Genomic DNA, 44,802 nt, shown 5'->3' on the forward strand with positions numbered 1-44,802 from the left:
CATAAGGGGCTGGAACCGAGCAGGTTCCGGCCTCTTTCCATTTTCGGAATTCGGTTCGGTGTGGGAGAGGCGACTCCCCTAATGCCTCTCCCGGTTCCTCACCCCTCCGCCTGTGCCAGAAAATCCGCGGTCACCCGGTCCATCGTCGCCAGATGGGTGTGGAACCAGTCGGGGAAATGCTCGGTCACATAGAGCCGGGCACGGTTCTCCTTCCCCTCCGCCAGATCGGCCTCCATCGTCGCGACCACGGTCAGGACGCGGGCGTGCTCCTCCGTGTGGCAATGCAGGGCGAAAAAGCCGTGCTGGGTCATCAGCGCGTTCTCGCGGGCGAAATGCTCGCGAAGATGCTTGGCGAAGGCGGCGAAGGGAGCCCGGAGTTCGCCGACCGGGGCCTCGGAGGCGGCCTGCAGCAGCGCGACCGATTCGACATGGTCGCAGTCCATGACCGCATGGCCGAGCATGGGGACGGTGCCGGCGGCCGCAGGCGTGGCGGTGGCGGCGGGTGTGGTGGTCGCAAGCATGATGTTCGCTTCCAAAAAAGATGGCCTTCGGAGACGACGCTCCGAAGGCCACCATACCCGCACAGCCGTCATGGTCTCTTGACGGTGGTCAAGCCATCCGGATCGTCAGCCCTTCGCCTCGCTCGCCTCCAGTTCGTCGATGAAGCCGCGGATGACGCCGAGGCCCTTCTGCCAGAAGGCCGGGTCGGAGGCATCGAGACCGAACGGGGCCAGCAGCTCCTTGTGACGCAGCGTGCCGCCCGCCGACAGCATCGCCAGATACTTCTCGGCAAAGCCCTGCTCGGCGTCCTGGTAGACCGCGTAGAGCGAGTTCACCAGGCAGTCGCCGAAGGCATAGGCGTAGACATAGAAGGGCGAGTGGATGAAGTGGGGGATGTAGGACCAGAAATGGCGATAACCCTCGTCGAAGCGCAGCGCCGGGCCCAGGCTTTCGGTCTGCACCGCCATCCAGATCTCGCCGATGCGGTCCGACGTCAGTTCGCCCTCGCGCCGTTCGGTGTGGACACGGCGTTCGAAGTCGAAGAAGGCGATCTGGCGGACCACCGTGTTCAGCATGTCCTCGACCTTGCCGGCCAGCATGATGCGGCGGCGCTTCGGGTCGGTCTCGGCCGCCAGCAGGGCGCGGAAGGTCAGCATCTCGCCGAACACCGACGCGGTTTCCGCGAGCGTCAGCGGGGTATCGGACAGGAAATGGCCCTGTTTGCCGGCCAGGATCTGGTGGACGCCATGCCCCAGCTCATGGGCCAGCGTCATCACGTCGCGCGTCTTGCCCTGGTAGTTGACCAGCAGATAGGGGTGGACGCTGGGTACGGTCGGATGGGCGAAGGCGCCCGGCGCCTTGCCGGGACGGACCGGCGCGTCGATCCAGGGGTTGTCGAAGAAGCGTTTTCCCAGGCTGGCGAGGTCGGGAGAGAAGCGGCCATAGGCGCCCAGAACGATGTCGCGCGCCTCGTTCCAGGGAATGCTGCGGTCGGCATCCTCCGGCAGGGGGGCGTTGCGGTCCCAGTAATCCAGATGGTCCTGCCCGAACCACTTGGCCTTCATCGTGTAATAGCGGTGCGACAGGTCCGGATAGGCGCCCTTGACGGCGGACACCAGCGCGTCGACCACCTCGTCCTCGACCCGGTTGGACAGGTTGCGGGCGGAGGTCGGCGTCGGATAGTTGCGCCACTCGTCCTCGATCTCCTTGTCCTTGGCCAGCGTGTTGGTGACCAGCGCAAACAGCCGCGCATTCTCGCCCAGCACCTTGCCCACCACCTCGCCGGCCTCGCGGCGGACGGCGGGATTGCGGTCGGACAGGCGGTTCAGCGCCTCGGCACAGGTGAGATCCTTCCCGCCCATCGGGAAGCGCAGGCTGGCGATGGTCTCGTCGAACAGGCGGTTCCAGGCGGCGCGTCCGACCACATGCTTTTCGTGCAGCAGCCGCTCGATCTCGTCGGACAGCTGGTGGTCGCGGTAGAGGCGGACGTCGCGCAGCCACGGCTCGTAATGGCGCAGCGCCGTCGACGCCTTCTGCTTGGCCGCCAGATCGTTCTCGTCCAGCCGGTTGATCTCCAGCGTGAAGAAGATCAGGTGGGCGGAGATGTCGTTCACCCGCTCCTGCGCCGACTGGTAGAATTTGGCGACGGTCGGATCGACCATGTTGCCGTTGTAGACCAGCCCGGCATAGGACATGACGCGCGACAGCGTCTCGTCGATGTCCTCGTACTGGCGGATCGCCGCGGCCAGGTCGTCGCCGCTCAGCGCTGCCAGCTTGCCGGCATAGCGCTCGCGGAAGGCCTTGCATTCGCGTTCCATCCGGTCGAGGTCGGCCTTCAGTTCGGGCGACTCGGTGCCGGGGTAGAGGTCGCTCAGGTCCCAGGTGGGAAGCGCACCCAGATCGGGGGTGTCGTTTGCGGCCGTGGCGGCGCTGCTGGTCATCGAATCCCTCCAGAGATTTGTCGGATCCATATAAGCGCGCACGCGGCGCGGGCAAAGTCCTCATGCGGCGGGCGGGCTTCCCTTGCTCTCGACGATCGGATGCAGGGCCTGCCGCCCTGCGTGCAGGACCGCGCGCGACAGCGCGGCCAGCGCGGTGCCGGCGATGCGGCTCTGCTGCCAATGCAGCGGCACGTCCAGCGGCCGGCCGGGCACCAGCTCGACCAGACGGCCGGCCGCCAGATGGTCGGCGACCAGCGGGTCCGGGTTCATTCCCCATCCCAGCCCGGCCAGCGCGCCATCGACGAAGGCATGGGTGGAGGGCAGCCAGTGGGTCGGCGGGGTGGGCACCGGCGACGGTTCGTGATCGCCCAGCACCAGACGCAACCACTGCGCCTGCAGCCGGTCCTTGCGGTTGAAGGTCAGGCAGGGTGCGGTGGCGAGGCTTTCGGCCGTCACCCCATCGGGGAAATGGCGGCGCAGATAGTCCGGGCTGGCGGTGGCACGGTAACGCAGCGCGCCCAGCGGATGGCTGTTGCAGCCGGGGACCGGCACCGCGCTGGCGGTTACGGCGGCCAGCACCTCGCCCTTGCGCAGCCACTCGGCGCTGTGGTCCTGGTCGTCCAGCACCAGATCGAACAGGCAGCCGGGCAGTTCCGCCATCGCCGCGACGAACCATGTGGCGAGGCTGTCGGCATTCACGGCGATCCGCAGGGTGACCGGCCCGTCCGCCGGGCTGAGGCCGGGCAGGGCGCCGCGCAACTCGCTTTCCAGCAGGGCGACCTGTTCCACATGCTGGCACAGGCGCTGGCCGGCGGTGGTGCCGGTGCAGGGCTGGCCGCGCACCACCAGCACGGTACCCAGCCGTTCTTCCAGCAGCTTCACCCGCTGCGACACCGCGGAGGGGGTGACGTGGAGCTGCCGCGCGGCGCGTTCGAAACTGCCGGTGCGGATGACGGCAGCCAGGGCCGCCAGCAGCGGATAGTCCAGCATGGATTAGCTCTGCTTCATCAGGGCAAGAAGGATTAAGTACGGCAAAGGAAGGCCCGGTGGTAGCGGATTGGCATCCACCGACTCCGGAACCGCCACGATGACCGAGCTTTCCACCGCTGCCCTGCTTCCCGCCTTCCTGCCGGGCCTGTTCCTCGGCTTCAGCCTGATCGTCGCCATCGGGGCACAGAACGCCTTCGTGCTGCGCCAGGGGTTGCGCAACGAGCATGTGCTGGCGATCTGCGCCACCTGCGCCTTGTCGGACGCCGTGCTGATCCTCATCGGGGTCAGCGGATTCGCCAGCGCCGGGGCGCGCTGGCCGTGGCTGGAGCCGCTGATGCGCTATGCCGGTGCCGCGTTCCTGCTGGTCTATGGCCTGCGCAGCGCCCGGTCGGCCTGGCAGGGCGGCAGCGGGCTGAACCCGGCGGACCGGGAGGCGGGCGGGCTATTGCCGGCGCTGCTGACCTGCTTGGCTCTGACCTGGCTCAATCCGCACGTCTATCTGGACACGGTGGTTCTGGTCGGCTCCGTCTCCGCGCGCTTCGCCGAGGCGCGGGGCGCCTTCGCCCTGGGGGCGATGACGGCGTCCTTCCTGTTCTTCTTCGCGCTCGGCTATGGCGCGCGACTGCTGCGCCCGCTGTTCGCCCGCCCCGGCGCCTGGAGGGCGATGGACGGGGGCATCGCCCTGGTGATGTGGGCGATTGCGGTCAGCCTGCTGATCGGCTAGGCGCGAGCGAACAGGGCGTCGTCCTCGCAGAACAGCAGCGAGCGGTGCAGCGCCGTTCCGGCCATCGTACCGGCACCGACGGCCAGCGCCACCGATCCTGCCGCCCGTGCCGCGTCGCCGCAGGCGAAGACACCGGGGACGCTGGTCTCCTGCATCGCATCGACACTGATATGGGTGCCGAGCGGCCCGTCCTCGCTCGCACACCCAAGCTGTGCGGCCAGTGGGCTGGCAACGATGCTTCTCGGCAGTACGAACAGTCCGGCGAACGGCAGTTTGCGTCCGTCGGCGAGCGCGACCTCCGGCGGGTCGCGGTCGATCCCGCTGATGAGGGTGGTCTCGACGACGACCCCACGCTGCGCCAGATGGGCCGACTGGTCGGCGTCGGGGTCGAAGGTGCCGTTCAGCAGCAGCGTCGTCGGTCCCCAATCCGGCAGCATCAGCGCATGGTGCATGGAGTGCCCTGACACCGCTATGACACCGATACGGCCTCGCATCAGTTCATAGCCATGGCAGTAGGGGCAATGGAAGACGGACCGGCCCCAACGTTCCGCCAGGCCGGGAATCGCCGGCAGTTCGTCGACCACACCGACGGCGATCAGCAGCCGGCGCGCACGGTGGCCGGTGCCATTCGAATCGGTGATCTCGAAGCCCATGCTCGTCCTGGCGGCTTTTTCGGCCCGCCCGGTCATCCAGGTGACGGTCGGATAGCGCATCAGTTGGGCGCGGGCTTCGGCGGCGATGTCTCCCGGCGGACGGCCATCCTGCCCGAGGAAGCCGTGGGAGTGGCTGGCGAAGCGGTTGCGCCGCAGCCCTTCATCCATCACCAGCACCCGGCGGCGGGCGCGGGCCAATTGCAGCGCGGCGGCGATGCCGGCGTAGCTGCCGCCGACGATGATGGCGTCATAGGTCGTCATGTCGTTTCCATTCATGCCTGTGCCTTTCCACGGATGGAGCGGACGCTCTGTCTGCGCCCAATCACGACACACGATAAGTTACATGAAAGGGTGCGGTCAATGTGCCATGTAACTTATGAAGTGGCCTGAGTTGGGATGGCTGGAGCTGACCACCTGTCCGGCGCTGCATCCGTCCGTCCCTGCACCCGAAAGGATCGATCACCAATGAGACAGGACAGCCGCCTTTCCCGCATGCTGCATGTGTTGATCCACATGGACCGGCATGAGGGTGCGCTGACGTCGGAGGCGATTGCCGAGATGCTGAACACCAATCCGGTGGTCATCCGCCGGACCATGGCGGGACTGCGCGAGGCCGGCCATGTGCGGTCCGAAAAGGGCCATGGCGGCGGCTGGCGGCTGGCACGGCCGCTCGACGGGATCACCCTGCTGGACATTCACCGGGCATTGGGTGAGCCGGGAATCTTCGCCATCGGTCCTACCGCGGACGAGCCGAGCTGTCTGGTCGAACAGGCCGTCAATGCTGCCCTTGATGGGGCATTGCGCGAGGCGGAGACGGTGCTCATCCGCCATCTCGGCCAAGTGACGCTCGCCGATCTCGCAGCCGATTTCGACCGGCGCATGAAGGCGATGGGGAAGTGCTGAACGCGGAGCCTAGCCCGGTTTGGGCGACTCTCCCTCCTGCGCCCGCCGGATCGCCGCCTCGACGCATTGCAGGTGCAGCTTCTTGCGGGCGAGCAGGCGGGCGCGGCGTTCCTCCAGGTCGGTGGTCGCCATCGCCTCGATGGCGCAGCCGCGCCAGCCGTTGGCGTCCAGGGCGCGGGCGACCTCGGCATAGCCGAAATAACCCTTCTCCGGCTGCTCCCAGGGCGGGCGGAAGTCGGCCCGGCGCAGGACGAAACGGTTGGACTGGCTGCCGCCGCCCAGGTTGGTGAGTCGGGCCACGATCAGCCGCTCGCCGTTGCCGTGAACGACGGTCAGGATCGGGCGGATTCCGGTGATGGGTGGATCGACGGCCATGATCCATGCATAACGGTCCAGGGGCGTCCTGACCAGAGCGTCGCTGACCGCACTGCCGCACGCTCCCTCTCCCGTCCGAATGGAGAAACACCGATGCGCCCCGTCACCATGCCTGTCACCTGGCCCGTCATGCGGATCGTCCCGAGCCTCTCCTCCGCCGCGCTTTCGCTGTTTCTGCTGGCCGGCCCTGCCGCGGCCCAACTGGCTCCCGCCCCGACGGCGACGGCGATCGTTTGTGAAACCTATGCGGCCGGCGCGATGATCGAGGCGCAATTGTTCTTTGGTCGGAACATCGGCAACGAGATCGGCGTCAGCGAGCGCGACTGGACGGATTTCCTGAACGGAGAGGTGACGCCGCGCTTTCCCAACGGCCTGACCGTCACCGACGGGTCGGGCCACTGGCGCGACATCGAGACCGGGCGGCTGGTGCGCGAGCCCAGCAAAATCCTCACCCTACTGGCCGACGGCGACCCGGCGACGCTGGTCCTCATCCGCGAAATCGTCGATCTGTACAAGGGGCGCTTCCACCAGCAGTCGGTCGCGCTGGTCGTTCGGCCGGTCTGCGTTTCCTTTTGAAATCCAGGTTTCGGAACAGCGTTTCACCGATCGTAGAATGCGACAGCCCGTCGCACCCCCGACCTTCTGACATTTGCCTGCACTTATGCTTTTGTCGCAGATTGTGGAGGTCGCGTAACGGATCGTTTCGCGGCCGAGAGGAAATGCGCACCGAATAGTACCAAAATAGAATGAGGGACGCCCTGCCATGAGCCCGACCGCCAGCACCACAACTGCCGAGCTTTTCAACCAGATGCATGCCCGCTCCCTGTCGGACCCCGCCGGGTTCTGGGGCGAGGCGGCGAAGGACATCTCCTGGTTCAAGCCGTGGGACAAGGTGCTGGACGACAGCAACGCGCCCTTTTACCGCTGGTTCACCGGCGGGGAGCTGAACACCTGCTACAACGCGGTGGACCGCCATGTCGAAGGCGGACGCGGCGCCCAGGCGGCGATCATCTATGACAGCCCGGTCACCCGGACCGTCCAGACCATCACCTATGCCGAACTGCTGGATCAGGTCGCCCGTTTCGCCGGTGCTCTGCGCGCCCAGGGGGTGGAGAAGGGCGACCGCGTCCTCCTCTACATGCCGATGATCCCGCAGTCGCTGGTCGCCATGCTGGCCTGCGCCCGTCTGGGTGCGGTCCACTCGGTGGTGTTCGGCGGCTTCGCCCCGCACGAACTGGCGACCCGAATCGACGACGCCAAGCCGAAGGCCATCGTCTCGGCCTCCTGCGGCATCGAGCCGAACCGCATCGTCAAGTACAAGCCGATGCTGGACGCCGCCATCGAGCAGTCGGCCCACAAGCCGTCCAGCGTCATCGTCTGGCAGCGCCCGCAGGAGACGGCGACGCTGATCGCCGGCCGCGACGTCGATTGGGCCGAAGCGGTGGCGACGGCGGAGCCGGCGGAGTGCGTGGCCGTGAAGGCGACCGACCCGCTCTACATCCTCTACACCTCCGGTACGACCGGCCAGCCCAAGGGCGTGGTGCGCGACAATGGCGGCCATGCGGTGGCGCTGCGCTGGACCATGACCAACATCTACAACGTCAAGCCCGGCGAGGTGTATTGGGCGGCGTCGGACGTGGGCTGGGTCGTCGGCCACTCCTACATCGTCTATGCGCCGCTGCTGACCGGCTGCACCACCGTGGTCTTTGAAGGCAAGCCGGTCGGGACTCCCGATCCGGGCACCTTCTGGCGCGTGATCGAGCAGCACAAGGTCGGCACGCTGTTCACCGCCCCCACCGCCTTCCGCGCCATCAAGCGCGAGGATCCGGACGCCAACCACCTGAAAAAGTACGACCTGTCGCACTTCCGCGCCCTGTTCCTGGCCGGCGAGCGGTCGGATCCCGACACGCTGCACTGGGCCGAGGACAATCTGAACGTCCCGGTGATCGACCACTGGTGGCAGACCGAGACCGGCTGGGCGATTTCCGGCAACCCGCTGGGCGTCCACCTGTTCCCGATCAAGTACGGCTCCGCCACCCGCCCGATGCCGGGCTGGGACGTGCGGGTGCTGAACGCCGAACTGAAGGAGGTTCCGCGCGGCGACATCGGCGCCATCTGCGTGAAGCTGCCGCTGCCTCCGGGCACGCTGCCGACGCTGTGGAACGCCGACGAGCGCTTCAAGAAATCCTACCTTGCCGACTACCCGGGCTATTACCAGACCGGCGACGCCGGCTTCATCGACGATGACGGCTATGTCTATGTCATGGCCCGCACCGACGACATCATCAATGTCGCAGGCCATCGCCTCTCCACCGGTGCCATGGAAGAGGTGTTGTCGAGCCACAGGGACGTCGCCGAATGCGCGGTGATCGGCGTGGCCGACGACCTCAAGGGGCAGGTGCCGCTGGGCTTCGTCTGCCTCAAGGCCGGTGTCACCCGTCCGCATGAGGAAATCGTCAAGGAGGTCGTCCAACTGGTGCGCGAGCAGATCGGCCCGGTCGCCGACTTCAAGCGCGCCCTGGTGGTCGACCGCCTGCCGAAGACGCGGTCGGGCAAGATCCTGCGCGGCACCATGCAGAAGATTGCCGACAGCCAGGATTACAAGATGCCGGCCACCATCGACGATCCGGGCATCCTGCCGGAGATCGCCGATGCGCTGAAGACGCTGGGCTATGCCAAGACCAGCAGCACGCCAGCCTGATGCGCCGGACAGGGACGGGGCGGCCTCCGGGCCGCCTTTTCCCGCTCCGCTTGCCGGATCAGCCGGCGACGACCGACAGATTTTCCGGCTCCTCGCTGCCGAGGTCGAGCAGCGGCAGGAAGCTTGCCGGCTCCTGCGCGCCGGACAGGGCGTAGCGACGGTTGAAGATGTAGCAGGGAACCGCCTGCAACCCCATCTGGCGGGCCAGGGCATCGGCGGCGAGCACCGCGGCCGATTCGGCGTCGCTCGTCAGCCGGCGCCGCGTCTCGACGAAATCCATCCCCAGCCCGGCGGCGACGCTGGCCAGCGCGTCCGGGTCGCCGATGTCGACGCCCTCGACGAAATAGGCGGCGAACAGCGCGTCGGCCATGGCATTGCCCAGCCCCTGGCGCCCGGCGATGCGGACCAGCCGGTGTGCGTCGAAGCTGTTGGGCGTGCGCTGGATGCGGTCGAGCGCCAGCGGCAGGCCATCGCGTCCCGCCGTGTCCTCCACGACCCGGTGGATCTGCCGCGCCCGTTCCGATCCGCCGAACTTGGCGGCGAGATAGTCCTCGCGCGACATCCCGCCGCGCGGCATGTCCGGGTTCAACTGGAAGGGTTGCCAGCGGAGTTCCGGGCGCAGGTTGGGCCGTTGCATCAGCGCCCGGTCGAGCCGGCGCTTGCCGATGTAGCACCAGGGGCAGATCAGGTCGGCGAAGGTTTCGATCAGCATCCCGCCACTATCGGCGTGTGCCGCGGATCGGGCAACCGCTTCTTCCGTGCCTTCCCGTCAACATCGGCCCCCTTCCTGTCCGCAACCGTTTGTTAACCGAGTTGGTCCGACAGTCCGGGGTGGCTCCGCCCGTCATTCTGCGGCCGGCGGACATATTCCGATGGGCGATTCCCGATGAGCAATTCCTACGTCGACGGCAAGGTGCGCGAAGCGATCCTGGCGGCCAAGGGCAGCCGGATGACTGCGCAGAAGCTCCTGATGGCTTGGGCCGTCGAGGACCCCGACCTGTTGCGCGGCATTGCCCAACCCTTCCTGAAGGCCATCGCCGCCGCTGCCATCGAACGCGCCGGCCGTCCGGCCAGCAGCAGGCCGGCCGCGCGCCCGGCTGCCGCGGGCGGTGCGGGGGGAGGGCGGCCGTCCGCCTCCGGTCTCAGCCGCGATGCGCTTGAGAATTTGCTGAACCAGCTGGGCCGCGAACCGGACGAGCAGCCGGCCCCGCAACGGGCCACCCCTGCCGGCAAGTCCGCCGGGCCGGGCGCTGCGAAGGGTGCCAAAATTCACGATGCCCCGGCGGGCGGGCCGAATCATGAAAAAGCGATGATGGCGATTGCTAAGGCTTTCGTTGCGAAGAAGGTGCGCTGAGGCAAGCCCCTTTACGAACCGCTGTTGGGGGCGTAAGGCGTCGCGTCGTCGAACCAGCCCCTCTTGCGCGGCAGGGTGCGGATGTCCGGCGGCGGGCTGGCAAGCGCGGTGTTGCCGTTGCGGTAGGGGTCGGGGATGTGGTGGCACTCGACGTCTGCCAGCGTCCTGTAGCAGTAGACGCGGGACCGGTCGACCTCGACCTTGTCCGGGCAATAGTCGCCGGTCTTCTCGAAACTCAGGATCGAGCAATCGCGTCCCGTGGCGGCCGACACGACATGGTCGCCGATGGTCTTCTTGGTGGCGTTCAGCGTCACGACATCCGCACCGGCCGCCGCCAGCCCGAGCGGGGAGGTGCAGCCGGCAAGAGCCAGTGCCGGAATCGCAAGGGAAACGGCGATCCAACCCCGCATCCTGCCAATTCGCGTTGCGCCCAACCCTGCAACCATGCCCGTGCCCGTCATCCAGCAGTTCCCATCGCTACGCATGTGCCGCGCCCGATCCTGCACAGTGCACGCGGACGCGGTTAACAAGCGGTGAATTCACCGCTGGGGCAGGCCTCAGCGCAACAAGGTGCAGATGCGCGAGCGGCATTGCACGACGACGAAGGCATCCTTGTCCTCCGTGCAGCCGACCTTGAAGGTGGTCGCTCCCTCCCGTCCCACGGTGTAGCGCAGCACCTCCACCTTTGCCGGCGTGCAGTTGCCCATCGATTTGGCGATTTCCTTGGCCTCGGATTGGGCGGCGGAGACATTCGCGGCGGCCATCGCCGGTCCCGCGGCGAACAGGACGAGGGACGGCAGCAGGGCGGTCAATCGGAGACGGGGTGAATTGGGGATCGGCATGGCGCGACTATCGCACGGGGTAGGACGCTCCGGAAGGGCTGCCTCCGAAATGTCGCAGCGATGCGAATCACGCCGCGCAGCCGGGTCGGAACTGGTATGGTGGACGCATCATGACCGGGGTGGCGCCTTGCCTCGCGGTTCAGGACCAGGGTGGGGAAACGCATGACTTCAAACGATCGGCGGCTGGGCGACCGCATTCTCGCCGCACTGAAACTGGCGCTGGAGCAGGAGCATCTCGATGTCGCCGAACATCTGGCCCGCGCGCTCGAGGAAACGCTGACCCGTTTCGGTGGCCCCAATGCCGTCGACCACCGTGAACTCTCGGCCGGCATGTTGCAGGCCTTCGACCGGCTTGATGAGCTGCGCCGCGCCGTCCATCGCCTGCCCTGAGGGCGTCGGTGAAACGCCAGCGAACGGCAGGCCCCGGAGGAGAGGATTTTTTTGCAATTTGGTGATTGACAGGCAGCGGCCCGGGCGACTACAAACCGCCCACCGAACGACGGGGGCCTCCAACGGCTCCGGTGAAAAACACCAAGCGAAACAAGCCTTTGGCTGCGTGACGATCAGGTGTTTGGAACAAGTCGCTCTGCGCGGGTGTAGCTCAGTTGGTTAGAGCGCCGGCCTGTCACGCCGGAGGCCGCGGGTTCAAGTCCCGTCACTCGCGCCATTCTCTCCTCCATCTCTCCAAAACGATGTAGCGGATGATGGCGACTGCCCCACAGGGCAGCTTCGCGCTATCATGCATTCTTCGCCGTGTTCACGATCTTTGCCGTGTTCACGATGCGGCCGATGGCGCCGGTTCCCTGTTGAACGGAGTCCGCGCGCCGCAACGGCCGTGCGCATCTCGGATCGAGAATTGCCGGGGAGGAACCGCTCATGCGTTTGTCTGACAAGGTCGCCGTCGTCACCGGCGGGGGATCGGGCTTCGGCGAGGGCATCGCCCGACGCTTCGCCGCCGAAGGGGCCCGCGTCATCGTCGCCGACCTGGACGAGGCCGCCGCCGGCCGCGTCGCCGACAGCCTGGGAGAGACCGCACTCGCCGTCCGCGCCGACGTCGCGGTCGGGGAGGATTACGAGGCCATCGTCTCGGCGGCGCTGGGCGAGTTCGGGCGGCTCGACATCCTGGTCAACAATGCCGGCTACACCCACCGCTACGGCTCGATGCTGGACGTGGACGAGGCCACCTTCGACCGCATCTATGCCGTCAACGTGAAGTCGATCTACCACAGCGCCATCCACGCCGTGCCGGTGTTCCGCGCCCATGGCGGCGGCGTGATCCTGAACATCGCCTCCACCGCCGGTCTGCGGCCACGGCCGAACCTGACCTGGTACAACGGCTCCAAGGGGGCGGTCATCACGCTCACCAAATCGATGGCGGCGGAACTGGCGGCCGACAATGTGCGCGTCTGCGCCATCGCCCCGGTGGCGGGCGAGACCGGCATGCTCCACCGCTTCATGGGCCAGGATACGCCGGAGCGCCGCGAGCAGTTCCGCAGCAGCATCCCGCTGGGACGCCTGTCCACCCCGGCCGACATCGCCAACGCGGCGCTGTATCTCTGCTCCGACGAGGGGAACTTCCTGACCGGCGTGTGCCTGGAGGTCGATGGCGGGCGGTGTATCTGAGGCTCCTAACCCTCTACCGCCTTCGGCGGGAGAGGGGCCTCCTCCGGTTCCGCACTCACCCCCCTCTCCCGCATCGCGGGGGAGGGTTGGGGAGGGAGCGCGGTGGCTGATTCCGCAGTCTCCGGCGACAGCCCGGCCACCTCCGCCTCGTCCTTAACAACCGCCTCGTCCTCCTCCCGTTTCTCGTCGGGCAGCACCGCGTTCAGCAGGCGGGCGATGTCGTCGGTGGGGCGCAGGGCGCCATAGCCCGGCGCGTTGTAATCCCAGTCATATTCGGCGAAGCCGCGGAAGCCGGCGATGACCGGGTCGCTCGTCCAGGCCCGTCGTAGTGCTTCACGCCGCAAATCCGCCGGCACCTCGCGGCGAAGAAAGCCGGTGTAGTCGCTGCCTGCGTCAAGGCTGTCCAGCGCAGGCAGGTCCGCCACCTCCTCGCCGGTCTCTCCAGGCGACGGTTCAGGCGACGGTTCAGGCGGCACGGCCTCGGGCAGCAGGGCTTCCTGCGGCGGTGCCGCCGGCTCCTCGACCTGAACCTCGCGCTTCAGCCGCGACCAGCGGCCGAGGAAGCCTTCCTCCCCGCGCTCAGCCATGCGGCGGCAATCCGGGCTTGCGGTGCCGCGCCAGGGCTTCCGGGTCGGCGCGGTCGCGCTTGCGCTTGTGGAAGGGGCGCTCGACGAAGTGGCGGGCGACGAAGCCGTCCATCCACAGCACCAGCGGGATCGGCAGCGGCAGCGCCTCGATCACGTCGTCGCCGGCTTCGGCGTGGGCATCGATCTCGCCGGGGTCGGCGGTGACCGCCAGCAACTGCATCCCCGGTGCCGAACCGCCCGGCCGCAGGATGACGTAGGCGCTGGGGGTGCCGCCGTCGAGGTTGTGCTTGTAGTTCTCCGCCTCGGTCGGGAACAGGGCGATCTCGGCGGTGCCGGCATAATGGCGTGTCCAATCCGGCCCTTCGGCCAGCACGCTCCAGTCGGGCAGGGTGGGGTCGGCCGGGACCAGCATCACCGGCTGCCAGCGCGCCTCGATCCACGGATTGTCGACGCGCCGCCGCTCCACCACCACGCCGACGCTGCGCCGTTCGGCGCGGTCCTGGAGCGAGGCGGGAGCGGTGACGTTGGCGGAAGCGGCGGCAGTGGAGGAAGGGGCGGCGGAGGACGGGAACTCGCTGGGCATTGTCGGTGTTCCTGATGGGCTGGGACCGGACGGCCTGAAAGCCGGACTCTGTCCCCGGTACAACGCGCGGCCGGCCATTTGGTGCCGTTGCGCATTGGACTCCAACGGCTTTCCCCGAAAGGCCCGCCGGCCTATTCTCCAATAGAAGGATGCGCCATGCGCAAGTTCGCCGCCGCCCTGCTGCTGTCGGGGCTCCTGTCCGGCCTGCCGCTGGTCGGTGCCGCCGCACAGCAGGCGGATCAGCCGCAGAGCCAGCAGCCGGCCGCCGCTCCGGTCGACTCCGGATCGAAGGAGTCCGCTGGCGACGCGCTCGCCCGCGACGGCAAGGTGCAGCAGAGCCAGGATCCGCATCCCAGCGCGCAGGGCACCAAGCCGCCGAACCCGTCCAGCTCCGCCGCCACGGGCAGCCAGGAGTTGCAGCAGGCGCTCGCCGACGTGCGCCGGGCGCCGCCCGATCTGAACGGCAACCCGGTGCCGCGCCCGAACCAGTGGGCGAGCGAACCGGATCAGCCGAACGAGCCGACCCGGTCGCAGAACCCCTCCGACCTGACCAGCCAGGAAGTGAAGTAAAGGACGCTCAGCCGGAGACCCGGCGGCTGCGGACGCGGATCAGTCCGCTGCCCTCGGGGTCGGCGCGGTCGGGCTTCAGCATCGCCTCCAGCAGGCGGGCGTCGCTGGTCCAGTAGGGGACGTACCAGGCGCGGTCCGGGTCCATCACCAGCGCGCGCTTGTTCGCCGCGTCATAGGCGCCGAGCGGTGCGATGTGGCCAAGGCCGATGTCGCCGGTCAGGGTGCCCTGGTCGAAGGCCAGCAGGATGATGTCGTCGGCGCTGCGCTCATTGTCCGACAGGATGCGGCGCAGCTCCGCCAGCGTGGCGGGCGAGGTGTCGCGCGGGCGCCAGACCTCCACCTCGGCGTCGATGCCGTAGGCGCTCAGGCTGCGGCGGACATAGGTGATCAGCTCGCCGAAGGAGATGCCCTCGCCATCGTCGGCGGTGGCGTCGCGCCAATGATCGTCGTCCAGCCGGTCGAGCAGCTGCTTGGCGGTGACCAGCCGTTCCGACGCCAGCCCGGGCAACCCGCGCAGCGCGTTCAGCATCATGGTCACGCTCGCCACCGAGCAGGAGGCGCCGGTCGTCTGTGGCACGTAATAGGGGCTGAGCGCCCAGTAATCCGGTGCGGGCGTGGTGCGGACGAAATCGACCGAGCGGGTGATCGGCACGGCGTCCGGGCCGAATTTGGGCTTCTTGTCGTCCTGTTGGGCCGAGGCCGGCCCTGCCGCACAGGCGGCCCACAGCAGCAGGCCGGCCCTCAGGGTCATCGCCACGGCTCCTGCGGTCCGTCCTGCCGTCCACGTCGCTTGCGTCATCGGAAACTGTCTCGGTCCGTCCGGTCTGGAATGGGAATGCACCCCGATCGGTACAGCTTGGGCCTGTCCGCAGCGGAGCGCGGTCTGGATATGGTGCGCTGCGGCACGAACGCCAAGCCGCGGGCAAGGCTGCGCCGATTGCGCTTGTGCCGGGCGCCTGTGGTCTTTTCTGAAGGGATTTCCGAAACGCATGTGGGCGAAGCCTCCGTCGCTCGACCTCGAGCAAAACAGGCTCCGCCCACCGCCGGGGCCGGCACGTCGAGGGCGTACCCCCGATGCGCCGACCCCCTATAAGCCGGCTTCCAGGATAGGCGCTCAGACACCGTCCCAGAAATGCTCCAGACCGACCGCCGCGACGCCGTCGACGCCCATCTTGGCCCAGGCGAGGTCGTGGATGCCCATCGCGAAGGCGGGTGAGGTCGGCAGCAGCGAATAGTCGCCCCAATAGGCGTTGGCGAACATCGGCTTGCCGATCACGTCGTGATCGCCGTACTTCGGCACGTTGAAGACAAGGTTGTTGTCGATGACGAAGTCGTTGGCGCTCAGCAGCTCGATGTAGTCGTCCAGCGGCAGGGTCCCCATCACCACGTTCTTGGTGATCGTGTTGTTGTGCGGGTCGCCGGCCGTGCCGTGCACCGGCTGCCATTCGATGCGGATGAAGTCTTCCTTGTTGCTGGCGATGACCGAGAAGTTGTTGGTCACCACGTTGTTGTCGCCGCCATGGATCTGCACCGAGGCCCAGTCGGCGTCCCGGATGAAGTTGTCCTTGACGGTGATGCCGCCGGCCATGTCGTCAAGATAGATGCCGAAGCCCTTCTGACCGTAAAGCCACGTGTCCTGGTTGCTGGTGGCGAGGCCATTGGCGTGCTCGATCCGGTTGCCCTGGATGATCATGCCGGTGTCGGCGCTGGACCGGCCAAGGATCTCGATGGCGCCGCCGTCGGCGGTCTCCAGCCCGGTGTAGGAGATGTTGTTGTACTGGATGATGTTGTTGTGGTTCACCGTGTTGGTGGTGCCGCCGTAATCCTTGAACGAGATGCCGTAGCGGGCGCTGTGGTCGATGTCGTTGTTGGAGATCAGGTTGTTGTCCACGCCGGTGCCGATGATGCCGGACACCGCCTTGCGCACTTCGCCGATGTTGCTGATGCTGTTGCCGTAGATGCTGTTGCCGTTGCTGCGGCCATCCATCTCGATGCCGTTTTCGGCCAGATGGTTCAGCGTGTTGTGGGCGATGTCGTTGTTGGACGAGGCGGCGGTCAGCTTGATCGCGGTGCCGACGTTCAGGAAGCTGTTGTCGCTGATGTGGTTGCCGCTCGACTTCGTCAGCAGCAGGGCGTCGCCGCCGGTGGTGGTGTTCTTGAAGGTCAGCCCGTCGATGGTGACGTTGCTGGCGCCGTTCAGCTTGATCAGCGTGTCCAGCCGCGGCACCTCGACGCCGCTGGAGACGAAGCCGGAGCTGGCGGCCTTGTAGAGCAGCTTGCCGTCCGACGTCCGCCAGGCGAACTCGCCGGCCTGATCGACATAGGCGGCATTGTTCAGCAGCTTGTAGGTGGTGCCTTCCGCGAAGGGCAGGGAGGCGCCGTTCTTCAGCGTGATGGTGCGGGTGGAGGCGTTGAAGCTGGCGATGGTGCCCAGCGTGTCGCCCAGCCGCTCGGCATCCATGATCTGGATGAGCGTGCCCGGCTGGATGTCGGCGGCGGTCACGTCGGTGCCGTGCGAGCGGATCGACCAGCCGCTGGGCCCGCCCGAGGCGGCGTCGGCGAAGTGCCAGCCGCTGGTGACGTCGGCGGCGTCGTAGGCGAACTTCTCGGCCAGATGCTGGCGGACGTCGCCGACGATCAGGTCGAGGTTGCTGGCGGTGCCGAGCTTGGCCGAATAGAGGCCGTTGCCCTCGCTGGTGAAGCTCTTCACCACCTCGCCGCCGCTCAGCACCGGCTTCTCGCCGGGATAGTTCTGGAAGCTGTGGCCGTTGTCGAGCGAGGTCAGCTCCAGCGTCTTGGTCAGGTGATAGGTGCCCTCGCGGACATAGGTGGTGTCGATGGCCGGGTTGGCCCGCATGGCGGCTTGCGCCTTCTCCAGGCTGGCGAAGGGACCGTCGGTGCCGTCGGCGTTGGGGGCGGACAGCTTGCCGGACCAGGTGTCCTTGCCGTTGGCGGCGACGTAGAAGGCGGGTTTGGTCGGGGCGGTCGGCACCGGCGTCTGGGTGGCGGGGGTGTTGCTGAACAGGTCGGCCCCGGCCTTGACGTTCAGGGCGCCGCCCCAGTAGAGGCCTTCCTGGCCCTTGACCACGTCCTTGCCGTCGACGGCACCCTTGTCATAGGTGACGATGCTGTCGGTGGCGGCGACGGTGTTGCCGTTGATGACGACCGACTTGACGAACAGGTTGCGGTCGACGCCGTTCACGGTCGCATCGTTGTCGTACCAGACCTGGACCGTGTGGGCCTTGGTCGGGTCGACGTTGGCGGTGAACTTGTAGCCGGTGGTGGTCGCCGCGGCCTTGGCGTCGCCGATCACCTGCCCGTCGACCAGCAGCTTGAAATGCGCGGCCTGCCCGCCGGCCGAGGTGCCGTAGGCGTTGACGACGATGTCCACCGCCTTGCTCGGCGGCGGCGGGGGCGGCGGGACATAGGCGCCGCCGAAATACTCCTCCGGCACGCCGAAGGTGAGGGCGCCGCCCCAATAGAGGCCTTCCTGGCCGGCGACGACGAACTTGCCGTCGACCGCCCCCTTGTCGTAGGAGGCCATGTCGGAGGTCGAGGCGATGGTCTTGCCGTCGATGTTGATCGACTTGACGAACAGGTTGCGGTCGACGCCGTTCACCGTGGCGTCGTTGTCGTACCAGATCTGGATCTTGTGGGCTTCGTTCGGGTCCACCTTGGCGGTGAAGGTGTAGTCGGTGGGCGAGGTGGCGCTGACCCAGGCATCGCCGACCACCTGATCGTCGACCAGCAGCTTGAAATGCGGGGCCTGACCGGCGGCGCTGGCGCCATAGGCGCTGACCTTGATCGTCGTGGTCATGGTGGCGGCCGTTTCGGCGTCCGGCACGGCGGCGGACGGGAACAGGGTGGCGGGCAGCGGCACGTTCAGCGCGCCCGGCCAATACATCTCGGTCTGGCCGGCGATGACGTTCAGCCCGTCGATCTTGCCGGTGTCGTACTTGACCGAGGGATCGATCGACAGGATGGTCTTGCCGTTCACCTCGAACGACTTGACGAACAGGTTGCGGTCCTCGCCGTTAACCGTGTCGTCGTTGTCGTAGATCAGCTGCAGCGCATGCGCCTTGTCGGCCGGCACGGTCGCGGTGAAGACGTAGCGGGATTGGGTGGCGGAGGAAACGGTGGCCTCACCGATGCTCTTGCCATCCAGAAGCAGTTGAAAATGCGGCCATTTTCCGCCGGCTGCCGCGCCCCAGGCATTGACCGCAAAGGTGACCTGGATCGTGCCGTCGGTGTTGGTGGTAGCCATTTTGGAACTCCGCTTTATGGGTATCGCTTCGTTCCAGAGGCTCGTCTGTTAGCCTTAATCGGGTACTAACACTTATGGTTAGGAAATTATGAATGAGGGCGTTTCCCGTGGTATGAATGAGACAAAAAGCGGACGATTGTTTTTTATGAGAATCAGAGAAAAATGAAACTCAGGCTACCTTGGCTGTCTGGCAGAAATTGATCGGCAATTTTTGCCCGGTTACCTGGGACTCGACCGCCTCTATTTGATGGAAGCCTTATCAATGAATGCGGTTTATCGTTTTTGAGCGCTCCGACTTGCGAACCCCGGTTGCATGCGTTGTCAGGATATCGCGCTGAAAGAATGGAACCGGACACCCTGTTTCCGCGTCTAGCTTGAGCCACCATGTGGCGCATCGGCAGGGGGGCGGACGGCATGGACGGTGGACTGGGCGGCAATGGGGAGGGCAGGGCCGCCGATGGTGGACGCATCGACCGCGTCAAGCTGGCGCTCTGGCTGCTAGGCATCATTGCCGGGGCGGCGTCGCTGTGGGTGTTGCAGGCAGCATCCTCCATCCTGCTCCCGCTGGTGTCGGCGTTTTTCGTCGCCGTTGCGGTGGCCCCGGTCGCCCGCTGGGTGCGCGACCGCGTGCCGCGCCGACTGTCCTGGCTGGGGCTGGCCGCATCGATGCTGCTGATCCTGGCCATCCTCGCCGCTTTCTTCGGTTCGATGGCCCTGGTGGCGCAGCGGGTGGCCGAGGATTTCCCGCACTATGCCGACGCGCTGGGAAAGCTGTGGGCCAAGGTGAACGGCTGGCTCCAGGGCGCCAAGGCCGACCTGACGGCCCAGGCAGGACAAGGGGCGGCGCAAGGGACCGGGCAGGGCGGTGAGGTGCCGGTCGATCCGATCACCGGCTTCGCCAAGGCCGCCCTGTCCTCTGCCGGACAGACGGTGTCGATCCTGGTGATGACCGTCTTCCTGTCTCTGCTGATGCAGTTGGAGGCACCGGTCTGGCGCGAGAAGATCGTCATGACGCTCGGCCGTGAGCGCTGCCGCATGGCGGTGGAGGCTGTAACCGCCATCGCCCAGCAGTTCCGCCGCTATCTGGTGGTCAGCAGCGTGCTGGGGCTGATCACCGGCGCGCTCTATATCGGCTGGCTGTCGCTGTTCGGGGTGGATCTGGTTCTGCTTTGGGGCTTTCTCGCCTTTCTGCTGAACTATGTGCCGGTGGTGGGATCGGTGGTGGCCGGCGCCTTGCCCGTGCTTCTGGTACTGGCGACACAGGATGCCGGCACGGCGATGGCGGTCGCCGGCGGTCTGCTGGTGATTGAACAGGTGATGGGCAACTTCGTGGCTCCCCATATGCAGGGCAAGCAGCTGGCCATCTCGCCCCTGGTGGTGATGATCGCGCTTCTGCTGTGGAGCTGGCTGTGGGGAGCGGCCGGCGCGCTGCTGGCCGCCCCGATGGCGGTGCTGATCGCCATCACCCTGAACCACGCCGACGCCCTGCGTCCCTTCGCCATCTTCATGAGCGACAAGAGCGACCGCGAGCGCTTCGACGCCCATACCCATCCAGAGTGAGGGAGGGGCAACCTTTCGTGAGGACAGAAAAACACATAAGCGGAATTATGGAAATATTTGTCTCGAACCCGCTGTTCCAGACGCATGAACGCCGCCCGGCCTTGCGACCGGGCAGCGTTCGGAACCCTGCCTGTGGAATCGGCTGAGGATCAGGCCGCGTTCTCGCTCAGCACGCCGCGGCGGATCTGGTCGAGTTCGATGGATTCGAACAGCGCCTTGAAATTGCCCTCGCCGAAGCCCTCGTTGCCGATGCGCTGGATGATCTCGAAGAAGATCGGGCCGATGACGGTCTGGGTGAAGATCTGCAACAGCAGGCCCTGGCCCTCGGTCGGGGCGCCGTCGACCAGGATGCGGTTGGCCTGGAGGCGCTTCAGATCCTGGTTGTGGCCCGGCACACGGGTATCGATGCGCTCGTAATAGGTGTCGGGCGTGTCCTGGAACGGGGTGCCCATGCCGCGCATCGTCTCCACGGTGCGGACGATGTCGTTGGTGCCGAGCGCCACATGCTGGATGCCTTCACCCTTGTAGTCGCGCAGATACTCGACGATCTGCGACTTGGTGTCGGCGGACTCGTTGATCGGGATGCGGATCTTGCCGCAGGGGCTGGTCATCGCCTTCGACCGCAGGCCGGTCAGCTTGCCCTCGATGTCGAAATAGCGGACCTCGCGGAAGCCGAACAGGCGGGTGTAGAACTCGGCCCATTCCTCCATCCGCCCGGTGTGGACGTTGTGGGTCAGATGGTCGATGTAGGTCAGGCCGGCGCCCTGGGGATGCTGGTCCACCCCCGGCAGCGGGACGAAATCGACCTCATAGATGCTGCCGCGGTCGGCATAGCGGTCGACGAGATAGATCAGCGAATCGCCGATGCCCTTGATGGCGGGGATGTTCAGTTCCATCGCACCGACGCGGGTTTCGACACCCCAGGCGCCAAGCTCCAGCGCGCGGCGGTAGGCGAAGGCAGCGTCGCCGACGCGGAAGGCGATGGCGCAGATCGACGGGCCGTGCTGGGCGGCGAAATTGCGCGGGAAGCCCGACGGCTCGGCATTGACGATGAAGTTCACGTCGCCCTGGCGGTAGAGCGTGACGTCCTTCGACCGGTGGCGGGCGACTGCCGTGAAGCCCAGCTGCTCGAACAGGCGGCCCAGCGCCACGGTGTCCGGCGCCGTGAATTCGATGAACTCGAATCCGTCGGTCTTCATCGGGTTTTCCCACATGTCGGCCATGATCGCCCCTCCCTTGGATTGTCCTGCGATCAGTATGCCGGACCATCCGTGGAAAGAGCTTTCAAAGTGAGGCGGGCATACCTATGATTTTGGCAGGACTTTCCGGCATACTGCCCGACATCGGAGATTCTTGCCGTTGCCCGCTGCGCTATCGGAAATCGACATCAAAATCCTGATCGCCTTGCAGGAGGATTCGCGCCTGACCGTGCAGGAGCTTGCCGACCGGGTCGGCACCTCGCCCTCGTCCTGCTGGCGCCGCCTGAAGTCGCTGGAGGAAACCGGGGTGATCCGCCGCTACACGGCGCTGGTCGATCCGAAGGCGGCGTCGGTCGGCGAATGCGTCTTCGCCCATGTGACGTTGGACCGCCATTCCGCCGAGACCGCCGCCATCTTCATCGACGCGGTGCGCAAGCGGCCGGAGGTTCTGGAATGTTATGCGGTGTCGGGCGACGCCGACTATCTGCTGCGGGTTGCGGTGCGGGCCATCGCCGACTACAACCGCTTTCTGGAGGAGTTCGTCTTCCAGTTGCCCTTCCAGGTCCGCATCCGCTCCAACTTCGCTCTGAAGGAAATCAAGTTCGAGACGGCGCTGCCGCTGGGAGGCGGGGCGTAAAGCCGCCCCTGGCTTCTCCCCTACCCCGCCACGCGGCGCTTGGCCGGCACGGCTGCGGCTGCGGCGGCCGGGTGCGGGCCGGCGATGCGGTCGAGCAGCAGGTCCAGGCCGCTGCGGCTGGTCTCGAAGGCGACGCGCGCACGGGTCAGCGTCTGTGCCGAGGCGGAGGCAAGCGCCTCGCGGTCGTCGGCCCAGGCCGACAGGATCGGGACGGCCGCCTTCACGAAGTCGGCGTTCTGCGGCACCAGCCCATCGGCCGGAATGTCGGAGCCGATGCAGCCGCGCTCATAGGCCAGCACCGGCACGCCGGCGGCCATCGCCTCGAACAGCACCAGCGGCTGCGCCTCGTTGCGGTAGCGGGTCGGGAAGACGAAGACGTCGATGTCGCGGTAGAAGGCCTCCTTGGCCTCGCCATGGACCGGGCCGTGATACTCCACCGACCCGTCGAAGGCCATCACCCCGGCGGCGATCATCGCATTGTCCTTCGGCTTCAGCCCCGGACCGGCCAGCACAAGCCTGGCGTCCACCCCTTCGAGCTGGAGGGCGCGCAGCAGGGCGAACAGCGTGTCCAGCCCCTTCTCGCTGCACAGGTTCGACAGATGGCCGATGCGCAGGGGACCGTCGCGCCGCGGACGCGGAATGGCGCCGGGAACCGAGAAGATGGCGTTCGACATGGTCATGCAGGTGCGCGCCGCCGGATAGATCGACTGGAAGCGCATCTGCATCGCCGGGCACAGCAGCACATGGGTGCAATCGGTGCCGGCGACGCGGGTCAGCAGCCGCATCCGCCAGGTCGGCTTGGAGATGGTGGCGAAGGAGTGATGATGCAGCACCCGCTCGTAACCGAACAGCCGGGCGGTCCCGGCGAGCGCCGCGGTGTAGAGCGCGCCCCAGCCGGAATCCACCGGCATGTAGAAACGGCGGTCGGGCTTCCGCAGCCCGGCGGCGAGCCGGCCCATGGTGCCGAACACCCGCGTCATCTTGCGCAGATGGTAGACGGCGCCGCCGCCGTTCCAGCCGGGCGACAGGTCGGCGACCTCCACGCGGCCGCGCCCCCGCATGCGGTCCTGCAGACGCTCCAGCACCAGGGCCGTCACCCGGCTCATCCCATCCACCGGCGGCGGCAGGCGCCCGGAGACGACCACATGGGTGCGCGCGTTCCGTTCCATCGTCAACTCCCGGTCAGTGCCGCTCCGGTCGACCGGCCATGCTGGCCACCCTCCGGGTCGGCGGAATAGTCGGACACATAGTCCGTGTCCGCGCTGCGCTCCGCCTTCGGGCCGCCCAGCGCCACCACGGCCTTCTCCACCGACAGGGCGAAGAAGCTGGCGTCGGCCAACGCCTGGAAGGGCCGCCCGTTCAGGCTCAGGCGGCGCCACTCGTCCTCGTCGGCCGCGACCGACAGCATGTAGCGCGCCAGCCCCTCGGGGTTGTCCGGCTCCACGATGTGGCCGTTCAACCCGCTGCGGATCAGCACGTCGCGCGCCCCGCACTGGTCGGACAGGATGGTCGGAACGCCCATGGCGAGGGCCTCGTTCACCACCAGACCGAACTGCTCCTCCAGCGACGGCAGAAGCAGGCAGAGCGTGGACCCCAGCGTCTCGGCGATCCCCTTCTCCTGAAGGAAGCCGCGGAAGACGATCGACCCGTCCAGCCCGCGCCGCGTGACCTCTGCCCGCAGCTCCGCCTCCAGCGGACCGGAGCCGCAAAGGTGGAGCGGCCGGGCGGCGGGACCGGCGAGCCGCCGGTAAATGTCATAGGCTTCGACCGCCCGGAACAAGTTCTTCTTCGGGACGAAGCGCGCGATGATGGTGAAGTGGCGGTCGGCGAAGGGTACTCCCCCAGGGGCCGGTTCCATCCCGGACAGGCGGCGGATGCGGTCCAGCGACAGCGTGTCGTACCCGATGTAGAGCCGGTCCTTCGGGAGTCCCAGCAGACGGAAGTAATCCACCGTGCGGTGACTGCCGCCGATCCCCGCCTGATAGGGGGAGTAGAAGACGCTCTTGACCATTTCGCGCCACAGGATGCGCGGCTTGTCGTCGTATTTGGACGCGTTCATGTTGATGACCTTGCGGCCCATCAGCCGCATGGTCAGGGCGAGCGCGAAGACGTCCGGATCCTCGTAATGGCAGAGGAAGACATAGCGCGCGTCGGCGTTGCGGCATTCGCGCAGCAGGGCGCGGTAGACCGCCGCCTTCGACAGATCGGCCTTCGACTGGCCGGGGAACAGGGTGATCTTGCGGAAATTCTGCCCGGTCCCGGTCGAATCCCAGGCATAGGTGTGCGACTTCGACCCGACCTCCAGCCCGATCACGTCATAGACGTGACCCAGCCGGCGGCCGACCGCTTCCAGCCGGTCCATGTGGTAGGGGCCGAACATCTCCCAACTGAAGACCAGCGCGGGCTTCTTCATGCTGCCTCTCCCAACAGAAGGCGGGCGTAGCGGTCGAGCGCCACGGCGCGCGTGGCGTTCGCCTCCACCCAGGCGCGGCCGCGGCGGCCCATGGCGGTGGCGCGGGCGGGGTCCGACAGCAGGGCGGCCACCGCCTCGGCCATCGCGCGCGGCTCCTCCGGCGGGGTGCACAGGAAGGCGCCGACCTGGGCCTCCAGCGTGGCGAGCGCCGATCCCGGCAGGCAGGTGCTGACGAAGGGCCGCCCGGCGGCGAGGATGGTCACCGCCTTGCCGGGCATGGCGAAGGCCGCACCCTCGGGCCGTTGCGGCACCAGATGGACGTCGCCCTCCGCCATCGCCTCGTTCAGCTGGTCCTTCGGCGCCAGCGGCTGGAAGATCACGTTGCCGAGCCCCATGGCGCGGGCGCGGCCCTTCAGCTCCTCCTCCAGCCCGCCCTGGCCGCGCATCTTGATGCGGGCCTGCGGCATCAGCTCGGCCAGATGGCCCGCCATGTCCAGCACCTGCTCCAGCCCCTGCTTGCGGGCGAAGGCGCCGCTGTAGAGCGCCGTCGGCGGCTGGTCGGGGCGCGGCAGCGGGTGGACCGCGTCGGCATCGACATGGGGCGGAATCACATGGATCGGCCGGGTGACGCCCAACTCCTCCAGAACGCCGCGCATCGGCTCCGACAGGACGACGATGGCGTCGGCGCGGTTCAGCGCCGCGCGCTCCATGGCGCGGATCGCCTTGACCGCCGCCTTGCCGCCCATGCCCAGCGCCCCGGCAAGGCCGGACTGGATGTCGTGGACGATGGCGACGTGGCGGCCGCCCGGCGCCTTGAAGCGGTTGGCGATGGCCACCGACAGGATCGACGGGCAGAGCGACAGCACGGCGGCGTGGCGTCCGACCCGGCCGCGGGCGCGGGCGGCGGCGAAGCCGGCATGCAGCACGCCCTCGTGGATCAGTCGGGCCTTCATGCCGCCGCCGGCCGGCGGGATGGTGTGCAGGCGCTCGATCAGCACCCCGTCCACCGTCCTGCTGTCCTGCGCCCCGTCGGCGTAGCCGTCATAGACCTTGTTGCCGGGATAGTTGGGACGCGCGGTCAGCACCGTTGTCTCGGCCCCGGCCGCCGCGAAGGCGGTGGCGAGGTCGGTCATCATCGGCGCGCTGCCGGCCGGTTCCGGCCAATAGCTCTGCGCCACGAGCAGCAGTTCTTCCGGCACGGGCACCTCCGTCAGGGAAGGCGTGCCCGCTGAAGCCTTGGAAGCCGGCCGGTCGAAGACCGGCGGCCGCAGATGGATGGAATCGTCCGGCATCGGGCTTTACTCCGCTGCCTGCTTGGGGGCTTGGCGACGGTCCGGAGCGGCATTCTCCAGGAACCAGCCGTAGGTGCGGCGCAGCCCCTCCTCCAGCGACACCTTCGGGCGCCAGCCGGTGGCGAACAGGCGCGACACGTCCATCAGCTTGCGCGGGTGGCCGTCGGGCTTGCTCAGGTCGTGGGTCAGCGCGCCGGTGTAGCCGACGGTGTCACGGATCGACGCGGCAAGCTCGGCGATGGCGATGTCCTCACCGGGGCCGACATTGATGATCTCCCCGCTGTCGTAATGGTCCATCAGATGGATGCAGGCATCCGCCATGTCGTCGACATAGAGGAACTCGCGCCGCGGCGTGCCGGTGCCCCACAGGGTGACCGTCGGGTCGCCCGCCACCTTGGCGTCGTGGAAGCGCCGGATCATGCCCGGCAGCGCATGCGAGGTCTCGGGCTCGAAATGGTCGCCGGGGCCGTACAGGTTGGACGGCATCGCGCAGATGGCGTTGAAGCCGTACTGGCGCCGGTAGGCCTGGCACATGGTGATGCCGGCGATCTTGGCGACGGCGTAGGGCTTGTTGCTCGGCTCCATCTCGCCGGTCAGCAGCGCCTCTTCCTTGATCGGCTGCTCGGCATGCTTGGGATAGAGGCAGGAAGACCCGAGGAACAGCAGCTTTTTCACGCCGGCGCGCCAGGCGGCGTCGATGACGTTATTCTGGATCAGCAGGTTGTCGCGGATGAAGTCGCCGCCGAAGCGGTCGTTGGCAAGGATGCCGCCCACCTTCGCCGCGGCCAGGATCACCTGTTCGATGCCCTCGCGGTCGAAGAAGGCGCGCACCGCCGCCTGATCGGTCAGGTCGAGCTGCGAGCGGTCGCGGATCACGAGGTCGGTGTGTCCGGCTTCGGTCAGCCGCCGCAGAATGGCGGATCCGACGAGTCCCCGGTGCCCGGCGACGAAGATGCGGCTGTTGCGGTCCATGCGGGCCGTCTCCTTAAGATCTTGTGCGAACGAATGCCTCATCGGCCGTCCTCCCCGCGAAGGTGGAACTCCGCGTTCGCAGGGACGACGGGTGGGAGCGCGACCGCCGGTCACGCTCCCCGATGACGCCCTACTCCGCCGCCTGCCCCATGCGCCCCAGGTCCGCACGCGCCCGCTCGGCATACCACTCGACCACGCCGGGCAGGCCGGCGGAGAGCGGGATGCGCGGGGTGAAGCCCAGCGCGGTCAGCTTGGCGATGTCGGGGCTGCGGCGGTCGGTGCCGCCGGGGGCGGCCGGACCGGGCATCACCTGGGCCTCGCGGCCGAGGCAGGCGACCGTCTGGCGGGCGAGGTCGGCGATGGTGACCTCCTCCGGGTTGCCGACATGGTAGATGCCGAGATGCTCGCCCTTGTCGACCACCGTCACGATGCCGTCGATGGCGTCGTCGATGTGGACGAAGGCGCGGGTCTGGCGGCCGTCGCCCTGGATCTTGAAGGGCACCGTGCCGTTCGGATGGCCGGCGATGGCCTCCACCGCGCGGCGGGAAAATTCCGGCACCACATGCTCCCAGCCCATGTCGGCGCCGTAGACGTTGTGCGGACGGAAGATCGCCACGCGGTCGAAGCCGCTGCGGCCCCAGTTGACGGCCAGCAGCTCCGAGATCAGCTTGGAGCCGCCGTAGCTGTAGCGGGCGTTCAGCACGTCCGGCACCACCAGCGGCACGTCCTCCGGCGTCGGCACCATCGGCGGGGTCTGGTAGGCCTCCGAGGAGGAGGCGACGACCAGATCGCCCACGCCGTCGGCGCGGCAGGCGTCGAGCACGTTCAGCATGCCGCGCACGCCGACATCCAGCACCACTTCGGGCTTCTCGTAGAAATGCTTGGTCCCGTTGACGGCGGCCAGATGCAGCACGCCGTCGACACCCCGCACCGCACCGCGCACGGCGTCGGCGTCGCGGATGTCGCCCTGGACGAACTCCACGTCGTCGAGCACGCCGGCCAGCCGTCCGGTATGCCCGCGCGAATTGTCGTCCAGAACGCGGACGCGGTGGCCATCACGGACCAGACGGTGGACCAGGGCGGCGCCGATGAAGCCGCTGCCGCCGGTGACGAGATAGTGTTTCATGTCAGTCAAATTCCTTCTGCGGCCAGCCCGTGGCAGGCCCGGATAGCGTCAGGCCACATGTGCGTAGCGGGCGGCGCCATGGCTGCCGAGAGCCACGTAGGCGGTGCCGTCCGGCAGGTCGACATCGCGGCTGTTGAAGTTGTTCCAGAAATCGTAGATCACGCCCGGACGGTCCATCCGATGCGCCAGATCCGGCAGCGGCATGGAGGTGAAGACCGGGTGGTTGTTGAGGATCACCGCCAGATTGGCGCCGGACACCGCCTCGGCCATGTTGGCCGCCGGCTCCAGCCCGAAGGAGCGGATGTCGTCGGGGCGCACCACGGCGTCGAAGCCGCGCAGGCGGGCGGTCGGGAAGCGCTGGCGCAGCTCCTCCAGCACCGGCTTGGCCATCGTGCCGCGCAGATCGTCGGTCGCCGGACGGCCCTTGAAGGCGAGGCCCATCAGGCTGATGGTCGGCACCTCCGGGAAGCCCTGCATCGAGTTGGCGAGCTTGCCGAGGAAGTCGGCGACCTCGACCGGCTGGCTTTCGTTGACCAGACGGCCGGCGGCGGTGATCGCCATCTCCACGCCGACCTCGCGCGCCGCCTCGATCAGGATATGGGGATCCTTCTCCAGGCAGGGACCGCCGACCGGGCCGGGCAGCGGCAGGTTGGTGCGCGGATAGCCCAGCTTGCCGGCGCGCGCCACCTCGACCGCCGAGATCTCCATGGCGTTGCACAGCTTGGCGATCTCGTTGGAGAAGGCGAAGGTGACGTCGCGGTAGGTGTTGTCGACCAGCTTGATCAGCTCCGCCGTCTCCAGGGTGGAGACCTTGACGGTGGTCGGCGTCAGGAAGCCGAAGATCTGCGCCGCACGGGTGGCGACGTCCAGGCTCTCCGCCCCGATGATCTGCGGCAGCTGGTTCAGCTCCAGCAGCGCCTGGCCCTCCAGGGTGCGCTCCGGGCAGAAGGCGATGTCGAACTTCTTGCCGGTGGCACGCAGGATCGGCGCCACGACGTTGCGGGTGGTGCCCAGCTTCACGGTGGAGCGCAGGATGACCAGGTCGCCGTCATGCAGGCTGCCGGCGACCTGACGGGTCGCCGCCTCGATCATGTCGGTGCGGACCCGGCCGTCCTTGCTGAGCGGCGTGCCGACCGTGATGATGAAGACGCTGGCCTTGCTGCAATCCTCCTGGCTGCGGCTGAAGGTCAGCCGGCCGCGTGCGATGACGTGGCGCAGCTTCTCCGTCAGGCCCGGCTCATGGAAGTGCGGGTTGCCCTGGCCGAGCTTGTCGAGCACGTCCTGCCGCACCTCGACCCCGTGCACCTGGAAGCCGGCGTCCGCCATCGCGACCGCCAGCGTCAGGCCGACATAGCCGAGCCCGAGGACGCAGACGTTACGATCGGAAAAAGTCTTGGGAAGCATCGTCGCTCCTGCCGTTTGCTGAGGCCCCGCCACCGGCGGCGGGTTGCCGAGAGTTTGGAGACGCCCCGCGTGCCATGCCCTGTTGCCAAGCATGCAGACGGAGAAACCTCGAAATTCGAAATTGTTTTCTTGTTGTGACTTCGCCGTGACGATGAAGTACCTCGTTACCGGCGTTGTGCAGCGCGAAGTGTTTCAGAAATCACCGTCCGATGAAAAGACCATGATTGCAGATCTCCGCCGTATTAATGGTACTAACCCCCGTCGCGGCCAAATGAATGCTTGGAGGCACCAACAGAGACGTTCGAAAGTGGTGCAATAGGCGCATTCCGTTCCTGCTGCCGGTATCCTTCGACCCGGCCTTGCAGAATTGAGGGTTGAACCATCCATCCAGCCACGGCCCGCCCCTCTCAGGCCGTGGCGCTGGTCAGCCGCCGCAACCGTTTCAGGTGGACCAGTCCGGTCAGCACGGCCATCGCCGCATAGACCGCGACCATCGCCACGCTGCCGGCGACGAAATGCACCAGCGCCGGCATCCGGTCGAACAGCGGGGCGGCGAAACTGTCGAGCGCGAGCGCCGCGGCGATGGACGCACCGGCGCACAGGAGAGCCCGCGCGGCGATCCCGCCATACAGCTCCCCGACCGTCTGCCGGTGGATCCAGGCGATGGCGACGGTGGCGGCCAGTTCCGCGGTGAAGGTCGCCATCGCGGCGCCCTCGATGCCGTAGCGGGGGATCCACCAGATGTTCAGCAGGGCGTTCAGTGCACCGCCCGACAGCATCGCGACCATGTAGCCGGTCTGCCGGTGCCAGACGAGCAGCGGGTTGCCCAGGATCATGTTGGCGTAGACCACCGCCGAGGCCAGCATCAGCAGGCGCAGCGCCAGCGTCGCCGGGGCGTAGGCATCGCCGAACAGCGTGCCGAGGATGGACGGCGCCAGGGCGAAGCCCCCGGCGATGACCAGCCCGCCGACCGCCAGCATGACGCCGGCATAGGCCCGCATCCGGTCGCGCATCGGCCCGAGCTCGCCATAGGCGGCGGCCAGCTGCGGCAGGAAGGCGTTCATCACGATGTTGCCGACCAGATTGGCCAGGGTCTGGATCTTCACCGCCGCGCTGTACCAGCCGACCTCCATATGCGGGGCCAGGAAGCCCAGCATCACGACGTCCAGATGGGTGAAGATCGCCCAGGCGAAGACGCCGACCGCCATCGGCGTCGCCGCCGTCAGGATCTCGCGCCACACCTTCAGGTCGACCCGCGGGCGCAGGTGGCCGAAGTCGCGGCGGAAGCGGCCGATCATCACCAGCGCGTTGACGGTGATGGAACCGCCGGTGATGGCGGCTGCGGTGATGGCGTCCTCAGGCCCACGCACCAGCAGGAAGACGAGAAGCATCGAGCCGATGGAGGTGCCGATCTCGCGCGTGGCGATCACACCCATCTTCTCGGTCGCCTGGTAAACAAAGTCGAGGACCAGAGCGTTCCCCAGCAACTGCACCGCCTGCACCAGAAGAACCGCCTTCACCTCCATCGGTTTGTCCAGCGAGAGGACGAAGGCCGCATAGAGGACGCCGACCACCAGGGCCAGCACGGTGCGCAGGGTCAGCACATGTTCGGACAGTTCGGCCGCCCGCTCGCGGTGGTCGTCCTGCTCGCGGTTTCTCGCGATCTCACGGATGGCGTAGGTGGACAGGCCCATGTTCACGAACAGCGCCGCATAGGCCATCAGCGAGGTGCCGAAGCCCAGCACGCCGAAACTGTCCGGTCCCAGAACCCGCGCAGTCCAGGCCGCGGTGACCAGCCCGCTCGCCATTGTCGCCGCTTTCGCGGCGGCAAGGGCGCGGATGTTCCGGAAGATGCGGTGTCCAGCGGACATTCATGGGCTCTTCGGTGGTTGAAGACATCGTGACGGACTGCGCAAAAGATCCTCGGCCGGCTTTCGGCCGGCCGAGGAGCCTTGTCGTCAGTTCGCGTAGTAGCGGCGGTAGCCGTGGTAGCGCCCGCTGTCGGGGAACTCGTACTGGGCATGGCGCCGGGTATCGACCTGACTGAACAGGACGCCGACCACCTCGCCGCCGGCCTCGATCACCTCCTTGAGCCCGGCCATCGCGGTGCCGCGCTTGGTCATGCCCCAGCGGACGATGAAGACGGTCTGGTCGGCAAGCGCCGCCAGCAGCTTGCCCTCCGACACCGCCAGCACCGGCGGCGAATCCAGCACGATGCGGTCGTAGTTGACCGACAGGCGCGACAGCAGCTGATGCATGCCGGACGAGCCCAGCGTGTCCTGCGGCAGCGTGCGGCCATGACCGGCGGGGATGACGTGCAGGCCGGTGCGCGGGTCGACCTGGATCACCTCCTCCAGCGTCGCGGTGCCGGCCAGCACCTCGGCCAGACCGCGGTCGTTGGACATGCCCAGCATCTCGTGCAGGCTCTTCCGCCGCAGGTCGCAGTCGACCAGGATCGTCCGCTGGCCGGCATTGGCGCAGGTGCGGGCGAAGGCGGCGGCGACGGAGCTCTTGCCCTCGCCGGGGACGGAGGAGCTGAACAGGATCACCCGGTGCCGCCCGTCCGGATTGGCGAGCAGCAGCGAGGTGCGCAGGTTCTGCATCGATTCCGCGAAGGCGGAGATCGGCTTGTCCACCACATAGGCGGCCGGCGAGCCGCCGAAACGCGGGATGCGCGGCACGATGCCGAGGCTGCGGACACCGGTCGCCGTCTCGAACTGGTGCGGGCTGCGGAATCCGCTCTCGGCCCGTTCGCGCAGCATGGCCAGCAGCACGCCCAGCGTGCCCGACGCCACCAGCGCCAGCAGCAGGATCAGCTTGCGGTTCGGCTGCGACGGGTCGAGCGGGATCGAGGCCTCCGACACGATGCGGGCGTCGGGCTGGCGCATGTCGTTCTGTGTCGCGATCTGCTGCGAGCGGGTCAGCAGCGCCTCGTACATCGACTGGGCGGTGGTGGCGTCGCGCTCCAGCGTGCGCAGGCCGACGGTCGCCTGCTGCTGCTCGTTCTGCTTGGCCTCGGCCTGGTCCAGGCTGGCCTTCAGCCCCTGCTCGCGGCCCTTCGCCAACTCCACCTCGTTGCTGAGGTTGGAGACGATCTTGCCGACATCGGACTTGATCTGGCCTTGCAGGTCGCGCAGCTGGCTCTGCAGCGCCTGCAGCATCGGGTGCTTGCTACCATAGCGGTTGGTGGCGTCGGCGATCTGGCGCTGCAGATCGACCTCGCGCTCGCGCAGGGCTTGGATCAGCGGCGAGCCCATGACATCGCCGACCGCCGAGGCGCCGCGCGGCGAATTCGCCATGGCGGTGACGTCGCGCAGCTTGGTCTCCGCCTCCTGCCGCTTGGTGCGGGCCAGGATATAGTCGGCGTTCAGCTGGCTCAGCTGCTGGCCGACCACCGTGCTCTCGTTGTTGGACGAGGTGGTCAGGCCATGCTGGGTCCGGTACTTCTCCACCGCGTCGCCGCTGGTCTGCGCTTCCCGGCGCAGGTCGGTCAGCCGTTCCTCCAGCCATTGGGTGGCGCGCTTGGACGCCTTGAACTTCTCGTCGAGCTGGTCGACCAGATAGAGGTCGGCCATGGTGTTGGCGATCAGCGAAGATTTGCGCGGATCCTCGCTGTCGAAGCTGACGGCGATGACATAGGAGCGCCCCTGCGGACGCACCGACGTGTTGTCGAGCACGGCGTTGACCACGGAGGTCAGGTGGTTGCGCTCGATCTCCTCCGGCGACAGCGGCACGCCGCTGGACGCCTTCCAGCTGTCGGGGATCCAGTTGCGCGGGTTCAGAGCCGATACCCATCCGGGGGGCGGCGGACGCAGCGAGGCATTGAACTCCGGATCGTTCATCAGCTTGAGCTTCGCCACCACCTTTTCGGCGAAGGCCGGCGACTTCAGGATCGCGACCTCGCTCTGCAGCGCGCTGATGTCGGGGGTCATGTCGGACACCACCCCCTCGAAGTTGAGGACGGTGTTCTTGCGGTGCTCCACCATGATGAGCGTTTCGGCGGTGTAGAGCGGCGTCATCCGGAAGGCGACCAGGGCCGCCAACCCGGTGCCGACCACGATCACCGTACCGATCAGCAGCTTGTGCCGGCGCAACAACCCCGTGGTCCGGCGCACCGCGCTGGCGGCGCTGGCCGACAGATCGTACGAAATGCCGGGCGACATGGACCCGGGGCCCCGCCGAGACTCAGGGGTGTTGCGTCGGGGATGTTCCTGAAGTTCCTGGGTGGCCAAAGGGTCCTCCTCGCGTAACGACCAGAAAGCGCGGCCATAGGACCATCCGTTTGCCCGATCCTTCCTTCCGGGCAGCGGATGCTGTCCGGTGGGCAGGCTCGGCGGTTCGTCCGATTGGCTGAAACGCAGTGTTAGTCCAGCCGTTGCATCGGCCATCCAGTGCATGCGGCGAGCAATGGGCGCGCAGTGGGTAGCCTTCCTGACCCTGTTGCAGTGCAGTATGAACCGTCGATGCAGGTCGGGTGATAATGGGGGTTACCCGGAAGGACAGGTTGCCAGACGTTCGATCGCACCGGCTAGGCCGCGGGCAAACCCGTGATTTTTCCTGGTGCCGACGAAGCTGTGACCGGTTACGAGGACCCATCCCGGCAACGCCGGACACACGGCGACGTTCCGCGCCGGAACGGTTCCGCGCCGTTCCGGCTGCCGTTGTCACACTTTCCCGACGATTTTAGAGGGTGCGGCCCACCGGTGAATGATGCCGGGAACCGGGTGCCGGACCATGATTCCCCGCGTCGGATCGTGGGCGCCGGACAGACCGAATTCCCGATCCCGACTTGCGGCAGATTGTTCTGTACACGTATTTTTATGCTATAACGGATACTGAGAAAGGTATAGAGTAGTTATGTCTTTTGGACGGAGATTGCGTCATGCCATACCGTCAGGAATCCGCCACCGTCAGCGCGATCAGGTTGATCCGCGACCATAGCCGTACGTGTCACAATCTTTCCGCCCGGGAGGTTCTGCTCCGGGTCGAACGGCGGATGATCGAATTTCTTGAAGATTGCCCTGCCCTGCCGACGCGCAATTGACGCCCGGCTGAGCGACAGGACGACCCATCGCGTCCCGATGACCGACAGGGGGCGAGCCGGACGCTATGTCCGGCTTTGCCAGCGTGACGGATCACGGCTGGTATGGGCACAGGCAATCATGAAGACGGCAGCCGCTTCCACGCGGAAATAAAGCGCATAGGGGAAACGGCGGACCAAGGCCCGGCGGGAGTTGGTATGAACCAACGGGAACTGAAGCGGGCTCTCCCCGATCCGCATCACTGTGCCGTCGACTGCGGCAAAGAAGCGGTCGCCCAGACCGAAGGCGCGGCTGTCGTACCAAGCCTGGGCGTCACGCAGGTCCGTCTCCGCTTCGGGCAGAAAGAAAACCGGGAGGCTCACGCGTCGCGCTGCCTCACTCGGGCGCGCACCGTCTCCCATGGAACCGCATGTGCGCTGGTCTCGGAGAAGCTGGAGTTGCGCCGGTCGAGTTCGGCCCTCATGCCTGCCGTCAGCGGAATGTCGGCGTCTTTGAGGCTATCCAGCAAATCCTCCGCCAGTTCCAGGCGCTCCTGCGGTGAAAGATGACTGAAGTCGATCCTGGGCATGGCCTCGTCTCTCCTGTGCAATTTGAAGATGGCACTGCCGAACGAGCCTGTCGAGGAATGCCAAAGCGATCTCTCCCCATGCCTCCAACACGAACGGCAAGAACGGCAAGCACCGCTACCCGACATGCGAACGGCCCGCTCCCGATCCGGGGCGGGCCGTTCGCATGTTCGACCTGAACCGTGCCGGCTCAGGCGCGGGGCGCGTGCTTGTTCAAGATTCTCTGGAGCGTGCGGCGGTGCATCTTCAGGCGGCGCGCCGTTTCCGACACGTTGCGGTCGCACTGTTCGAAGACGCGCTGGATGTGTTCCCAACGGACGCGGTCGGCCGACATCGGGTTTTCCGGCGGCTGGGGCAGCGGGCGGCCGTCGGCCAGCAATGCTGATTCCACCGCGTCGGCGTCGGCCGGCTTCGGCAGGTAATCGACGGCGCCGGCCTTCACCGCGGCGACGGCGGTGGCGATGTTGCCGTAGCCGGTCAGCATGACGACACGGGCGTCGGGACGGGCATCGCGCAGGGCGGATACCACGTCCAGCCCGTTGCCGTCGCCCAGACGCAGGTCGACCACCGCGAAGGCGGGGGCCGATTCCTGCGCCACCTCGATGCCGAGCTGGACGCTGTCGACCGCGACGACGTTGAAGCCGCGCTTCTCCATGGCGCGGGCCAGCCGCGTGCGGAAGGGGGCGTCGTCGTCGACGATCAGGAGGCTGCGGGTGACGTCGCCAGTGAATGTCAGTTTGACGGCATCGCCCGACAGCAGGTCATCGGATGTTTTGAGGGTGTCCACCGTGAAACCTCATTTCTTGGCGTTGATGGTCTTCCAGCGCACGGAAATCCGCGCGCCGGTTCCGCCCTGATTGGAGTGCCCGCCGGCGGCCTGATCAGCGGGCGGCGTGCCGTCCGGCGGATTGTTGGTGTAGCGCACGGTCGCGCCGGTCTTCTCCAGCAGCGTCTGCGCGATGAAAATGCCGAGCCCCATATGCCCGCCGCCCGTCTGCCCCTTGGGGCCGGAGCGCTCGCCGCGCACCGACAGGTACGGCTCGCCGATGCGGCCCAGCAGATGGGACGGGAAGCCCGGGCCGTCGTCCATCACCGTGATGGTGACGGAGCAGCCGTCCCAGGCGGCGGCGACCGTCACCTTGTGACGGGCGAACTGGTGGGCGTTCTGGATGAAGTTGCCGATGCCGTGGATGATCTCCGGGCTGCGGCGCAGGAAGGGCTCCTCCGCCTCGCCGACCGGGTGCGGTTCCACGGCGAAGTCGATGTGGCCGAGACGGTGCGGGGCGGCGGCGGCCTCGATCAGCGCGGTCAGCGGCAGCCGTTCGAACGGGTCGCCGCCATCGGCCTCCGGCTTGCGCGCCAGGTCGGCCAGGATCTCGCGGCAGCGCATCACCTGGCTTTGCAGAAGCTCGACATCCTCGCCATAGGGGCTGTCCGGCGGCAGGTCGCGCGCCAGCTCCTTCGCCACCACGGCGATGGTGCCGAGCGGCGAGCCCAGCTCGTGCGCGGCGGCGGCGGCGAGCGCGCCGAGCGCGCCCAGCCGCTGTTCGCGGGCAAGCGCCACCTGCGAGGCGGCGAGCGCGTCGGCGAAGCGCCGCGCCTCCGCGGCGACGCGGAAGACGTAGCCGGCGATGAAGACCGACGACACCGTCAGCGACAGCCAGACGCCAAAGGCATAGAGCGGCGCCATCGAGCGCACCGGCTCCTCCCACGGCAGCGGGAAGTGCCAGAGGGCGAGCGCCGTCAGGCAGATAAGGTTCAGCCCGGTCAGCAGCACCGTGCTGTAGCGCGACAGGATGGCCGCACCCACGGTCATCGGCGCCAGCAGCAGGATGGCGAAGGGGTTGCTCAACCCGCCGGTGAGATAGAGCAGCAGCGTCAGCTGCAGCATGTCGTAGCTGAGATACAGCGCCGCGTCGCGGTCAGCCAGCCGCAGCCGGCCGCCGCGCTGGGTCATCGCCACCACGTTCAGCAGGGCCGACGCACTGATGGCGGCCAGCACCGGCCCCAGCGGCAGCGGGAAACCCAGCCCGAGATTGACGAAGGTCACCGCGGCCAACTGCCCGAGCACCGCGACCCAGCGGATCAGGATCAGCGTGCGCAGGGTGATGCGGCCGTCGGGCTGCGCCCAGTGCGGCGGCGCCGGGGAGGCCGGGACCGGTGCGGTCAGCGCGCTGGCGAGCGTCACCATGATCCTTGTCCCGATGCTTGTCGCAATCCCTGTCCCTGGGCCGCATGCCCCTGGCGGTTGCGGCGCGTGCCGCCATATTCTGTGCCCATGACCGAACGACCCATCCCACAGCAGCAGCCGGCCACCCCCGCCATTGCCCAGGCCATTGCCCCCGCCATCCGGGCGGAGGGGCTGACCAAGCGCTTCCCCACCCCGGACGGGCGGGACGTCACGGCGGTCGACGCCATCGGCTTCACCGTGCCGCGCGGCAGCGTCACCGGCCTTCTCGGCGGCAACGGCGCGGGCAAGACGACGACCATCTCGATGCTGCTGGGGCTGTTGCTGCCGACGGCCGGGACAGTGGAGATCCTGGGCGTCGACATGGCGCGCCATCGGCATGCCGTGCTTCCGCGCATGAACTTCTCCTCCCCCTACGTCGAGCTGCCCCATCGGCTGACGGTGCGGGAGAACCTTACCGTCTATGCCCACCTCTACGGTTTGACATGCGTCAAAAAGCGCGTCCAAGAATTGGCCGAGCATCTTGACCTGTCGCGTTTTCTGGATCGGCCGTCGGGCGGACTGTCGGCAGGGCAGAAAACCCGCGTGGCGCTGGCCAAGGCTTTGCTGAACGACCCGGAGCTTCTGCTGCTGGACGAACCGACGGCGTCGCTCGATCCCGACACCGCCGACTGGATCCGCACATATCTCGAACGCTACCGGCTGCGCACCGGCGCCGCCATCCTGCTGGCCTCCCACAACATGCTGGAGGTGGAACGGCTGTGCGACAGCGTGCTGATGATGCGGCAGGGGCGGATCGTCGACCGCGGCGCGCCGTCGGCGCTGCTCGCCCGCTATGGCCGCCAGACGCTGGAGGAGGTTTTCCTCGACATCGCCCGCGCCTCCGACGACCGCATCCCGACCGGGGAGACCGCCGATGCCGCCGAATGACTTGGTGATTCCGCGCGCCGACTTCTCGCTGCGCCGGGTCGGCGCCATGGTGCTGCGCTACTGGTACCTGCTGCGCGGGTCCTGGCCGCGCATCCTGGAACTGGCCTACTGGCCGACCATGCAGATGATCCTGTGGGGCTACATCAACCAGTTCATGGCCTCATCCAGCGGCGGCGGCAGCGGCTGGGTGGCGCAGGGCGCCGGCGTGCTGGTCAGCGCGGTTCTGCTGTGGGACGTGCTGTTCCGCGGCCAGCTCGGCGTCTCCATCTCCTTCCTTGAGGAAATGTGGTCGCGCAACCTCGGCCATCTGTTCGTCAGCCCGCTCCGCCCCGGCGAGTGGGTGACGGCGCTGATGACCATGAGCCTCCTGCGCACCCTGATCGGCGTGCTGCCGGCGGCGGGGCTGGCGATCCCCTTCTTCGGCTATTCGGTCTTCGCGCTCGGCTTACCGCTCGCCGCCTTCTTCGCCAACCTGATCGTGCTGGGTTGGTCGCTGGGGCTGCTGATCGTGGCGCTGATCCTGCGCTATGGCATGGGGGCGGAAGGGCTGGCCTGGATCGTCGTCTTCATGCTGGCCCCGGTCAGCGCGGTCTATTACCCGGTGTCTGTCCTGCCGGCCTGGCTCCAGCCGGTGGCACTCGCCCTGCCGTCCGCCCACGTGTTCGAGGGCATGCGGGCGCTGGTGTTCGACGGCACGCTGCGCTGGGACCATCTGGCCTGGGCGGTCGGGCTGAACGCGGTCTACATGGCGGGCGGCATCGCCGTGTTCCTCTACGCCTTCCATCGGGCGCGGGTGCGCGGTGCCTTGCTGCAAACGGGAGAATAGCGGCTAAAGTGTCGGCCCCACGTCGTCAGCCGCACCGGAGACCGCCGCCATGACCCCGCCCACCGCCGCCGGCCCTGCCACCCCCGACCTGTTCGACCGGCTCGTCGCCGGGGCGCAGCCGGACTGGACGGCCTACGTCGACCATGCCTTCGTGCGCGGGATGGGCGACGGCACGCTGCCGCAGGAGTGCTTCCGCCATTATCTGGTGCAGGACTACCTGTTCCTGATCCATTTCGCCCGCGCCTATGCGCTCGCCATCTACAAGGGCCGCGACCTGCGCGAGATGCGGGCCTCGCTGAACGGGCTGAAGGCGATCCTCGACATGGAGATGGACCTGCATGTCGGCCTGTGCGCCGGCTGGGGCCTGCCGGCCGCCGAGCTGGAGCAGGCGGCGGAGTCCAAGGCGACGATGGCTTACACCCGCTATGTGCTGGAAACCGGCTTGCGCGGCGACCTGCTGGACCTGCATGTGGCACTCAGCCCCTGCATCATCGGCTATGCCGAGATCGGCCGCCGGCTGGCGGCATTGCCGGGTGCGCTGATTGAGACCAACCCCTACCGCGTCTGGATCGCCGAATATGCCGGCGAGGCCTATCAGGAGGTGGCGCGGGCGGCGCGGGAGAATTTGGACCGGCTGGCCGCCGACGGCATGACCGAGGCGCGCTTTCCCCGGCTGCTGACCATCTTCCGGCAGGCGTCCCGGCTGGAAGCGGATTTCTGGGAAATGGGCATGACGCTGGCGGGATAGCCGGCTCAGGACTCATCCGCCACGACATCGCCGCCGGGCTCGTCAGGTTGCACCCCCGTGTAGATGGCGCGGGGGCGGATCAGATGGTCCGTGGCCCGCTGCTCCATCGCCTGGGCGATCCAGCCGGCGGCGCGGCCGAGGGCGAACAGCGTGAAGGCCGCTCCCTCAGGCAACCCGAGATGCCGCCGCAGGACCACCAGGGCGATGTCGATCGACGGCGCCTGACCGGTCAGCCCTTCGGCGGCGCCCAGCAGCTCCGCCGCCACCGGGAAGTCCGGGAGAAGCCGGGCCAGCAGCGCCTTGGCGCGGACATCGCCGCTGGGATAGAGCGGATGTCCAAAACCCGGAACCTTCTCTCCCGCAGCCAGCCGCCGTTCGATCTGGGTTGCCACGGTCTCCCGTTCCGTCAGCCCCGCCCAGAAATGCTCGATCCGCGTGGTGGTCGAACCATGCCGGTGGCCGGATAAGGCGCAGAGTCCGCCAACGACCGCCGCCCGCAGACTTGCCCCGGTCGAGGCGATGCAGCGCGCCGTGAAACTGGAGGCGTTCAGCTCATGATCGGCACACAGCACCAGCGCCATGCGGAGGAGATCGGCCCCCGCCTCGTCGAGCCCCCATGCGGTGGCCAACTGGCAGTGCAGCGGTGCAGCACTCGGCCGGCCGCGCAGGGCTGCCGCGAAGAGCAGGCGCAGCAGGTTGCCGCAATTTTCGAAGAACCGCCCATCGGTCGGCCGCCAGGACGCCGTCGCCTCGTCGGCCGATGCCGCCAGCAGCAGGGCGGGCAAGGCCTCCGCCGGCGAACTCGCCGCGCAATGCGGCAGCAGGGCGTCATAGCCGGGAAGGGCGACCGGCGGTTCCGGCGGGAAGGCGGTTTCCACCGCGCAGGCCCAGAACAGCGCCGCCGTCTCCTCCAGCGTCGCCGTGGCGGCCAGACGCACCGCGTCCTGTCCGCGGTAATAGAGCCGGCCGCGCCGGATCAGCGTGATCGCCGATTCCAGGACCGGCGCTCCCCAATCCAGTGTTGACTTGGCGACCTCCTTCGGCCGCCGGCCGCGCTTGCGGTCCACCCCCAGCCGTTCGACCTCATCGGCCAGATAACGGCTTTGCCGCGGGTCCGCCGCGGGATGGGCCTGCAACAGGCCGCGGCTGACATAGGCGTAGAGGGTCTGGCGGGACACTCCCAACCGTTTCGCCGCCTCTTCGGCGGACAGATAGACCGTCAGCGCGCCCGTCATGGTGCCCACCCGTCACATTGATCGAAACAATCAAGATTGACGATATAGCCGGCCCGCGATGGAGTGAAGCCGGAGCGGCCTGGAACCCGCTCTTCCGATGGAGAAAATCATGGCGCTGATGAACGGGGACTCCGGTTCCCCGCAACGCACGGCTCTTGCCGAAATCTGGCGGGTCGCCGGCGGCGACGACCGGCTGCTTGGCTCGGTCGTGCTTCGTGGCGAAGGGACTCTTCCCTCCGTCTTCGCGGTCAGTGCGCTGGCCACCGCCGCAACGGCCGCGGCCGGTCTGGCCGTCGCCGAATTCAAGGAAGCAGCCTTCGGCCACAACCCGTCCGTAACGGTCGACCAGCGTCTGGCCTCCCTGTGGTTCGGCACCTCCGTAAAGCCGTTGGGCTGGAGCCTGCCACCCGCCTGGGACCCGATCGCCGGCGACTACGAGGCCAGGGATGGCTGGATCCGCCTTCACACCAACGCCGTGCACCACCGCAATGCAGCCCTTCGCTGTCTCGGCGTACCGCCCGACCGCGATGCGGTGGCCGCCGCCGTCCGCCGCTGGGACGCCGACGGGTTGGAAAGCGCAGTCGTCGGCGAAGGCGGGTGCGCCGCGACGATGCGCGATCTCACATCCTGGCGAAGCCATCCGCAAGGACAGGCGGTCGCCCGGGAACCGCTGCTGTGGGTCGAGGCACAGGAGCCGGCCGACGCCGTCCATACTCCTGCCCGGCCCCCTGCCCGGCCGGAGCGTCCCCTGGCAGGCGTGAAGGTTCTGGACCTGACCCGCGTCCTCGCCGGACCGGCCGCCACGCGGTTCCTTGCCGGTTTCGGCGCCGAGGTGCTGCGGATCGACCCGCCTTGGTGGGACGAACCTGCCCTTCTGCCCGAGATGACGCTCGGCAAGCGCCGCGCCCGCTTCGACCTGCGCGACCCCGGCCAGCGGGCACGGTTCGCGGAATTGCTGTGCCAGGCCGACCTGCTGGTGCACGGCTATCGTGCCGATGCCCTCGACCGGCTGGGGCTCGACCTTCAAACCCGGCAGCGCATCCGCCCCGGCCTGATCGATGTGTCGCTGGATGCCTATGGCTGGACCGGCCCCTGGAGGAGCCGCCGGGGCTTCGACAGTCTGGTGCAGATGAGCGGCGGGATCGCCGCCGAAGGGATGCGCCGCGAGGGCGGCAACCGGCCCAGGCCCTTGCCGGTCCAGGCGCTCGACCATGCCGCCGGCTATCTTCTCGCCACCGCTGCGGTGCGCGGCCTGACCCGCCGGCTCGCGGACGGGCGGGGATCGAGCTGGCGCACATCCCTGGCCAGGGTCGGGACGCTGCTCACCGAACTGCCGTCCTCTGACGGCGGCCCGACCATGCCGCCCCTCGGCATGGAGGATTTCACGAACGATCCGGAAAATACGGCCTGGGGACCGGCCCTGCGCCTGAAGCCCGCCGTGACGGTCGAAGGATCGCCGGTCCGCTGGGAACGGCCGGCCGGACCGCTCGGCACGGACGAGGCGCGCTGGTAGGCCGGCAAGGCGGCGGGAGTTTCGGCATTTTCGGTGCCTCTCCCGCCGTTCGGTGCAGCGCTTACCCCATCGTGTGCTCGAGCAGGATCTTCGCGCCCAGCCCGATCAGCACCACGCCGCCGGCCATTTCCGCCCAGCGCCCCAGATGGTTGCCGGCGGCCTTGCCGATCAGCACGCCGCCGAAGGCGACGGCGAAGGTCACCACGCCGATCAGCGCCGAGGTCGTCACCATGTCGACATCGACCAGCGCCAAGCCCGCCCCCACGGCGGCGGCGTCGATGCTGGTGGCGACGGCGGTGGTCAGCAGGGCCAGCCATTCGGCGCGCACGCTGCGCACCGGGCCGCAATCCTCCTCGCCCTCATCCTCGCCGTCCATGATGGCGTTGCGCAGCATCGCACCGCCGACCGCCAGCAGCAGGCCGAAGGCGATCCAGTGATCAACCGACTCCACCAGGCTGGCGAAAGCGATGCCGATGCCCCAGCCGACCAGCGGCATGGCGAACTGGCAGACGCCGAAGGCGGCTCCCACCCGCACCGCTTCCGGCAAACCGGCACGGCGCGAACAGGCCCCGCGGCCGAGAGCGGCGGCGAAGCTGTCCATCGAAAGGCTGAAGGCGAGCGCTAGGGACGTGGCGATCATGGCTATTCCCGGGCCAGACAACACAGTGGAATCGGACGGACTCCGGCTGGCCGCGGAGATGTCCGATCCACTGGTCTCGCCGGGTCGACCCTTTGGTCGCCGTGCGCGCCATGGCGGTAACGGCCGGAGGCCGGAACCATCCAAGTCTGTTGACGCGAACCCCACCGGATCGCTGCCGGCGGGTGGCTACTCCCCAATGACGGCGGAAGTCCTACAGGGACTAGGGGCTTGGGTCAAGCGCCGGTTTGCCGCAGGTGCGAATTGCGGCCGCGCAGGTAGGTGGCGGCCACCGAGCGGTCGTCGCCCAGCGTCACCTGGATAAACAGCTCCTCCTCCAGATCGCAGTCCACCGCCTTCATGCGATGTCGCATAGCCGGCGTCGCGGCGGGATCGAGCACGACGAGGTCGGCCCAGCGGCCGGGCTCCAGGCTGCCGATCTCGCCGGCCATGCCCAAGGCTTCGGCATTGCCGCGGGTCATCCAGTGCAAGGCGGCGAGCGCCGGCAGGTTCTGGCGCCGCAATTGCAGCACCTTGTAGGCCTCCGCCGCGGTGCGCAGCATGGAATAGCTGGTGCCGCCGCCGACATCGGTGGCGATGGCGGTGCGCACCGGCCGCTCCGGCTTCGACAGGGCGTCGAGGTCGAACAGGCCGCTGCCGATGAACAGGTTGCTGGTCGGGCAGAAGACGGCGACCGAGCCGCTCTCCGACAGCCGGGCCATCTCCGCTTCCGACAGATGGATGCAGTGGCCGAACAGCGAGGTCGGTCCCAGCAGCCCGAAACGGTCGTAGACGTCGGTGTAGTCGCGCGCACCGGGAAACAGGCGGCCGACCTCGGCGATCTCGTCGGTGTTCTCCGACAAATGGGTCTGCATGTGGACGCCGGGATGCTCGCGCAGCAGCGCGCCGGCGGCCTCCAGCTGCGCCTCGGTCGAGGTGATGGCGAAGCGCGGCGTCACGGCGTAGCGCTGCCGCCCGGTCCCGTGCCAGCGGCCGATCAGATCCTTGCCGTCGCGATAGCTGCTCTCGGCCGTATCGGTCAGGGCGGCGGGCGCATGGCGGTCCATCATCACCTTGCCGGCGATCAGCCCGGCGCCGCGCGCCTCGGCCTCGGCGAACAGGGCGTCGACCGACTGCGGGTGGACCGAGCCGTAGACCACAGCCGTGGTCGTGCCGTTGCGCAGAAGCTCGTCCATGAAGAAGGCGGCGTTGGCGGCGGCATGGACCGGGTCGGCGAAGCGCTGCTCCTCGATGAAGGTGTATTTTTCCAGCCAGTCGAGCAGCTGGGCGCCGTAGGAGGCGATGACCTGGGTCTGCGGGAAATGGATGTGGGTGTCGATGAAGCCCGGCAGCACCAGCTTGCCGCTGTGGTCGTCGACCGCCACCCCGTCCGGAACCCGGCCACGCAGGTCGGCCCAGTCGCCGGCCTTCAGAATCCGCCCGTCCGCCCCGACCAGCAGCAGCCCGTCCTCACGATAGGTCAGGCAATCGAGATCGCCGGGCCCGGCGGGCGCGCGGTTGAAGCTGAGTAGGCGCCCGCGGATGGCGGCGGAAACGGGGGCAGCAATGGACTGGTCGGGCATTGGGGTCCGGTTCGATGGAGTGCTGTGAGGGAGGGTTACTTAATGTCCCCGGACCACGCCGCCAACACCGCCCGCTCCTGCGGGGTGATTCCGGTGATGTTGGCGGGGGGCATGGCGCTGCTGTAGCCGGCTTGCAGGCGGATCTGCTCGGCATGGCGGCGGATGCCGTCACCCTCCAGCACGACGCCGCGCGGCGGGGTGGCGATGCCCTCCCACACCGGCTGGGCGGCATGGCACATGCTGCAGCGGGTGGCGACGATCTCCTCCACCTGATTGAAGCCGACCTTCACCGGCGCCGCAGCCGCCGTATCGGCGGTCGCC

Annotated in this window: 42 protein-coding genes, 1 tRNA gene, 1 pseudogene and 1 riboswitch; of the genes and pseudogenes, 15 read left to right on the forward strand and 29 right to left on the reverse strand. The window is 67.7% G+C overall.

Annotated elements, in window-relative coordinates:
• Window positions 1-98: 98 nt before the first annotated feature.
• The 3 genes from TSH64_RS18785 to TSH64_RS18795 form a co-directional block, all read right to left on the reverse strand.
• A complete protein-coding gene (locus tag TSH64_RS18785; RefSeq protein ID WP_109452810.1) occupies window positions 99-521 on the reverse strand; it encodes a hemerythrin domain-containing protein in 423 nt (140 codons plus the stop codon).
• 105 nt (window positions 522-626) lie between these two features.
• Window positions 627-2,441, reverse strand: a complete 1,815-nt coding sequence (locus TSH64_RS18790) for a M3 family oligoendopeptidase (RefSeq protein WP_109447250.1) — start codon at window positions 2,439-2,441, stop codon at window positions 627-629.
• A 60-nt stretch (window positions 2,442-2,501) separates the two neighbouring features.
• Window positions 2,502-3,431, reverse strand: a complete 930-nt coding sequence (locus TSH64_RS18795; protein WP_109447252.1) for a LysR family transcriptional regulator ArgP — start codon at window positions 3,429-3,431, stop codon at window positions 2,502-2,504.
• 97 nt (window positions 3,432-3,528) lie between these two features.
• On the opposite strand from TSH64_RS18795, the gene TSH64_RS18800 reads away from it, so the two are divergent.
• Entirely contained in the window at window positions 3,529-4,155 is a 627-nt protein-coding gene (locus TSH64_RS18800; protein WP_109447254.1) for a LysE/ArgO family amino acid transporter, read from the forward strand.
• Here TSH64_RS18800 and TSH64_RS18805 read toward each other — a convergent pair.
• On the reverse strand, window positions 4,152-5,069 hold the full coding sequence (locus tag TSH64_RS18805; protein ID WP_109452812.1) for an NAD(P)/FAD-dependent oxidoreductase: 918 nt from the start codon (window positions 5,067-5,069) through the stop codon (window positions 4,152-4,154). The genes TSH64_RS18800 and TSH64_RS18805 overlap by 4 nt on opposite strands.
• Before the next feature lie 204 nt (window positions 5,070-5,273).
• On the opposite strand from TSH64_RS18805, the gene TSH64_RS18810 reads away from it, so the two are divergent.
• The gene (locus TSH64_RS18810; RefSeq protein WP_109447256.1) at window positions 5,274-5,711 is read left to right on the forward strand and encodes an Rrf2 family transcriptional regulator; all 438 of its coding nucleotides are present in this window, start codon (window positions 5,274-5,276) and stop codon (window positions 5,709-5,711) included.
• A gap of 9 nt (window positions 5,712-5,720) precedes the next feature.
• Here TSH64_RS18810 and TSH64_RS18815 read toward each other — a convergent pair whose 3' ends face one another.
• Window positions 5,721-6,086, reverse strand: a complete 366-nt coding sequence (locus tag TSH64_RS18815; RefSeq protein ID WP_109447258.1) for a hypothetical protein — start codon at window positions 6,084-6,086, stop codon at window positions 5,721-5,723.
• A 93-nt stretch (window positions 6,087-6,179) separates the two neighbouring features.
• On the opposite strand from TSH64_RS18815, the gene TSH64_RS18820 reads away from it, so the two are divergent.
• On the forward strand, window positions 6,180-6,662 hold the full coding sequence (locus tag TSH64_RS18820; protein WP_109447260.1) for a DUF3574 domain-containing protein: 483 nt from the start codon (window positions 6,180-6,182) through the stop codon (window positions 6,660-6,662).
• Window positions 6,663-6,849: 187 nt separating this feature from the next.
• Window positions 6,850-8,787: a propionyl-CoA synthetase gene (locus TSH64_RS18825; protein WP_109447262.1), complete on the forward strand. Its 1,938-nt coding sequence runs from the start codon at window positions 6,850-6,852 to the stop codon at window positions 8,785-8,787.
• 58 nt (window positions 8,788-8,845) lie between these two features.
• On the opposite strand, the gene TSH64_RS18830 is transcribed toward TSH64_RS18825, so the two are convergent.
• Window positions 8,846-9,499, reverse strand: a complete 654-nt coding sequence (locus TSH64_RS18830) for a DsbA family oxidoreductase (RefSeq protein WP_109447264.1) — start codon at window positions 9,497-9,499, stop codon at window positions 8,846-8,848.
• Window positions 9,500-9,673: 174 nt separating this feature from the next.
• Here TSH64_RS18830 and TSH64_RS18835 point away from each other — a divergent pair, with 174 nt between their 5' ends.
• Complete coding sequence (locus tag TSH64_RS18835; RefSeq protein WP_109447266.1) at window positions 9,674-10,141, forward strand: hypothetical protein; 468 nt, start codon at window positions 9,674-9,676, stop codon at window positions 10,139-10,141.
• Window positions 10,142-10,152: 11 nt separating this feature from the next.
• Here TSH64_RS18835 and TSH64_RS18840 read toward each other — a convergent pair whose 3' ends face one another.
• Window positions 10,153-10,551, reverse strand: a complete 399-nt coding sequence (locus tag TSH64_RS18840) for a hypothetical protein (RefSeq protein ID WP_247873028.1) — start codon at window positions 10,549-10,551, stop codon at window positions 10,153-10,155.
• Between the two features lie 147 nt (window positions 10,552-10,698).
• Window positions 10,699-10,983, reverse strand: a complete 285-nt coding sequence (locus TSH64_RS18845) for a hypothetical protein (RefSeq protein ID WP_247873029.1) — start codon at window positions 10,981-10,983, stop codon at window positions 10,699-10,701.
• Between the two features lie 162 nt (window positions 10,984-11,145).
• Here TSH64_RS18845 and TSH64_RS18850 point away from each other — a divergent pair, with 162 nt between their 5' ends.
• The 3 genes from TSH64_RS18850 to TSH64_RS18860 all read left to right on the forward strand — a co-directional run bounded on the left by TSH64_RS18850 (window position 11,146) and on the right by TSH64_RS18860 (window position 12,606).
• Entirely contained in the window at window positions 11,146-11,373 is a 228-nt protein-coding gene (locus TSH64_RS18850; RefSeq protein WP_109447268.1) for a hypothetical protein, read from the forward strand.
• 200 nt (window positions 11,374-11,573) lie between these two features.
• Window positions 11,574-11,650 (forward strand) — tRNA-Asp (locus tag TSH64_RS18855).
• A 209-nt stretch (window positions 11,651-11,859) separates the two neighbouring features.
• Window positions 11,860-12,606, forward strand: a complete 747-nt coding sequence (locus TSH64_RS18860) for a glucose 1-dehydrogenase (RefSeq protein WP_109447270.1) — start codon at window positions 11,860-11,862, stop codon at window positions 12,604-12,606.
• Between the two features lie 5 nt (window positions 12,607-12,611).
• Here TSH64_RS18860 and TSH64_RS36660 read toward each other — a convergent pair whose 3' ends face one another.
• Both TSH64_RS36660 and TSH64_RS18870 read right to left on the reverse strand, forming a co-directional pair.
• On the reverse strand, window positions 12,612-13,193 hold the full coding sequence (locus tag TSH64_RS36660) for a DUF3306 domain-containing protein (RefSeq protein ID WP_109447272.1): 582 nt from the start codon (window positions 13,191-13,193) through the stop codon (window positions 12,612-12,614).
• Complete coding sequence (locus TSH64_RS18870) at window positions 13,186-13,776, reverse strand: DUF3305 domain-containing protein (protein WP_109447274.1); 591 nt, start codon at window positions 13,774-13,776, stop codon at window positions 13,186-13,188. The genes TSH64_RS36660 and TSH64_RS18870 overlap by 8 nt, the downstream gene beginning before the upstream one ends.
• Window positions 13,777-13,932: 156 nt before the next feature.
• Here TSH64_RS18870 and TSH64_RS18875 point away from each other — a divergent pair, with 156 nt between their 5' ends.
• Window positions 13,933-14,346 (forward strand): hypothetical protein, encoded by a 414-nt coding sequence (locus TSH64_RS18875; protein WP_109447276.1) that lies wholly within the window; start codon window positions 13,933-13,935, stop codon window positions 14,344-14,346.
• A gap of 7 nt (window positions 14,347-14,353) precedes the next feature.
• Here the strand turns inward: TSH64_RS18875 and TSH64_RS18880 are convergent, their stop codons facing one another.
• Window positions 14,354-15,097: a phytochelatin synthase family protein gene (locus TSH64_RS18880; RefSeq protein WP_247873030.1), complete on the reverse strand. Its 744-nt coding sequence runs from the start codon at window positions 15,095-15,097 to the stop codon at window positions 14,354-14,356.
• A gap of 363 nt (window positions 15,098-15,460) precedes the next feature.
• On the reverse strand, window positions 15,461-18,610 hold the full coding sequence (locus TSH64_RS18885; RefSeq protein ID WP_109447280.1) for a carbohydrate-binding domain-containing protein: 3,150 nt from the start codon (window positions 18,608-18,610) through the stop codon (window positions 15,461-15,463).
• A 414-nt stretch (window positions 18,611-19,024) separates the two neighbouring features.
• On the opposite strand from TSH64_RS18885, the gene TSH64_RS18890 reads away from it, so the two are divergent.
• A complete protein-coding gene (locus TSH64_RS18890) occupies window positions 19,025-20,170 on the forward strand; it encodes an AI-2E family transporter (RefSeq protein WP_247873031.1) in 1,146 nt (381 codons plus the stop codon).
• A 149-nt stretch (window positions 20,171-20,319) separates the two neighbouring features.
• On the opposite strand, the gene hppD is transcribed toward TSH64_RS18890, so the two are convergent.
• Window positions 20,320-21,393, reverse strand: a complete 1,074-nt coding sequence (gene hppD, locus TSH64_RS18895) for a 4-hydroxyphenylpyruvate dioxygenase (RefSeq protein ID WP_109447284.1) — start codon at window positions 21,391-21,393, stop codon at window positions 20,320-20,322.
• Window positions 21,394-21,529: 136 nt separating this feature from the next.
• Here hppD and TSH64_RS18900 point away from each other — a divergent pair, with 136 nt between their 5' ends.
• Window positions 21,530-22,006: an Lrp/AsnC family transcriptional regulator gene (locus tag TSH64_RS18900; protein WP_109447286.1), complete on the forward strand. Its 477-nt coding sequence runs from the start codon at window positions 21,530-21,532 to the stop codon at window positions 22,004-22,006.
• A 20-nt stretch (window positions 22,007-22,026) separates the two neighbouring features.
• On the opposite strand, the gene TSH64_RS18905 is transcribed toward TSH64_RS18900, so the two are convergent.
• The 12 genes from TSH64_RS18905 to TSH64_RS18960 all read right to left on the reverse strand — a co-directional run bounded on the left by TSH64_RS18905 (window position 22,027) and on the right by TSH64_RS18960 (window position 37,012).
• Window positions 22,027-23,175 (reverse strand): glycosyltransferase family 4 protein, encoded by a 1,149-nt coding sequence (locus TSH64_RS18905; RefSeq protein WP_109447288.1) that lies wholly within the window; start codon window positions 23,173-23,175, stop codon window positions 22,027-22,029.
• Window positions 23,176-23,177: 2 nt separating this feature from the next.
• On the reverse strand, window positions 23,178-24,419 hold the full coding sequence (locus tag TSH64_RS18910) for a glycosyltransferase family 4 protein (protein WP_109447290.1): 1,242 nt from the start codon (window positions 24,417-24,419) through the stop codon (window positions 23,178-23,180).
• A complete protein-coding gene (locus TSH64_RS18915) occupies window positions 24,416-25,711 on the reverse strand; it encodes a glycosyltransferase family 4 protein (protein ID WP_109447292.1) in 1,296 nt (431 codons plus the stop codon). The genes TSH64_RS18910 and TSH64_RS18915 overlap by 4 nt, the downstream gene beginning before the upstream one ends.
• Before the next feature lie 6 nt (window positions 25,712-25,717).
• Complete coding sequence (locus TSH64_RS18920) at window positions 25,718-26,683, reverse strand: GDP-L-fucose synthase (RefSeq protein WP_109447294.1); 966 nt, start codon at window positions 26,681-26,683, stop codon at window positions 25,718-25,720.
• 130 nt (window positions 26,684-26,813) lie between these two features.
• Window positions 26,814-27,809: an SDR family NAD(P)-dependent oxidoreductase gene (locus TSH64_RS18925; protein ID WP_109447296.1), complete on the reverse strand. Its 996-nt coding sequence runs from the start codon at window positions 27,807-27,809 to the stop codon at window positions 26,814-26,816.
• A gap of 48 nt (window positions 27,810-27,857) precedes the next feature.
• Window positions 27,858-29,213 (reverse strand): nucleotide sugar dehydrogenase, encoded by a 1,356-nt coding sequence (locus TSH64_RS18930; RefSeq protein ID WP_109447298.1) that lies wholly within the window; start codon window positions 29,211-29,213, stop codon window positions 27,858-27,860.
• A 407-nt stretch (window positions 29,214-29,620) separates the two neighbouring features.
• Complete coding sequence (locus TSH64_RS18935) at window positions 29,621-31,084, reverse strand: flippase (RefSeq protein ID WP_109447300.1); 1,464 nt, start codon at window positions 31,082-31,084, stop codon at window positions 29,621-29,623.
• Between the two features lie 87 nt (window positions 31,085-31,171).
• A complete protein-coding gene (locus TSH64_RS18940; protein WP_247873032.1) occupies window positions 31,172-33,376 on the reverse strand; it encodes a Wzz/FepE/Etk N-terminal domain-containing protein in 2,205 nt (734 codons plus the stop codon).
• Between the two features lie 944 nt (window positions 33,377-34,320).
• On the reverse strand, window positions 34,321-34,617 hold the full coding sequence (locus tag TSH64_RS18945; protein WP_109447304.1) for a type II toxin-antitoxin system RelE/ParE family toxin: 297 nt from the start codon (window positions 34,615-34,617) through the stop codon (window positions 34,321-34,323).
• Window positions 34,614-34,823, reverse strand: a complete 210-nt coding sequence (locus TSH64_RS18950; protein ID WP_109447306.1) for an addiction module protein — start codon at window positions 34,821-34,823, stop codon at window positions 34,614-34,616. Before TSH64_RS18950 ends, TSH64_RS18945 begins: the two co-directional genes overlap by 4 nt.
• Window positions 34,824-35,011: 188 nt before the next feature.
• Window positions 35,012-35,581, reverse strand: coding sequence for an ActR/PrrA/RegA family redox response regulator transcription factor (locus TSH64_RS18955; RefSeq protein WP_109452816.1), 570 nt, complete (start codon window positions 35,579-35,581; stop codon window positions 35,012-35,014).
• A gap of 36 nt (window positions 35,582-35,617) precedes the next feature.
• Window positions 35,618-37,012 carry an ActS/PrrB/RegB family redox-sensitive histidine kinase gene (locus TSH64_RS18960; protein WP_109447308.1) on the reverse strand — a complete coding sequence of 465 codons (1,395 nt, stop codon included), beginning with the start codon at window positions 37,010-37,012 and terminating at the stop codon, window positions 35,618-35,620.
• Window positions 37,013-37,099: 87 nt separating this feature from the next.
• Between TSH64_RS18960 and TSH64_RS18965 the strand changes: the two genes are divergently transcribed.
• The 3 genes from TSH64_RS18965 to tenA are packed head-to-tail and all read left to right on the forward strand — an operon-like array spanning window position 37,100 to window position 39,513.
• A complete protein-coding gene (locus TSH64_RS18965) occupies window positions 37,100-37,939 on the forward strand; it encodes an ABC transporter ATP-binding protein (protein WP_247873033.1) in 840 nt (279 codons plus the stop codon).
• Window positions 37,926-38,765 (forward strand): ABC transporter permease, encoded by an 840-nt coding sequence (locus TSH64_RS18970; RefSeq protein WP_109447310.1) that lies wholly within the window; start codon window positions 37,926-37,928, stop codon window positions 38,763-38,765. The genes TSH64_RS18965 and TSH64_RS18970 overlap by 14 nt, the downstream gene beginning before the upstream one ends.
• Window positions 38,766-38,814: 49 nt before the next feature.
• On the forward strand, window positions 38,815-39,513 hold the full coding sequence (gene tenA, locus TSH64_RS18975) for a thiaminase II (RefSeq protein ID WP_109447313.1): 699 nt from the start codon (window positions 38,815-38,817) through the stop codon (window positions 39,511-39,513).
• 5 nt (window positions 39,514-39,518) lie between these two features.
• On the opposite strand, the gene TSH64_RS18980 is transcribed toward tenA, so the two are convergent.
• Entirely contained in the window at window positions 39,519-40,748 is a 1,230-nt protein-coding gene (locus tag TSH64_RS18980) for a citrate synthase family protein (protein WP_247873034.1), read from the reverse strand.
• Window positions 40,749-40,857: 109 nt separating this feature from the next.
• Here TSH64_RS18980 and TSH64_RS18985 point away from each other — a divergent pair, with 109 nt between their 5' ends.
• The gene (locus tag TSH64_RS18985; RefSeq protein WP_109452820.1) at window positions 40,858-42,261 is read left to right on the forward strand and encodes a CoA transferase; all 1,404 of its coding nucleotides are present in this window, start codon (window positions 40,858-40,860) and stop codon (window positions 42,259-42,261) included.
• A gap of 61 nt (window positions 42,262-42,322) precedes the next feature.
• On the opposite strand, the gene TSH64_RS18990 is transcribed toward TSH64_RS18985, so the two are convergent.
• The 3 genes and pseudogenes from TSH64_RS18990 to TSH64_RS19000 form a co-directional block, all read right to left on the reverse strand.
• Window positions 42,323-42,901, reverse strand: coding sequence for a manganese efflux pump MntP family protein (locus tag TSH64_RS18990; protein WP_098736136.1), 579 nt, complete (start codon window positions 42,899-42,901; stop codon window positions 42,323-42,325).
• 83 nt (window positions 42,902-42,984) lie between these two features.
• Window positions 42,985-43,108, reverse strand: a riboswitch (yybP-ykoY riboswitch).
• A 26-nt stretch (window positions 43,109-43,134) separates the two neighbouring features.
• On the reverse strand, window positions 43,135-44,481 hold the full coding sequence (gene guaD / locus TSH64_RS18995; protein WP_109447315.1) for a guanine deaminase: 1,347 nt from the start codon (window positions 44,479-44,481) through the stop codon (window positions 43,135-43,137).
• A gap of 35 nt (window positions 44,482-44,516) precedes the next feature.
• Window positions 44,517-44,802, reverse strand: a pseudogene (locus TSH64_RS19000) (cysteine desulfurase); the annotation flags it as partial.

The sequence above is a fragment of the Azospirillum sp. TSH64 genome (assembly GCF_003116035.1).
GTDB lineage: Bacteria > Pseudomonadota > Alphaproteobacteria > Azospirillales > Azospirillaceae > Azospirillum.

Excerpts from the sequence above, each read along its gene's own strand:
- TSH64_RS18785 (WP_109452810.1), bottom strand. The coding sequence starts at position 521 with ATGCTTGCGACCACCACACCCGCCGCCACCGCCACGCCTGCGGCCGCC.
- TSH64_RS18790 (WP_109447250.1), bottom strand. The coding sequence starts at position 2,441 with ATGACCAGCAGCGCCGCCACGGCCGCAAACGACACCCCCGATCTGGGT.
- TSH64_RS18795 (WP_109447252.1), bottom strand. The coding sequence starts at position 3,431 with ATGCTGGACTATCCGCTGCTGGCGGCCCTGGCTGCCGTCATCCGCACC.
- TSH64_RS18800 (WP_109447254.1), top strand. The coding sequence starts at position 3,529 with ATGACCGAGCTTTCCACCGCTGCCCTGCTTCCCGCCTTCCTGCCGGGC.
- TSH64_RS18805 (WP_109452812.1), bottom strand. The coding sequence starts at position 5,069 with ATGACGACCTATGACGCCATCATCGTCGGCGGCAGCTACGCCGGCATC.
- TSH64_RS18810 (WP_109447256.1), top strand. The coding sequence starts at position 5,274 with ATGAGACAGGACAGCCGCCTTTCCCGCATGCTGCATGTGTTGATCCAC.
- TSH64_RS18815 (WP_109447258.1), bottom strand. The coding sequence starts at position 6,086 with ATGGCCGTCGATCCACCCATCACCGGAATCCGCCCGATCCTGACCGTC.
- TSH64_RS18820 (WP_109447260.1), top strand. The coding sequence starts at position 6,180 with ATGCGCCCCGTCACCATGCCTGTCACCTGGCCCGTCATGCGGATCGTC.
- TSH64_RS18825 (WP_109447262.1), top strand. The coding sequence starts at position 6,850 with ATGAGCCCGACCGCCAGCACCACAACTGCCGAGCTTTTCAACCAGATG.
- TSH64_RS18830 (WP_109447264.1), bottom strand. The coding sequence starts at position 9,499 with ATGCTGATCGAAACCTTCGCCGACCTGATCTGCCCCTGGTGCTACATC.
- TSH64_RS18835 (WP_109447266.1), top strand. The coding sequence starts at position 9,674 with ATGAGCAATTCCTACGTCGACGGCAAGGTGCGCGAAGCGATCCTGGCG.
- TSH64_RS18840 (WP_247873028.1), bottom strand. The coding sequence starts at position 10,551 with ATGCGGGGTTGGATCGCCGTTTCCCTTGCGATTCCGGCACTGGCTCTT.
- TSH64_RS18845 (WP_247873029.1), bottom strand. The coding sequence starts at position 10,983 with ATGCCGATCCCCAATTCACCCCGTCTCCGATTGACCGCCCTGCTGCCG.
- TSH64_RS18850 (WP_109447268.1), top strand. The coding sequence starts at position 11,146 with ATGACTTCAAACGATCGGCGGCTGGGCGACCGCATTCTCGCCGCACTG.
- TSH64_RS18860 (WP_109447270.1), top strand. The coding sequence starts at position 11,860 with ATGCGTTTGTCTGACAAGGTCGCCGTCGTCACCGGCGGGGGATCGGGC.
- TSH64_RS36660 (WP_109447272.1), bottom strand. The coding sequence starts at position 13,193 with ATGGCTGAGCGCGGGGAGGAAGGCTTCCTCGGCCGCTGGTCGCGGCTG.
- TSH64_RS18870 (WP_109447274.1), bottom strand. The coding sequence starts at position 13,776 with ATGCCCAGCGAGTTCCCGTCCTCCGCCGCCCCTTCCTCCACTGCCGCC.
- TSH64_RS18875 (WP_109447276.1), top strand. The coding sequence starts at position 13,933 with ATGCGCAAGTTCGCCGCCGCCCTGCTGCTGTCGGGGCTCCTGTCCGGC.
- TSH64_RS18880 (WP_247873030.1), bottom strand. The coding sequence starts at position 15,097 with ATGACCCTGAGGGCCGGCCTGCTGCTGTGGGCCGCCTGTGCGGCAGGG.
- TSH64_RS18885 (WP_109447280.1), bottom strand. The coding sequence starts at position 18,610 with ATGGCTACCACCAACACCGACGGCACGATCCAGGTCACCTTTGCGGTC.
- TSH64_RS18890 (WP_247873031.1), top strand. The coding sequence starts at position 19,025 with ATGGACGGTGGACTGGGCGGCAATGGGGAGGGCAGGGCCGCCGATGGT.
- hppD (WP_109447284.1), bottom strand. The coding sequence starts at position 21,393 with ATGGCCGACATGTGGGAAAACCCGATGAAGACCGACGGATTCGAGTTC.
- TSH64_RS18905 (WP_109447288.1), bottom strand. The coding sequence starts at position 23,175 with ATGGAACGGAACGCGCGCACCCATGTGGTCGTCTCCGGGCGCCTGCCG.
- TSH64_RS18910 (WP_109447290.1), bottom strand. The coding sequence starts at position 24,419 with ATGAAGAAGCCCGCGCTGGTCTTCAGTTGGGAGATGTTCGGCCCCTAC.
- TSH64_RS18915 (WP_109447292.1), bottom strand. The coding sequence starts at position 25,711 with ATGCCGGACGATTCCATCCATCTGCGGCCGCCGGTCTTCGACCGGCCG.
- TSH64_RS18920 (WP_109447294.1), bottom strand. The coding sequence starts at position 26,683 with ATGGACCGCAACAGCCGCATCTTCGTCGCCGGGCACCGGGGACTCGTC.
- TSH64_RS18925 (WP_109447296.1), bottom strand. The coding sequence starts at position 27,809 with ATGAAACACTATCTCGTCACCGGCGGCAGCGGCTTCATCGGCGCCGCC.
- TSH64_RS18930 (WP_109447298.1), bottom strand. The coding sequence starts at position 29,213 with ATGCTTCCCAAGACTTTTTCCGATCGTAACGTCTGCGTCCTCGGGCTC.
- TSH64_RS18935 (WP_109447300.1), bottom strand. The coding sequence starts at position 31,084 with ATGTCCGCTGGACACCGCATCTTCCGGAACATCCGCGCCCTTGCCGCC.
- TSH64_RS18940 (WP_247873032.1), bottom strand. The coding sequence starts at position 33,376 with ATGTCGCCCGGCATTTCGTACGATCTGTCGGCCAGCGCCGCCAGCGCG.
- TSH64_RS18950 (WP_109447306.1), bottom strand. The coding sequence starts at position 34,823 with ATGCCCAGGATCGACTTCAGTCATCTTTCACCGCAGGAGCGCCTGGAA.
- TSH64_RS18960 (WP_109447308.1), bottom strand. The coding sequence starts at position 37,012 with ATGGTGACGCTCGCCAGCGCGCTGACCGCACCGGTCCCGGCCTCCCCG.
- TSH64_RS18965 (WP_247873033.1), top strand. The coding sequence starts at position 37,100 with ATGACCGAACGACCCATCCCACAGCAGCAGCCGGCCACCCCCGCCATT.
- TSH64_RS18970 (WP_109447310.1), top strand. The coding sequence starts at position 37,926 with ATGCCGCCGAATGACTTGGTGATTCCGCGCGCCGACTTCTCGCTGCGC.
- tenA (WP_109447313.1), top strand. The coding sequence starts at position 38,815 with ATGACCCCGCCCACCGCCGCCGGCCCTGCCACCCCCGACCTGTTCGAC.
- TSH64_RS18980 (WP_247873034.1), bottom strand. The coding sequence starts at position 40,748 with ATGACGGGCGCGCTGACGGTCTATCTGTCCGCCGAAGAGGCGGCGAAA.
- TSH64_RS18985 (WP_109452820.1), top strand. The coding sequence starts at position 40,858 with ATGGCGCTGATGAACGGGGACTCCGGTTCCCCGCAACGCACGGCTCTT.
- TSH64_RS18990 (WP_098736136.1), bottom strand. The coding sequence starts at position 42,901 with ATGATCGCCACGTCCCTAGCGCTCGCCTTCAGCCTTTCGATGGACAGC.
- guaD (WP_109447315.1), bottom strand. The coding sequence starts at position 44,481 with ATGCCCGACCAGTCCATTGCTGCCCCCGTTTCCGCCGCCATCCGCGGG.